This window comes from Frischella perrara (assembly GCF_000807275.1).
Taxonomy (GTDB): domain Bacteria; phylum Pseudomonadota; class Gammaproteobacteria; order Enterobacterales; family Orbaceae; genus Frischella; species Frischella perrara.
Map to the genome: position 1 here is coordinate 2,249,190 of NZ_CP009056.1, position 57,671 is coordinate 2,306,860.

46 protein-coding genes and 4 tRNA genes (1 of these 50 only partly in view) are annotated in these 57,671 nt (G+C 33.8%); 16 read left to right on the top strand and 34 right to left on the bottom strand.

Features of this window, described 5'->3' with window-relative positions; translation table 11 throughout:
- The first annotated feature begins 390 nt into the window (after positions 1-390).
- The 5 genes from rne (at position 391) to FPB0191_RS09765 (ending at position 6,969) form a co-directional block, all read left to right on the top strand.
- The gene (gene rne, locus FPB0191_RS09745) at positions 391-3,105 is read left to right on the top strand and encodes a ribonuclease E (RefSeq protein ID WP_039105689.1); all 2,715 of its coding nucleotides are present in this window, start codon (positions 391-393) and stop codon (positions 3,103-3,105) included.
- Positions 3,106-3,334: 229 nt separating this feature from the next.
- A complete protein-coding gene (locus FPB0191_RS09750) occupies positions 3,335-4,276 on the top strand; it encodes an ABC transporter permease subunit (protein WP_039105691.1) in 942 nt (313 codons plus the stop codon).
- Complete coding sequence (locus tag FPB0191_RS09755; protein WP_039105692.1) at positions 4,269-5,153, top strand: ABC transporter permease subunit; 885 nt, start codon at positions 4,269-4,271, stop codon at positions 5,151-5,153. Before FPB0191_RS09750 ends, FPB0191_RS09755 begins: the two co-directional genes overlap by 8 nt.
- Before the next feature lie 2 nt (positions 5,154-5,155).
- Complete coding sequence (locus tag FPB0191_RS09760; protein ID WP_039105694.1) at positions 5,156-6,160, top strand: peptide ABC transporter ATP-binding protein; 1,005 nt, start codon at positions 5,156-5,158, stop codon at positions 6,158-6,160.
- Positions 6,157-6,969 (top strand): peptide ABC transporter ATP-binding protein, encoded by an 813-nt coding sequence (locus FPB0191_RS09765; RefSeq protein WP_039105696.1) that lies wholly within the window; start codon positions 6,157-6,159, stop codon positions 6,967-6,969. The genes FPB0191_RS09760 and FPB0191_RS09765 overlap by 4 nt, the downstream gene beginning before the upstream one ends.
- A gap of 161 nt (positions 6,970-7,130) precedes the next feature.
- On the opposite strand, the gene FPB0191_RS09770 is transcribed toward FPB0191_RS09765, so the two are convergent.
- Positions 7,131-7,415 (bottom strand): pyrimidine/purine nucleoside phosphorylase, encoded by a 285-nt coding sequence (locus FPB0191_RS09770; RefSeq protein ID WP_039105697.1) that lies wholly within the window; start codon positions 7,413-7,415, stop codon positions 7,131-7,133.
- 193 nt (positions 7,416-7,608) lie between these two features.
- Here FPB0191_RS09770 and FPB0191_RS09775 point away from each other — a divergent pair, with 193 nt between their 5' ends.
- The 8 genes from FPB0191_RS09775 (at position 7,609) to tuf (FPB0191_RS09810) (ending at position 17,226) form a co-directional block, all read left to right on the top strand.
- Entirely contained in the window at positions 7,609-7,944 is a 336-nt protein-coding gene (locus FPB0191_RS09775; RefSeq protein WP_039105698.1) for a hypothetical protein, read from the top strand.
- 513 nt (positions 7,945-8,457) lie between these two features.
- Positions 8,458-10,047 carry a TerC family protein gene (locus tag FPB0191_RS09780; protein WP_039105700.1) on the top strand — a complete coding sequence of 530 codons (1,590 nt, stop codon included), beginning with the start codon at positions 8,458-8,460 and terminating at the stop codon, positions 10,045-10,047.
- A gap of 128 nt (positions 10,048-10,175) precedes the next feature.
- Positions 10,176-11,060: an NAD-binding protein gene (locus tag FPB0191_RS09785; protein ID WP_039105702.1), complete on the top strand. Its 885-nt coding sequence runs from the start codon at positions 10,176-10,178 to the stop codon at positions 11,058-11,060.
- A 105-nt stretch (positions 11,061-11,165) separates the two neighbouring features.
- Positions 11,166-12,497 (top strand): NCS2 family permease, encoded by a 1,332-nt coding sequence (locus tag FPB0191_RS09790; RefSeq protein ID WP_039105703.1) that lies wholly within the window; start codon positions 11,166-11,168, stop codon positions 12,495-12,497.
- A 325-nt stretch (positions 12,498-12,822) separates the two neighbouring features.
- Positions 12,823-13,197: a 30S ribosomal protein S12 gene (rpsL, locus tag FPB0191_RS09795; protein ID WP_039105705.1), complete on the top strand. Its 375-nt coding sequence runs from the start codon at positions 12,823-12,825 to the stop codon at positions 13,195-13,197.
- Between the two features lie 95 nt (positions 13,198-13,292).
- The gene (gene rpsG, locus FPB0191_RS09800) at positions 13,293-13,763 is read left to right on the top strand and encodes a 30S ribosomal protein S7 (RefSeq protein ID WP_039105706.1); all 471 of its coding nucleotides are present in this window, start codon (positions 13,293-13,295) and stop codon (positions 13,761-13,763) included.
- 105 nt (positions 13,764-13,868) lie between these two features.
- Entirely contained in the window at positions 13,869-15,971 is a 2,103-nt protein-coding gene (fusA, locus tag FPB0191_RS09805; RefSeq protein WP_039105708.1) for an elongation factor G, read from the top strand.
- Between the two features lie 70 nt (positions 15,972-16,041).
- Positions 16,042-17,226: an elongation factor Tu gene (gene tuf / locus FPB0191_RS09810; RefSeq protein WP_039105709.1), complete on the top strand. Its 1,185-nt coding sequence runs from the start codon at positions 16,042-16,044 to the stop codon at positions 17,224-17,226.
- Positions 17,227-17,420: 194 nt separating this feature from the next.
- On the opposite strand, the gene rraA is transcribed toward tuf (FPB0191_RS09810), so the two are convergent.
- The 4 genes from rraA to FPB0191_RS09830 form a co-directional block, all read right to left on the bottom strand.
- Positions 17,421-17,915, bottom strand: coding sequence for a ribonuclease E activity regulator RraA (gene rraA / locus FPB0191_RS09815; protein WP_039105710.1), 495 nt, complete (start codon positions 17,913-17,915; stop codon positions 17,421-17,423).
- A gap of 188 nt (positions 17,916-18,103) precedes the next feature.
- On the bottom strand, positions 18,104-19,258 hold the full coding sequence (locus FPB0191_RS09820; RefSeq protein WP_039105712.1) for an ABC transporter permease: 1,155 nt from the start codon (positions 19,256-19,258) through the stop codon (positions 18,104-18,106).
- The gene (locus FPB0191_RS09825; protein ID WP_039105713.1) at positions 19,258-20,406 is read right to left on the bottom strand and encodes an ABC transporter permease; all 1,149 of its coding nucleotides are present in this window, start codon (positions 20,404-20,406) and stop codon (positions 19,258-19,260) included. Before FPB0191_RS09825 ends, FPB0191_RS09820 begins: the two co-directional genes overlap by 1 nt.
- Positions 20,388-21,359 (bottom strand): HlyD family secretion protein, encoded by a 972-nt coding sequence (locus FPB0191_RS09830; RefSeq protein WP_039105714.1) that lies wholly within the window; start codon positions 21,357-21,359, stop codon positions 20,388-20,390. Before FPB0191_RS09830 ends, FPB0191_RS09825 begins: the two co-directional genes overlap by 19 nt.
- 444 nt (positions 21,360-21,803) lie before the next feature.
- Here FPB0191_RS09830 and FPB0191_RS09835 point away from each other — a divergent pair, with 444 nt between their 5' ends.
- Complete coding sequence (locus FPB0191_RS09835) at positions 21,804-23,090, top strand: NAD(P)/FAD-dependent oxidoreductase (protein WP_039105716.1); 1,287 nt, start codon at positions 21,804-21,806, stop codon at positions 23,088-23,090.
- 75 nt (positions 23,091-23,165) lie between these two features.
- Here the strand turns inward: FPB0191_RS09835 and nusG are convergent, their stop codons facing one another.
- The 8 genes from nusG to metJ all read right to left on the bottom strand — a co-directional run bounded on the left by nusG (position 23,166) and on the right by metJ (position 27,415).
- The gene (gene nusG, locus FPB0191_RS09840) at positions 23,166-23,711 is read right to left on the bottom strand and encodes a transcription termination/antitermination protein NusG (protein ID WP_039105719.1); all 546 of its coding nucleotides are present in this window, start codon (positions 23,709-23,711) and stop codon (positions 23,166-23,168) included.
- A 1-nt stretch (position 23,712) separates the two neighbouring features.
- Entirely contained in the window at positions 23,713-24,120 is a 408-nt protein-coding gene (gene secE / locus FPB0191_RS09845; protein ID WP_039105720.1) for a preprotein translocase subunit SecE, read from the bottom strand.
- A gap of 173 nt (positions 24,121-24,293) precedes the next feature.
- The gene (gene tuf, locus FPB0191_RS09850) at positions 24,294-25,478 is read right to left on the bottom strand and encodes an elongation factor Tu (RefSeq protein ID WP_039105709.1); all 1,185 of its coding nucleotides are present in this window, start codon (positions 25,476-25,478) and stop codon (positions 24,294-24,296) included.
- A gap of 246 nt (positions 25,479-25,724) precedes the next feature.
- Positions 25,725-25,800, bottom strand: a tRNA-Thr gene (locus FPB0191_RS09855).
- Between the two features lie 2 nt (positions 25,801-25,802).
- Positions 25,803-25,877, bottom strand: a tRNA-Gly gene (locus FPB0191_RS09860).
- Positions 25,878-26,066: 189 nt separating this feature from the next.
- Positions 26,067-26,151 (bottom strand) — tRNA-Tyr (locus tag FPB0191_RS09865).
- A 42-nt stretch (positions 26,152-26,193) separates the two neighbouring features.
- Positions 26,194-26,269: transfer RNA gene (locus FPB0191_RS09870), tRNA-Thr, on the bottom strand.
- Positions 26,270-27,097: 828 nt separating this feature from the next.
- Positions 27,098-27,415: a met regulon transcriptional regulator MetJ gene (metJ, locus tag FPB0191_RS09880; RefSeq protein WP_039105726.1), complete on the bottom strand. Its 318-nt coding sequence runs from the start codon at positions 27,413-27,415 to the stop codon at positions 27,098-27,100.
- A gap of 172 nt (positions 27,416-27,587) precedes the next feature.
- On the opposite strand from metJ, the gene metB reads away from it, so the two are divergent.
- The gene (gene metB / locus FPB0191_RS09885; RefSeq protein WP_039105729.1) at positions 27,588-28,760 is read left to right on the top strand and encodes a cystathionine gamma-synthase; all 1,173 of its coding nucleotides are present in this window, start codon (positions 27,588-27,590) and stop codon (positions 28,758-28,760) included.
- 204 nt (positions 28,761-28,964) lie between these two features.
- Here the strand turns inward: metB and rlmB are convergent, their stop codons facing one another.
- Both rlmB and rnr read right to left on the bottom strand, forming a co-directional pair.
- A complete protein-coding gene (rlmB, locus tag FPB0191_RS09890; RefSeq protein ID WP_039105732.1) occupies positions 28,965-29,708 on the bottom strand; it encodes a 23S rRNA (guanosine(2251)-2'-O)-methyltransferase RlmB in 744 nt (247 codons plus the stop codon).
- 7 nt (positions 29,709-29,715) lie between these two features.
- Entirely contained in the window at positions 29,716-32,064 is a 2,349-nt protein-coding gene (gene rnr, locus FPB0191_RS09895; protein WP_202965337.1) for a ribonuclease R, read from the bottom strand.
- A gap of 265 nt (positions 32,065-32,329) precedes the next feature.
- On the opposite strand from rnr, the gene FPB0191_RS09900 reads away from it, so the two are divergent.
- Positions 32,330-34,147: a SurA N-terminal domain-containing protein gene (locus FPB0191_RS09900; RefSeq protein WP_039105737.1), complete on the top strand. Its 1,818-nt coding sequence runs from the start codon at positions 32,330-32,332 to the stop codon at positions 34,145-34,147.
- 359 nt (positions 34,148-34,506) lie between these two features.
- On the opposite strand, the gene FPB0191_RS09905 is transcribed toward FPB0191_RS09900, so the two are convergent.
- The 19 genes from FPB0191_RS09905 to bamA all read right to left on the bottom strand — a co-directional run.
- A complete protein-coding gene (locus FPB0191_RS09905) occupies positions 34,507-35,559 on the bottom strand; it encodes a hypothetical protein (RefSeq protein ID WP_039105739.1) in 1,053 nt (350 codons plus the stop codon).
- An 829-nt stretch (positions 35,560-36,388) separates the two neighbouring features.
- A complete protein-coding gene (locus FPB0191_RS09910) occupies positions 36,389-37,480 on the bottom strand; it encodes a hypothetical protein (RefSeq protein WP_039105741.1) in 1,092 nt (363 codons plus the stop codon).
- A 194-nt stretch (positions 37,481-37,674) separates the two neighbouring features.
- Positions 37,675-38,739: a hypothetical protein gene (locus tag FPB0191_RS09915; protein WP_039105742.1), complete on the bottom strand. Its 1,065-nt coding sequence runs from the start codon at positions 38,737-38,739 to the stop codon at positions 37,675-37,677.
- Between the two features lie 131 nt (positions 38,740-38,870).
- Entirely contained in the window at positions 38,871-41,549 is a 2,679-nt protein-coding gene (locus tag FPB0191_RS11790; protein WP_052236930.1) for an inverse autotransporter beta domain-containing protein, read from the bottom strand.
- 469 nt (positions 41,550-42,018) lie between these two features.
- Positions 42,019-43,533, bottom strand: a complete 1,515-nt coding sequence (gene purF, locus FPB0191_RS09925; RefSeq protein ID WP_039105745.1) for an amidophosphoribosyltransferase — start codon at positions 43,531-43,533, stop codon at positions 42,019-42,021.
- A gap of 27 nt (positions 43,534-43,560) precedes the next feature.
- Complete coding sequence (locus FPB0191_RS09930) at positions 43,561-44,046, bottom strand: CvpA family protein (protein ID WP_039105747.1); 486 nt, start codon at positions 44,044-44,046, stop codon at positions 43,561-43,563.
- A gap of 39 nt (positions 44,047-44,085) precedes the next feature.
- Entirely contained in the window at positions 44,086-44,619 is a 534-nt protein-coding gene (locus FPB0191_RS11795; RefSeq protein ID WP_052236931.1) for an SPOR domain-containing protein, read from the bottom strand.
- Positions 44,606-45,904, bottom strand: a complete 1,299-nt coding sequence (gene folC / locus FPB0191_RS09940; protein WP_052236932.1) for a bifunctional tetrahydrofolate synthase/dihydrofolate synthase — start codon at positions 45,902-45,904, stop codon at positions 44,606-44,608. Before folC ends, FPB0191_RS11795 begins: the two co-directional genes overlap by 14 nt.
- A 14-nt stretch (positions 45,905-45,918) precedes the next feature.
- Positions 45,919-46,818 (bottom strand): acetyl-CoA carboxylase, carboxyltransferase subunit beta, encoded by a 900-nt coding sequence (accD, locus tag FPB0191_RS09945; protein WP_039105750.1) that lies wholly within the window; start codon positions 46,816-46,818, stop codon positions 45,919-45,921.
- 180 nt (positions 46,819-46,998) lie between these two features.
- Positions 46,999-47,778, bottom strand: a complete 780-nt coding sequence (truA, locus tag FPB0191_RS09950; protein ID WP_039105753.1) for a tRNA pseudouridine(38-40) synthase TruA — start codon at positions 47,776-47,778, stop codon at positions 46,999-47,001.
- A 15-nt stretch (positions 47,779-47,793) separates the two neighbouring features.
- Complete coding sequence (locus FPB0191_RS09955) at positions 47,794-48,798, bottom strand: aspartate-semialdehyde dehydrogenase (protein WP_039105756.1); 1,005 nt, start codon at positions 48,796-48,798, stop codon at positions 47,794-47,796.
- A 258-nt stretch (positions 48,799-49,056) separates the two neighbouring features.
- Positions 49,057-49,377 (bottom strand): ComEA family DNA-binding protein, encoded by a 321-nt coding sequence (locus FPB0191_RS09960; protein WP_039105757.1) that lies wholly within the window; start codon positions 49,375-49,377, stop codon positions 49,057-49,059.
- A 274-nt stretch (positions 49,378-49,651) separates the two neighbouring features.
- Positions 49,652-52,069, bottom strand: a complete 2,418-nt coding sequence (lon, locus tag FPB0191_RS09965; protein ID WP_082018307.1) for an endopeptidase La — start codon at positions 52,067-52,069, stop codon at positions 49,652-49,654.
- A 309-nt stretch (positions 52,070-52,378) separates the two neighbouring features.
- A complete protein-coding gene (gene clpX / locus FPB0191_RS09970; protein WP_039105760.1) occupies positions 52,379-53,635 on the bottom strand; it encodes an ATP-dependent protease ATP-binding subunit ClpX in 1,257 nt (418 codons plus the stop codon).
- Positions 53,636-53,874: 239 nt separating this feature from the next.
- Entirely contained in the window at positions 53,875-54,495 is a 621-nt protein-coding gene (gene clpP / locus FPB0191_RS09975; RefSeq protein WP_039105761.1) for an ATP-dependent Clp endopeptidase proteolytic subunit ClpP, read from the bottom strand.
- 86 nt (positions 54,496-54,581) lie between these two features.
- Positions 54,582-55,883 (bottom strand): trigger factor, encoded by a 1,302-nt coding sequence (gene tig, locus FPB0191_RS09980; protein ID WP_039105764.1) that lies wholly within the window; start codon positions 55,881-55,883, stop codon positions 54,582-54,584.
- Positions 55,884-56,013: 130 nt separating this feature from the next.
- Positions 56,014-57,042 (bottom strand): UDP-3-O-(3-hydroxymyristoyl)glucosamine N-acyltransferase, encoded by a 1,029-nt coding sequence (gene lpxD / locus FPB0191_RS09985; RefSeq protein WP_039105766.1) that lies wholly within the window; start codon positions 57,040-57,042, stop codon positions 56,014-56,016.
- The gene (locus FPB0191_RS09990; RefSeq protein ID WP_039105767.1) at positions 57,042-57,530 is read right to left on the bottom strand and encodes an OmpH/Skp family outer membrane protein; all 489 of its coding nucleotides are present in this window, start codon (positions 57,528-57,530) and stop codon (positions 57,042-57,044) included. Before FPB0191_RS09990 ends, lpxD begins: the two co-directional genes overlap by 1 nt.
- A 27-nt stretch (positions 57,531-57,557) precedes the next feature.
- On the bottom strand, positions 57,558-57,671 hold the 3' portion of the coding sequence (gene bamA, locus FPB0191_RS09995) for an outer membrane protein assembly factor BamA (protein WP_039105769.1). It continues 2,310 nt past the right edge of the window; only the last 114 of its 2,424 coding nucleotides appear in the window; its start codon lies beyond the right edge, outside the window; its stop codon occupies positions 57,558-57,560.

The following is a 57,671-nucleotide window of genomic DNA, read 5'->3' on the forward strand; positions in this document are numbered from 1 at the left end:
CAGACATTATAAGTAATTAATTGAATTTAAATAAATTTTATTAACACATGAAGTTTGTAGAATAACAAATTGGCTAGAGTACATTTTAAAGATAGTACAATTGAATTGATAAGTAAATCAGGTCTAACTTGATGAGGCATGGAGCTTTTAATTCAAATTACAAATATCATATTTTGACTATATGGGTTGTTTGATAATAATGATAAAAATGCCCGTATTTATAATTTTAGAGCATAATATTCACATAATATAATAACAACGACAATATTAATAAAATAATGAATGTTTAGTGTGCAGATTTATAACATATTTGAAAAGTGCAATTAAAATAAGTTCTCTGTTCTGGTTTGCTTTATTCTGCGACTTTTGAATAGCACAGAGTGTAGAATAATGAAAAGAATGTTAATTAATGCAACGCAACAAGAAGAGTTGCGTATTGCTCTTGTGGATGGACAACGTCTATATGATCTTGACATAAAAAGTCTTGGTCATGAGCAAAAAAAAGCCAATATATATAAAGGCACAATTACCAAAATCAATCCTAGTCTTGAGGCTGCTTTTGTTTCTTATGGCGGTGAGCGAGATGGCTTTCTTCCATTAAAGGAGATTGCAAAGAATTACTTCCCTAGCGATATCAATGAGCGTCGGAGTATCAAACATCTTCAAGAGGGTCAAGAAGTTCTGATCCAGATTGAAAAAGAGATTAGAGGGAAAAAAGGTGCTGCACTTACAACTTATATAAGCCTTGCTGGTAGTTATTTAGTATTAATGCCAAATGACTCTCGAGCTGGTGGCATTTCAAGACGTATAGAAGGTGAAGAGCGTGCAGATTTAATCCGAAATATTGATGCTCTTGAAAAACCAGAAGGTATGGGAATCATTGCGCGTACAGCTGGGGTTGGCAAATCACAAGAAGAACTTCAACAAGATCTTGATGCCCTTATCGCTTACTGGAATGCGATCCAAATTGAAGCTGAAAATCATCCTGCTCCAAGCCTAATCCACAAAGAAAGTGATGTCATAACGCGTGCTTTCAGGGATTATTTGCGTGATGATATCGGCGAAATTCTAATTGATAACCAAAAAGTACTAGAAACCGCTAAAAAACGTTTAGTCGATTTAGGTCGTGTAGAATATTTAGATAAATTAAAACTTTATACTGGCGAAATTTCACTATTTAGTCATTTCCAAATTGAAGGACAAATTGAATCGGCTTTCCAACGTGAAGTACGATTACCATCTGGTGGGTCAATTGTTATTGATACCACTGAAGCCCTAACTGCGATTGATATTAACTCGGCAAAGTCAATCAAAGGCAGCGATATAGAAGAAACTGCATTCAATACTAATTTAGAAGCAGCTGATGAAATAGCACGCCAATTACGCCTTCGTGATCTCGGTGGTTTAATTGTTATTGATTTTATTGACATGACACCTATCCGTAATCAACGTGAAGTAGAAAATCGTTTGAAAAAAGCCATGAAGTCAGATCGAGCTAGAATTCAAACCATCAGAATTTCCCGTTTTGGATTACTTGAGATGTCACGACAACGACTAAGCCCATCTTTACGTGAGGCAACACATCATATTTGTCCACGTTGTCAGGGTACAGGAACCATTCGTGATAATAATTCTCTCTCTCTATCAATTCTTCGCCTGATTCAAGAAGAAGCAATGAAAGAAAACACGGCGCAAATTGAAGTAATTGTTCCTGTTGCTATTGCAAGTTATTTACTCAATGAAAAACGTCGAGCTATTACAAACATTGAAAAAAATTATCCAAATATAAAAATTGTTATCGCGGCAGATAGTGAAATGGAAACGCCGCTTTACAAAGTTATTCGTAAACGTAATGGTGAAGAAACTGACGTATTGAGTTATAACCTTCCGAAACTAATTCGAGAATTAGAGGAAGAAGAAGAAGAGCAAATTATTGAGTCTGTTCCTGAAGAAGCGATTTTGTCAGGTGTAAAAGTTGAATTAAATCCTGAGATTAATAAGACTAAAATTGAAATGAAATCATCTGAAAAGACAGGAATTTTCAGTTCATTAATTAAAAAAATTGGTTCTTTATTTGTTACAAAATCAAAAATTGAAATACCTAAAGAAACACCAACTAAAGTTGAAGCAACAAATAAGGGACGAAATTCTAAACGTGCACCTAATGCTCGACGTCATAACGCTCGAAGTAACACTACTACGTTAGAGACTAAAGAGAAAGAGCCTAGAAATAGTCATCGTTCACGTACAAATAATAAACCTTCCGTACCAGCAACGGTAAATCCTGCTAGTACAACTATGGAAGTTACACAACAACCTAAAGCTGAAGTAAAATTAAGACGTCAACAACGGCAATTAACAAAAAAAGTAAGGGTTACCCGCGACGATCGAACTGAATTACCTAACAATACTATAGTGTCTGAATCCCTCGAAACAGTTCCTATGATTGCGTTGATTTTGCAACCGGTATTAATAAATAATTTACCAAATCAGAAAAATACTACTGATGAAGTCGTCAATCAATTTAACCGACGAACTCGTAAGACATCTCGTCATTTAAGATTGAATGGTCAACGTCGCAAACGTACCAGAAATGTCACACAAACAACATCTCCTATGCCGTTAGCTATGGCAGTCTATTCACCTGAATTGGCATTAAGTAGGGTTTTCATTGATTATCAACAGGTCAATAATAAATTAAGTGTTAAAAAAGAAACAACGAAATCAACAACGGAAATTAATAATCAGAAATTAACTGCAATTATTCCGACGTTATTACTTCCAATAATATTGGACAAAACAAATGAAAATGAGACACCTTTAATTAAAGAAACTAAGAGCGAAACAGTAAATAAACAACCCGTTCTAGTGACTGACCTTGAGGATAAAATAACTAATTATAATGACATTGCAGTACGCAAAATTGTAGGTTTCTCTTCGTCATTAACGAAAAAAGCACCAGCGCCAAATGCAAATCAGGATCCTTTATCATTGACAATTCAACATCGTGATGAGTCTGATTATCAATATATTGGTAAAGGTAAAGCGGGTGGATTAAGTGCTCAAAATCATGCTTTTTCACACGCGACTAAACCTAACCATTAACTCGTAACAATATTGGTGTGGAGTTTTCCACACCAAATTTCCTTTATTTTGGTTACTTATAAGCTAAATTCACTTAATCTACCCACCATACTTGGTAGAGTTTATATAACTTCAATAAAAAAAGGATTATAGTTATAATATCTTATTGTTTCTTATAGTTTAATTGATAAATAACACTTGAATAAGAATAGATAATTAACCGTTTTGCGTCCTATTGAAGAGATAGATAATGCTAATTTATATCATAAAAAAATTGTTTTCATTTTTAATCTTGTTATTCATATTAACATTGATAAGTGTAAGTATTGTTTATTTTTCACCAAATAGCCCCATTAGCCATCTTAGCTTTTATCAATCATATTACGATTTTTATTACCAATTATTCAGTTATCAATCGTTTGCTTTACCATTATTTCAAAAAAATGTATACGAAATCTTACATCAGATTTTATTACCTAGCTTTGAACTTGGATTATTAGCCATTATTTGTGCTACTCTGATCGGTTTTCCAATTGGAATTATTTCTGGTCTATCAGATAACAGCAAATTCTCTCATTTTTTACGTTTAATTTCCTGGATACTTTATGCTAGTCCTTTGATTTGGATTGCTATTTTAATCATTTGGGTAGCATCTATTGATTGGCATTTTGTACAACATACAGATTATACAAAAACTATTAGCAATTCTTCGTTATTAGATATATTCTCAGCAACTAATAGTAATAAATTAGCAATGCTAGTCGATCATTTTAAACCTCTATTTCTTCCAGCATTAATTTTAACTATACAGCCTTGTATTATTACGATTCAAATAGTAAGTGAGCGAGTAAATCTAATCGCAAATAAAAATTATATTAAGGTTGCTAATATTAGAGAAAATTCTTCACTAAAGGTATTATTTAGGCATTTACTTCCTAATGCGATACCTGAAATTATCCCACAATTAACTTACAACATCACAACCTTATTATTTTCCATAATGGTAATAGAAATTCTATTGAATCGTGCTGGTGTAGGGACTTGGTTATTATCTGGTTTTTATAAACAAGATTATAGCATTATTGCTTTAACATTATTATGTTGTGGTATTATTATCAGCTTATTAACGTTATTAAGTGAAATCTTGGTTGTTTTAATCTACTCACCACAATCAAGGACAATATATGAATAATTTCAAATATAGACTTAATGGAATTGCCGAAGGAATCTTTGGCATTAAAAATGCTATCCATAGTAATATCTATATGATAATAGGTAGTTATGGTATTTTTGCCATAGTGTTTATTTGTTACTCAATTCATTGGTTATTTCATGCCGATATGGCACCTATTTATGAGCATCACTTATTACCGGCTTGGGAAAATAACAGCGATATTAACCATATTCTTGGTACCGATGATCAAGGTCGAGATATTTTTAATTTTTTACTGTTAGCATTCAAATCTTCGATAATTTTAACGTTAGCTACCACTACATTTGTAGTCATACTCGGTGCTATTGTTAATTATATTCTCTTTTTTATTTCTCCTTTACGATCATTAATATCTATGCTATTTAGAGTTATGATTTCGTTTCCTCCTATGTTAAGTGCTATTATTGTTGCCTCCCTTTGGGACAATGATATCTGGGCAACGCTAATGATTATTGGGCTAGCTTATTTGCCTCGTTTTGTCCATAATGTTGATCAGCAAATTATGCAAGAGTGGCAAAAAACCTATATTTCGGCCCATCGCCTAGATGGAATACCCACCGTTAAAATCGTCAATATCTATATTTTCCCGAATATTTTACCTGCTTATTTGACAGAAATTGCTAATTTATTTAGCCATATTATTTTAGCTTTAACTGTATTAACCTTTCTCGGCTTTGGGTGTAATGGTCTTAGTACCCCTGATTTGGGGATTATGATGAATAATATGTTACCGATCATTGATTATAACTTTTGGGGATTTTTTGCAACAGGTATGGTCATTGTTTTTACTATTTTAATGATTCAATTCTTTAATTTAGGTATTACGTTAATATTAACTAAAAAAACTGAGAATTAGATATGGCATTATTAGATATTCGTAATCTGACTATCGAATTTATCACGCCAAAAGGGTTATTGCGTGCAGTCGACCGTGTCAATCTCAAATTGAATGAAGGCGAAATCAGAGGTTTGGTTGGAGAATCAGGTTCTGGAAAAAGTTTGATTGCTAAAGCCATATTGGGCGTAACTAATAAGAACTGGTTGATCACAGCAGATCGCTTTCATTTTAATGGTATAGATTTGCTTAAACTAAGCGAAAAACAACGACGAAAAGTAATCAGTGCTAATATATCTATGATTTTCCAAGAGCCCCAATCGTGCCTTGACCCTAATATGAAAATTGGTCGGTTACTTGTTCAATCCATTCCTTCATGGACTTTTAAAGGTCATTTTTGGCAAAGACTCTTTTGGCGTAAAAATCGCGCGATTGAGTTATTACATCGTGTTGGGATCAAAGAACATAAAGACATTATGAATTCTTATCCTTATGAGCTAACTGAGGGTGAGTGTCAAAAAGTGATGATTGCAACTGCGCTAGCTAATCAACCTAAGTTACTCATCGCTGATGAACCTACTAATGCGATGGAATCAACAACCGAAGCCCAGATTTTCCGCTTATTGGCGAGTTTAAATCAAAATTCAGGCACAACAATTTTGTTAATTAGTCATGATCTACAAATGGTGACTCGATGGACTGATCGTATTAATGTATTATACTGTGGGCAAACAGTTGAAGTAGCAAACAGCGAAGAACTGATTAAAAAGCCCTATCACCCTTACACCCAAGCTCTAATTTTTGCAATTCCTGATTTCGGTAAAGCAATTGCACATAAAAGTCCATTAAATACCTTAGCCGGAGTCATCCCTCCCCTAGAACATCTACCAATCGGCTGTCGATTAGGTCCACGTTGCCCATATGCACAAAAAAAATGCATAGAAACACCGGCACTTATTGCACTTAAGGATCATGCAGTTGCATGCCATTATCCACTCAATATTGAATTACAGGATAATAAACCATGAATCCCGTATTAAAAGTCCGTAATTTATCAAAACGTTTTGCTATACCTAAAGGGTTATTCGGTCATCTGTATATTGATGCGGTTAAACCTGTTTCTTTTTCGCTTAATGAAGGCAAAACATTAGCTATCATTGGTGAAAATGGTTCTGGGAAATCAACATTAGCTAAAATGATAGTTGGGATGATAAAACCTGATAATGGCGATATTTGGGTTGAAGATCAGAAATTAGAATATGGTGATTATCAAACCCGATGTCAGCTTATTCGTATGATTTTCCAAAATACTGATAGTGCATTTGATCCTCGTCTAAAAATTGGCAAAATATTAGAAATACCTCTTAAACAAAATACTCAACTTAATGCTAATCAACGTGAGCAACTTATTTATGAAGTATTAAAACACGTTGGTTTGTCTGCAGAACATGCTAATTATTACCCATCCGTAATGGCAGTAGGTCAAAAGCAACGTGTGGCACTTGCAAGAGCATTGATACTTAAACCAAAGGTAATTATTTTTGATGAAGCATTAACGGCTTTAGATATCTCAATGAGATCACAAATTATTAATTTAATGTTATCGCTTCAACAAGAGCATAACATTTCGTACGTTTATGTTACTCAAGATATAGGTATGATGAAACATATCAGTGATCAAATTCTTGTTATGCATAAAGGAGAAGTTGTTGAAAGTGGTAATACAGCGGAAGTACTTGCATCACCACTAAGTGATATTACCCAAAAATTAGTACACAGTTATTTTGGTGAAGCACTCACTGCCGATACTTGGCGAACAGATACACGCGCTTTCTAATATATCACTAATAAATAATCAAACTTGTTTATGATTTGAGTTCATTCGTCATTGACAATTTAATATTGTAATTAGAATAAATTTGTTTAAGCGATGTATTTTAATTATGCATCGCTTATTGTAGGTCATCTTTGAAATATTGACGATACAGTTAAAAATAACTATAGATATCGGCAAAGATAAGCCGTGGGTTCAACAACTTCAACACTAAATTCATTTTTTCCTTGAACATGAAAAATTTGTCCAGCCTCTAAAATTTGCCAATCCTTTGCTGAAGGCAACAATACTTTAAAAGAACCGGAAATTATCATAATTTCTTCCGGTTTATTGGTGCTGAAAATATATTCTCCAGGCATCATAACACCAATACTAGAATCACCTGTATTTGCATTTTTGAATCGAATAGATTTCACCTTACCATTAAAGTATTCATTAACTGTTAACATTAGATTTTCCTGCCAAATGATTGCATAGAATTACTAGTATACTCATTATTATAAAATTTCGATAATCGTTATCATAAAAATTAATTATTTGATTTCATAAATAAAATTAGTAGGGATTTTATTGTTAGTTACTTGGAATTTTGTTATATTTGCATACTATTTCAACAATGAAATAAATTACAAAGGAAATAAAATGAGACATAAAATTTTAATATCTAGCTTATTAACTTTAGTATTAACTGGATGTGGCATAATAGATGGTGCTGTTCGTTCTGATAATAGCATTAAAGAAAAAACTGCTTTTGCTTTAGGAACTACGGCTGATAATGTTACTATTTCTAATATCAGCAAGGATTTTGACTCAGTTAAGTTTAATGCGACATATAAAAAGAAAGTTTATCAATGCTATTATTCGACAGTTCTTGTTACAACAAGTGATGTAGTGTGTTCACCTACAGATGGAAAATCATCTTTACCTCAAACAGCACAATGTAATGCTCTTACTAAAGCAGCTGGAAAATGTAATTAAAAAATAATAATTTTAAAGTGAAAAGTGAATTTTTATAATTATATATAAAATAATAGTTGTGGCTTAGCTAGGTAAAAGATCTCATCTTCTATTTCAGTATTTATTACCATGATCTAATCGTGTTTAGAGAACCTTCTTGGGATTGCATGGTCACAACTATTAGCTTTTTTTATTTAATAGTTTTGATCGCAAGAATAGGTTTCAATTTATCAAAATTATGAAGTTCTTCACGTTTATTTATAATTATTTGTTTCAATAATTTTATAAAGCTAGTTTTATTTAAAGGATTAATGTCGACATTTTAATACAAAAACTTATTTTAATTTGATATGTTACGATTCAAGTTCTCTTGTTTATTTTTTATTTTAACCCATTCAGATTCGTGAAGATTGTTGTTAATTAAACTAAATAATTTAACTGTTAATATAAATTATGATTGATTTAATTAACAAAACCGTCCAAAATTACTGACTGCAGCATGTGCTGTTTAACTTAAAGGTAACCACTCGCTTTATGGAATGGATGATGGATCCAACGGTTTGGATTGGTCTTTCGACATTAATTGTTCTTGAAATTGTTCTTGGTATTGATAATATTATTTTCATTGCCATTCTTACTGAAAAAGTTCCACCCGAAAAACGCGATCATGCGCGCATTACCGGTTTATCATTCGCATTAATTATGCGTATCGTTTTATTAATGTTTACTGGTTGGTTGGTGACTTTAACCGCACCTCTTTTTTATTTCGAGAGCTTGGGCATTAGCTTTAATGCACGTCAATTGATTATGCTCGTTGGTGGCTTATTTTTATTATTCAAAGCCACAATGGAGCTTAATGAACGTCTGGAAGGTTCTAGTCACGAAAATGAACGGCAAAAAAAGACATCTCATTTTTGGACTGTAGTTGCACAAATCGTTGTACTTGATGCGGTATTTTCGTTGGATTCCGTTATCACTGCAGTAGGTATTGTGGAACATATCCCAATTATGATTGCAGCTGTTTGTATTGCCATGTTAGTGATGATGTTAGCAAGTAAACCATTAGCCTACTTTGTAAATAGCCATCCAACTATTGTTATTCTGTGCTTAAGCTTCTTATTAATGATTGGTTTTAGCCTCGTTGCGGAAGGATTTGGTTTTGTAATTCCAAAAGGTTATTTATATGCTGCTATTGGTTTTTCAATCCTCATTGAATTCTTTAATCAAATTGCTATTTTTAATCGACGTAAATTTCTTAATACCAAACCATTAAGACAACGTACGGCCGAAGCAATACTTAATTTACTGAAAGGTGATACCGAAGACGAGGAAAATAATAATATAACTAACGATTCTGTTGCCGAAGCGGGTAAGAATGCTGATGCATTTAATGCCCAAGAATTAAGTATGGTGGAACGTGTACTTGGGTTAGCACAAAGATCTGTTAGTAGTATTATGACATCTCGGCAAAATATCAGCATGATTAATATTAATGATACACGTGAAAATATATTGCATGAAATTAATGAAAACCAACATAATCGATTAATAGTGACTGATGATGCCTCAATTGATGAACCATTAGGGATTATACAGGTTAATGATTTAGTTAAAGAAATATTAAATAATCAACAAAATTTCTCTATAACTAAGTTAATTAAACAACCGCTTATTTTCCCCGAGACAATTTCATTATTAACCGCATTAGAACAATTTAAAAATGGAAAAACTCATTTCGCATTTGTGGTTGATGAATTTGGTTCTATGCAAGGTATTGTATCGGTAAACGATGTAATGGAAACAATTGCCGGTGATTTCCCAACAGAAAATGATGAAGTTGATGCTAAACATGATATACAGAGTCAGGGCGAAAATTGTTGGATTGCTAATGGTTATATTCCACTTGAAGAATTGATCCGGTTTGTGCCAATTGAATTAGATGATCGCCGTGAGTACCATACATTAGCAGGATTGTTAATGGAAAAATCACAGCATATACCTAGTGTTGGTGAAATTATTAAATTAGATGATTATTTATTTGAGATCTTGGAAATTGATAGCCATCGTATTGTTCGAGTCAAAATTTGTCATGTTGATCATGCAAAAAATCCCACTTCATCATAATTAGGGGGTTAGCCCCCTATTTTATAAAAAAGTTGTAATATTCAGAAAAATTTCAAAATATTTAAACAAATAAAATAAAAATACGTTAGAATACCCGCTTTGTTATTTTATTTAAAGTGAGTTGAACAATGCATAGCACTAGCCCATTACTTGTGGCAATGATAAGTGGTATTGTTCTATCTGCTATATTAAGAATGTGGACTAATCAATTACGCATTTCACCCTTAGTGGGTTATCTCATTACAGGTACTATTTTTGATAAACCCATTATTACCCACTTTAAATTCAGACTATTTGGCAATACAAAGCAAACAGCTTTAACAATTCTTGCTCGTCCTGTTCAAGTAGGTGAGTTTGCCTTTATATTAGCTGCATTTGCTAAAACACTAGAAGTATTTCCCGATAATGAATACAGCTTAATTCTTGCAGGGATTATTATCTCAATCGTTATTAATCCTATTGTTTTTGATTTGGCAAAACGTTTCTTATCCAAAACCAAAACAATTATTGATTCTATTGCGGTAATTAACCAACTTGATTCAGATAATTTTAAAAATTATGCGATTTTAGTCGGTTATGGATGTTTAGGTAGAACTATTGCTTCTCAACTTAAAAAGCAAGGTATTGCATTCGTTGCCATTAGCAATTCATTCACTTTTATTGAACAACGCCATCTTAATAATATTGTTGCGATATTAAGCGATACCGATAAATCCGAGATACTCGGGATTGCTCAACCAAAAACCGCTATATGGTTAATCCTCTGTTATAAGTCCAAGGAAATTTATTCTCTCGCTAGAGTAACTAAAGCTGATCTAGGAATTTATGTTTCCACCTTTAATGATGATCAAGTTGAACATATTGTCGGACACGATTTAAAAGAGCTTATTACGGGCAGACAAGAGATTCCGGAACGCATTCTAGATTTAATGAATATCACTTCCAATAGGCAAAATAAGGATGAAGAAAAAAAAGGGAAAAATACACAAAATAAATATATAAATTTATGCTAATTAATCGAGCGGTTATGACAGTTCAATCGAATAACAAACCGGCCTTACTACATGCTTTCGTATTTCGGTCGAATTATTTTCATTTAATTTAAATTAGGTTTTTATATGACTAATCCTCAATCAAATAATCCACATTCTTTATTTGAAAGAATTTTTCAATTACGTGCAAAAAAAACGACAGTTGGTACAGAATGTATAGCCGGATTTACCACCTTTTTAACAATGGTATATATTATCTTCGTTAATCCAGCGATCCTTTCTGCAGCAGGAATGGACCAAAATGCTGTTTTTGTTTTAACTTGCTTAGTTACCGCATTTGCCAGTATTTTAATGGGATTTGCCGCTAACTTACCTATAGCTTTAGCGCCTGCTATGGGACTCAATGCATTTTTTGCCTATGGAATTTGTGTCAGCATGGGCTATTCTTGGCAAGTCGGTATGGGGGCAATCTTCTGGGGATCCCTAATTTTCTTCCTATTATCATTGTTCAAAATTCGTTATTGGCTTATTTCTAATATTCCACACTGTTTAAGAATTGGAATCAGCGCAGGTATTGGTTTATTTATTGCCTTTATGGGCTTTCAAAATATGGGAATAGTAGTTTACTCACCGGCTACATTATTAACAATAGGCGACATTTCATCCCTAAATGTTTTACTCGGTTCATTAGGATTTTTTATTATCATTATCCTCGCTGCTCGTAATTTTCACGCAGCCGTACTTGTCTCCATTATTATTGTTACCCTATTAGCGCTTTGGCTAGATCCAAATATTCACTATAATGGCATTGTATCTATGCCACCTGATATTACTAGTGTTGTTGGGCATATTGACCTTGCTGGATCACTGAATGTGGGAATTATGGGGGTCATCTTCTCAGTTATGATTGTTAGTTTATTTGATTCTTCTGGAACCATATTGGCAGTAACTGATAAGGCTGGCATTGCTGATGAAAAAGGGCGTTTTCCTAAAATGCGACAAGCATTATTAGTTGATAGTTTTAGCTCTTCATTAGGTGGTTTATTTGGTACATCATCTGTTCTAACTTATATCGAAAGTACTGCCGGTGTTTCCGTTGGCGGTCGTACTGGTTTAACCTCTGTGGTAGTTGGACTTTTATTTTTAGTTGTTATTTTCTTATCACCACTTGCACATCTCGTGCCAAATTATGCAACATCAGGTGCATTAATTTTTGTTGGTATTTTGATGGTATCAAGCTTGGTGAAAGTTAATTGGCACGACTTAACGGAAGCTACTCCCGCTTTCATTACTGCATTAATGATGCCATTTGCCTTTGCTATTACAGAAGGTGTAGCTCTCGGATTTATTTCTTATGTTATCCTTAAATTATTTACAGGGAAATTTAAAGATCTGAATATCTGTGTAATCGCTGTCGCAATTTTATTTATTTTAAAATTCATTTTTATCGGCCATTAATACTTAGTTTAAAAGATATAAGGCAGGATAGCCCTGCCTTTCAAAATATGATAGGAATGTGAAACATCTCTTTAAAATTGAACTTTAAAAATAGTTTTTGCATAAAAAAATATCAGCCCTAATTTCAATCTACCTTATCGACATCACTAAATAATTTTGCTATTTATTTTGACACGCATAAAAAAGCAAAAACTTGACATTATCGTTTATCAGGACTAGAATCTTGCGACCCAAATACTATATCTTACAGTATTCTGGGTACAATTGTTTTTACGTATCTAAAAAAGTAGTTTTAATTATTTTTAAATAAATCAGGAGCTTATTAATGGCAACAATTAATCAGCTGGTACGCAAACCAAGAGCGCTAAAGGAAGCAAAAAGTAACGTTCCTGCACTTGAAGCATGCCCGCAAAAAAGAGGTGTTTGTACTCGTGTTTACACTACTACACCTAAAAAACCTAACTCTGCATTACGTAAAGTATGTCGTGTACGTTTAACTAACGGTTTTGAAGTAACTTCATATATCGGTGGTGAAGGTCACAACCTACAAGAGCACTCAGTTATTCTAATCCGTGGTGGTCGTGTTAAAGACTTGCCGGGTGTGCGTTATCACACTGTTCGTGGAGCGCTAGACTGTGCTGGTGTTAAAGATCGTAAACAAGCCCGTTCTAAATACGGCGTTAAAAGACCTAAAGCTTAATGGTTATCCGTTAAGTAAGGCCAAACTATATAATTCCATTTAACTCATTTGAGTTTTGGGTAAACCTGAAAAATTTTTTAAAAACGGAGTAATCCATGCCACGTCGTCGTATTGCTGGTCAAAGAAAAATTCTACCTGATCCAAAGTTCAGTTCAGAATTACTAGCTAAATTTGTAAATATTTTAATGATAGATGGTAAAAAATCTGTCGCAGAATCAATCGTATATTCAGCTCTTGATACGCTTGCAGAACGCAGCGGTAAAGATCATTTAGCTGCTTTTGAAATTGCATTAGATAACGTAAAACCAACTGTAGAAGTTAAGTCTCGCCGTGTTGGTGGTTCTACATATCAAGTACCTGTTGAAGTCCGCCCGGTACGTCGTAATGCGCTTGCAATGCGTTGGATTGTAGAAGCTGCCCGTAAACGTGGTGATAAATCAATGGCTTTACGCCTTGCGAATGAATTAATGGATGCTTTTGAAAACAAAGGTACTGCTGTTAAGAAACGCGAAGACGTTCACCGTATGGCTGAAGCTAATAGAGCGTTTGCACACTATCGTTGGTAATTTGAGCGCTTTTATAAGTCGCTTGAAATAAGACTGGTAGCCCAATTGCTATCAGTCAACCGAAAGATATTTTATTAAGCAAACGATTCTAAATAGAGGATTAATATGGCTCGTACAACCCCTATAGCACGCTACCGCAATATCGGTATTAGTGCACATATTGACGCAGGTAAAACAACAACGACAGAACGTATTTTGTTTTATACTGGTGTAAGTCACAAAATTGGTGAAGTTCATGATGGTGCAGCGACCATGGACTGGATGGAACAAGAACAAGAACGTGGTATCACTATCACTTCTGCTGCAACAACTGCATTCTGGTCTGGTATGGGTCAACAGTTTGAACCACATCGAATTAATATCATCGACACCCCGGGACACGTTGACTTCACAATCGAAGTAGAACGTTCTATGCGTGTACTTGATGGTGCAGTAATGGTTTACTGTGCAGTTGGTGGCGTTCAACCACAATCTGAAACGGTATGGCGTCAAGCAAACAAGTATAAAGTTCCACGTATTGCATTTGTAAATAAAATGGACCGTATGGGTGCTAACTTCTTACGTGTTGTTGATCAAATTAAAACACGTTTAGCAGCCGTTCCTGTTCCTTTAGTATTACCAATCGGTGCTGAAGAGAAATTTACCGGTGTTGTAGATCTACTTAAACGCAAAGCAATTAACTGGAATGATGCTGATCAAGGTGTTACATTCACTTATGAAGATGTTCCTGCAGATATGGTTGATCAAGTTGAAGAATATCGTGCTAACTTGATTGAAGCAGCTGCTGAAGCTAGCGAAGAGTTAATGGAAAAATATCTTGGTGGTGAAGATTTAACAGAAGAAGAAGTTAAAGGTGCATTACGTCAACGTGTACTTGACAACGAAATCATCCTAGTTACCTGTGGTAGTGCCTTTAAAAATAAAGGTGTTCAATTCATGCTTGATGCTGTAGTTGAATTCCTACCAGCACCAACTGATGTTCCAGCAATTAATGGTGAATTGCAAAATGGTGAAGCAGCTGAACGTCATTCAAGTGATGATGAGCCATTCTCTGCGCTTGCATTTAAAATTGCAACCGACCCATTTGTTGGTAACTTGACATTCTTCCGTGTTTATTCTGGTGTAGTTAACTCTGGTGATACCGTTCTTAACTCTGTTAAAGATAAAAAAGAACGTTTTGGTCGTATCGTTCAGATGCATGCTAATAAGCGTGAAGAAATCAAAGAAGTTCGCGCTGGTGATATTGCTGCAGCAATCGGTCTTAAAGATGTCACTACAGGTGATACGCTTTGTGCAGAAAGCGCACCAATTATCCTTGAAAGAATGGAATTCCCAGAACCTGTAATTTCTGTTGCGGTTGAACCAAAAACTAAAGCTGACCAAGAGAAAATGGGTCTTGCTTTAGGTCGTCTAGCACAAGAAGATCCATCTTTCCGTGTGCATACAGACGAAGAATCAGGTCAAACTATTATTTCTGGTATGGGTGAACTTCACTTAGAAATCATCGTTGACCGTATGAAACGTGAATTTAAAGTTGAAGCTAATGTAGGTAAACCTCAAGTAGCTTATCGTGAAACCATTCGCAATGAAGTTGAACAAGAAGGTAAATTTGTTCGTCAGTCTGGTGGTCGTGGTCAATATGGTCATGTATGGTTAAAAATCAAACCATTGGAAGCGGGTGGCGAAGGCTACAAATTCAATAATGAAATCGTTGGTGGTGTGGTTCCTAAAGAATACATTCCAGCAGTAGATAAAGGCTGTCAAGAACAAATGAAAAATGGTGTTCTTGCGGGTTATCCTATTGTTGATGTTGAAGTTACTATCTTTGATGGTTCTTTCCATGATGTCGACTCATCAGAAATGGCATTTAAAATTGCCGGTTCTATGGCGTTTAAAGACGGCTTCATGAAAGCTAAACCAGTTCTTTTAGAACCAATCATGAAAGTAGAAGTTGAAACTCCTGAAGATTATATGGGCGATGTTATCGGTGACTTGAACCGTCGTCGTGGTATGATTGAAGGAATGGAAGATACTGCTACTGGTAAAACAGTTCGTGCACAAGTTCCACTTTCAGAAATGTTTGGTTATGCAACTGATCTTCGTTCACAAACGCAAGGTCGTGCTTCATACTCTATGGAGTTCTTGAAGTATAATGAAGCACCAACAAATATTGCAACAGCAATTATTGAAGCTCGTAAAGCGAAATAATTATTTATATAAATAAAGTAACACTTCCCTTATAAATAGAAGGGAAGTGGTTTAATAAAGGAACATTAAGATGTCTAAAGAAAAATTTGAACGTACAAAACCCCATGTTAACGTAGGTACAATCGGCCACGTTGACCATGGTAAAACAACTTTAACTGCAGCGATCACTTCTGTACTTGCTAAGAAATACGGTGGTCAAGCACGTGCATTCGATCAAATCGATAATGCACCAGAAGAAAAAGCACGTGGTATCACCATCAATACTTCACACGTTGAATATGATACACCAACTCGTCACTACGCACACGTAGACTGCCCGGGCCATGCTGACTATGTTAAAAACATGATCACTGGTGCGGCACAAATGGACGGAGCTATTCTAGTAGTAGCAGCGACAGATGGTCCAATGCCACAAACTCGTGAACACATTCTTTTAGGTCGTCAAGTAGGTGTACCTTACATCATCGTATTCTTAAACAAATGCGATATGGTAGATGATGAAGAATTATTAGAATTAGTAGAAATGGAAGTACGTGAACTTCTATCTCAATACGATTTCCCAGGTGATGATACACCAGTAATTCGTGGTTCAGCGCTTAAAGCGTTAGAAGGCGATGCAGCATGGGAAGACAAAATTGTTGAATTAGCAGAAGCATTAGATAGCTACATTCCAGAACCAGAGCGTGACATTGATAAACCATTCTTATTACCAATTGAAGACGTATTCTCAATCTCAGGACGTGGTACAGTAGTAACAGGTCGTGTAGAGCGTGGTGTAATCAAAGTTGGTGAAGAAGTTGAAATTGTTGGTATCAAACCGACAACAAAAACGACTTGTACTGGTGTAGAAATGTTCCGTAAATTACTAGACGAAGGCCGTGCAGGTGAAAACGTTGGTGTATTACTACGTGGTACAAAACGTGAAGAAATCGAACGTGGTCAAGTATTAGCGAAACCAGGTTCAATCACTCCACATACAGATTTTGAATCAGAAGTGTATATCTTAAGTAAAGATGAAGGTGGTCGTCATACTCCATTCTTCAAAGGTTACCGTCCACAGTTCTACTTCCGTACAACTGACGTAACAGGTACTATCGAATTACCAGAAGGTGTAGAGATGGTAATGCCAGGTGATAACATTAAGATGACAGTATCATTAATTCACCCAATCGCGATGGCAGAAGGCTTACGTTTTGCTATCCGTGAAGGTGGTCGTACTGTTGGTGCTGGTGTGGTTGCTCGAGTTATTAAGTAATTACTTAATAAATCATAACAATTTATTGAAAGACCGTATAATGCGGTCTTTTTTATTGCGTGCTATTCTCGATAAAAGAATGACTTTTCGCCCCAATGAAATTATCAATTACATAAAAAAAACCAGTACAAAAATACTGGAATGATGATAAATATAGATGCTAAATGTATCTACAATTAATAAGGAAATGAATATTATTCTTCTTCGTCAATTGATAAAGCAATTTCTGATAAGATAATACCGGTATTATCCGCATAAACGAAGTCATCAGTAAAAAATGTCACCCCACCGAAATTTACCCGAATATGTGTTTCACCTAATCCCTGATCTTCTGCACCAACAGGAATAGCGGCCAAAGCTTGGATACCGATTTCAGCCTCTGCCAAATAATCAACTTGTCGAACAGCACCATTAACGATAATACCAGCCCAATTATTTTGCACAGCTATATCAACTAATTCTGCGTCAATAAGTGCTCTTCTAACAGAGCCTCCACCATCAATAACTAAGACTTTACCTGAACCATTACTTTGTAATAACTCATAAAGCAGACCATTGTCTTCGAAACATTTAACGGTTATCACTTGACCGGAAAAAGAAGAAATGCCACCAAAGTTAGTAAATAAAGGTTCAACAACATTGATATCTTCAGGATAATAATCACATAATATTGAGGTATCAAAATCCATATAAATTCTCCTTTAATAACTGTTAATAAGTTTTAGTATAATGCCAAATAGACATCGATAGTAAAAAACAATTGTAATTGTTTTTTAAATATGAACTAAATCAAAAAATCTCAGAATATAATTCATATTTTGCATATCTGAGATATTTATTAAAGCACTATAATGAATAATAGTCATCAAGATATTAATTATTTAAAAAAATGCTTAATAGAATGTCTTTTGAAAAATTCACGGGCACTTCCATCTCTAACTGCAGATATGAATATCCCTAAAGCAGCGTAAAAACCGCCTAATACAAGCAACATAAATAAATTGAATAAATTATCAGAAATAGCTAAACCCATTTGATTCACACTTGCAATCATATTACTTGCCCAAGTCGATGGTAATAATTTAGCAATGCATTTCACCCAATTTGGCATGGCTTCAAGTGGCCAAATAGTACCTGAAAGATAAAATACAGGTGTCGTGATGAATGATAGGGTTAAATATATCATTTCCACCTTTCTAAGACTTTCAGTTAACAATTTTGCTAACCCCATTACAGCCAGTAAAAAAGGGAATGTCATTAAAATTATCTGTGGCAATGTGGCTAATTGCCGGTAGCCTAAAAGCCAAGGCCATAAACCAAATAAAATAATAGACAGAAATAGCCAAATAGGAATTAAGGCAGATAAACTACCTAAAAAAACTATTGCAGGTGGTTTTCCTTGGGGTAAAGAACTTAATCCAATATTTGTTCTAGTTGAAACAATTAATAATGAATGTTGTAACAGCATGACTAATAAGCCAGGAAAGGTTATAGCGGCAAAACTTATTCCGGCATTATATAATGGATCGATTTGACTTTTAATCGGCATCAAAATAATGTTAACTTGCTCAGTCGATAATCCACTATTACGCATTAAATCTGAATTATAACGACTCAAAAATTGTTGGTAAATTGATTTAAAATCTTGTTGAATCATACCATTGGCTAATCGACTTGAAGCATCGCCATAAGCTGGAATAGTTATCGCCTCACCTCTTAATAACCGTTTTTCATAATCACGAGGAATTGTAATCACCGCAAATAATTTTCTATCATTAATATCTTGATAAGCTTCAAGTGAGCTTTCATAGAGTATTATATTTGCTTTAGATGTTGTATCTAACGCTCGAATCAACTCACGACTAGACGATGTATGATCCAAATCAACGACTGCAACCGGTAAATTATTAATAGAACCGTTGAGGTAAACTAAACTCATTAATATTACTGAAATAAGGAGTAAAAGCCATTTTGGTTCAGCAAGAAATCTTAAAGTTATACGTTTGAAAGAACTCCAATATAATTGTAACATTAGATGGTTCCCTCTTGATTTAAGCGTTTAACTAGTCGTTTCCTAACTAATAACGTAATAATAATTGGATAAATAGATAATATAGCGCAGGTTTTTAACACTGACCTAAAACTCGCATGGCGTAGGAAGAGATCAAATAATTTATTCAAAGCATAAGTTAAAGGCTCAATTGAAGATATAACTCTCGCAATCCAAGGCATGGATAATTCAGGTACAACTACGCCAGAATAAGTTAATGCTAAGCCCACTAATAAACCTATAAATGAATAAGCATCAATTGTTGAACGAGTAAAAGTAAACAATAAAATACCAAGGCTTTGAGCCGCCATGACATAAAAAAGTCCAACAATTAGCATATAAAACGGATTGCCTGATACTCTTGCTTGGGAATATAGCACCAGAAGTGCAATCTCGAATATAAGCAACATTGTATACCATAAAGTATAAGGTGCTAATTTCCCTAAAACAAATGGATAACTTGGTCTAGTTCTGTTTGGTAATCGACCTAAAATATGAATAGTTAATGCGACAACAAAAAGTTGAATTATATGTACTAGTGCTGAAAACTGTTGGAAGTACATAGAATTACCACTAGCATTAAATAAGCCATCATAGTTAAGATTCGCTTGAGCTAACTTAGGTATAGCAACGCCAGCTTTAGCTGCTAATACACTTCTCAATTGACTATTAAATTGGGCAATTAATCCCGAATAATCCATAATTGAGTATAATCCAGCACTATAAAATAAAGCATTATAATAAAATATAGGCGTAGGTTGACGCCCAGCAAGGACATCGGCTTCGAAATTTGGCGGAATGTACAACAGCGCATAGATCTTAGCTCTTGCCAGTGCTTTTTCAGCTTCATTAATTGAAATATCAAAATTGATAATATCGGCATGAGCACCAGCGTTAAGATCACGGATGATTTGTTTAGATAATATACTTTTATCCTGATCAACCACGCCTACTGGTAAATCGTATAATACCCCTTTAGAAAAGATACTTCCAATTAATATAAATATCATTAATGGTAGAATCCACAACAACCAGTGGTGGGTAAACCGTTTGAAGATCGATTGCATTTCATCGTTAAATGCAATTTTAAATCGCTTTAAAAAATCAATCGTTAATTCTCTAAAGTCCATAAACAACTCATACCAGCACGTAAATTTTTGATCGGTTTAGTTGGATACAACCGAATTTCGAAAGTTTTTAAATCAAAGTCACCTGTCGCGCGAGTTGCTCTTTTTGTTGCATAGTCCCCCATTTGTGCTATATATCTAACTTCAGTCTCTATCTTATCATTCCCCAATGCTGGGACAGTTAGCATCACATGATCGCCTTTATGAATATTCGCTAAGATATTTTCACGGATGTTAAACACAAAATAGGCTTTAGATAATTGAACTACTGTCAATAATGGACTTGTAGCATTAAATAACTCACCGACTTCGGCAGGAATAGCTCCTACTTCGCCATCAATAGGTGATTTAACAATTAAATCATCATATTGAATCGTTAATTGTTTTAATTGCTCTTCCGCTTGTTGTAATCTGGCTTCATATATTTGTCTTTGTTCTAAACGATCACCGTTCAATGCTTGATCCAAGTTTGCTTGAGCTGAATTAACTTGTTGATAAGCGGCATCACGCGCTTTTAAGGAATTATCTAATACTGATTGGGATATATACCCCTTGCTTGATACCGCTAAGTTTCTTTGATAATCTTTTAATGCATTATCATATGTGGCTTTAGCTTGCTGTAACAATGCTTCATAGTAACGTATACTTTCTTCTCGAGTTCCATGTAAAGACAACTCAAGCTGTGCTTTTGCCTGATCACGTTCAGCCTGTGCAGCTTTTACTTGTGAAAGTAATTCGGGGCTATCTAACGTAATTAGGACATCCCCTGATTTGACATCATCGCCACGATTAACGTGAATAGTCTCCACTCTCCCTCTTGCTTTCGAAGATAAGTTAATATTAGGAGCATCAACTTCACCTTGTAATATTAAATCACTGTTATGTGATCGTATTAGAATTGTCATGGATATTGTCACCACAACAAATAAAATAACAAAAAATACCCTTTTATTCATAATTAAATAACACGATTAGTATGACTAAGATAAATAAGAAACTTGAATTTATATCCTAATATGTTTATAGATATTGAGTCAGTGTTCTTATTCTTATTGAAAATGAATTTAAACAAACTATTGTAGATAGACAGCAAAGATTATCTGACAAACATTTTTATCAAAAAATAAGTTTAGAAATAATTACAATCTATAAATAAACTTAAACGATAAAAGAAATGAAATAATCATTTATCACAACAAATTTCATTTGTAAATGATATATTATCCGAGACTTATAAAAAAAACCATACCTATCATGTACTATTTTTCAAGATTAGATTAATAGTTATCACCTATATTATATATTGAGTTAAATCGATTAGATAAAACCTGACTTATTTAGTATGATATTTGCCAATAATATAATAAGTTTATAAAAATTTCATAAAGGTACATTAAGAGATGAAAAAAATAGTGATTGTTGGCGGTGGTGCAGGCGGTTTAGCTTTGGCAACTCAATTAGGCAAAAAGTTAGGGAGGACAGGTAAAGCTGAAATTACACTAGTCGATAAAAACTCTAATCATTTATGGAAACCATTGCTACATGAAATTGCAACCGGTGCACTAAACGATGAACTTGATTATGTGGATTACTTAGTACAAGCCAAAAAAAATCATTTCACATTTAAACAAGGTTTTTTAACTGATATTAATCGTGAACACAAAAAAATTACGTTAAATGAAGTGTGCGACTCTCAACAACAAACCATTTTCCCTCAGACTGATCTTGAATATGATATTTTAGTTATGGCAATTGGTAGTACTTCAAATGATTTCGGTACACCGGGTGTTAAAGAAAATTGTATCTTCTTAGATGATCAAGGATCAGCTAAAAAATTCCGTAAATCAATTCTATCAACCTTCTTACGCATCTCATCTAGATTAGATAAAAAAGATAAGCTTAATATTTCTATTGTTGGTGCAGGTGCTACAGGTGTCGAAATGACAACAGAATTATTTAATATGGTTGATGTTTTGGGTGATTATGGTTATAAACACCTCTCATCTTCTTTATTAAATATTACTCTAATTGAAGCAACTAATCGAATTTTGCCCGCATTACCTGAAAATACTAGTAAGAATATCCAATTAAAACTGGAAAAATTAGGCGCTAAAGTTTTAACAAATACTAAAATTGTTAAAGCTGATGAGAATCATTTCTATCCTGAAGGACAAGATCCTATTCCAGCAGATATTATGCTATGGACGGCTGGTGTAAAAGCGCCTGATTTTCTTAAGGATATTGGCGGACTAGAAACAAATCGTGTTAATCAACTTGTTGTTACCCCAACTTTACAAACTACTCGTGACCAAACAATTTTCGCCATAGGCGACTGCGCAAGCTGTGCTAAGCGTGAAGGTGGTTTCACACCTGCTACAGCCCAAGCAGCTCATCAAATGGCCTCTATTTGTTATCGAAATATCGTTGCTTTAGTTAATAATAAATCACTGAAATCTTTTAAATATAATGATAAAGGTACCATTATTTCTCTTGGTCATACTGCTCAAGGTGTAGTTACAACTATTGGAAAACATCAAATGAGCGTGAAAGGTTGTTTGGCATTTTTCATTTATAAAATGCTTTACCGATTACATCAGGTATCTATTTACGGTACATTTAAAACATTGCGTTTAATTAGAGCAAATAAAGTTTATAGCTCAGTTAGACCAAAAGTTAATATGGAATAATAGAATTCTATATATTTGAAAATAAAAAAAACCGAGTTTAATACTCGGTTTTTTGTTTTGAACTGGACTTAAAAATTAACTTTTTTCAACTTGACTGAAATCTAATTCTACTGGTGTTGAGCGACCAAAAATAGATACCGATACTTTTAAACGGCTCTTTTCATAATCAACTTCTTCAACAACCCCATTAAAATCAGCAAATGGTCCTTCATTAACACGCACAAGTTCACCTGGTTCAAATAGTGTTTTCGGACGAGGTTTATCACCTATTTGTTGCAATCTATTCATAATTGCATCGACTTCACGCTGACTAATAGGTGCTGGACGATCCGAAGTTCCACCGATAAACCCCATTGTTCTAGGGACACTGCGGACTAAATGCCAAGTTGCATCATTCATTGCCATTTCAACAAGAACATAACCTGGGAAGAATTTTCTTTCACTTTTACGGCGTTGACCGCCTTTCATTTCAACAACTTCTTCGGTTGGTACAAGAACTTCACCAAAAAAGTCTTCCATATTATGTAATTTAATATATTCACGTAATGATTGAGCAACACGCGCCTCATACCCCGAGTAAGCTTGAATAACGTACCAACGTTTTTTTTGTGTTTCACTCATACTAATGCCCTAAAACTGTTAAAGTAGAAATTATCCAATAGAAGATTGTATCTAATCCCCATAAACACGAACCGACCACAATGGTAATAACAGCAACTAACAGTGTTGTTTGTACTGTTTCTTTTCTGGTTGGCCATACAACCTTGCGAAGTTCTAATCGTGATTCCTTAGCAAATTCGATAAAGGCTTTGCCCTTCTCAGTAGTCAGCATGGTAACAAATGCCAAAGCAAAAACCGCAACCACAGCAACTAATCGAATAACTATATTAGGTTGATAGATTGGATTGGGTTCTGAAAAATAAAAATTTCCCCAAACCATGAAAGCAACAAGTAGAACAACGACTGTCCACTTAATTTTATCAAGCGTTTCGTTCGCTTTAGTCTTTTCGCTATTAGTATTAGTACGCATATACAACCCGTTATTTATTTTTTATTTCTGAAAATAATTTAATTCATAAAATGCTCTTGTAATACTGAAAAAACATTTTAGTAAATAAACTATTTACATGAAATTTCAAAAAGATAAGAAAGGGTATCTTAAGACACCCTCTCTTGATAATATTCAATCAGATTATGAGAATATTACTTAATAACTCGAGCAACCACACCAGCACCAACAGTACGACCACCTTCACGGATAGCAAAACGTAAACCTTCTGCCATCGCGATTGGGTGAATTAATGATACTGTCATCTTAATGTTATCACCTGGCATTACCATCTCTACACCTTCTGGTAATTCGATAGTACCTGTTACGTCAGTTGTACGGAAGTAGAACTGTGGACGGTAACCTTTGAAGAATGGAGTATGACGACCACCTTCATCTTTACTTAAGATATACACTTCTGATTCAAAATCTGTATGTGGAGTGATTGAACCTGGTTTCGCTAATACTTGACCACGTTCGATTTCTTCACGTTTTGTACCACGTAGTAATACACCAACGTTTTCACCTGCACGGCCTTCATCTAGTAATTTACGGAACATTTCTACACCAGTACAAGTCGTTTTTGTTGTCGGTTTGATACCAACAATTTCAACTTCTTCACCAACTTTGATTACACCGCGCTCTACACGACCTGTTACTACTGTACCACGTCCTGAGATTGAGAATACGTCTTCAATTGGTAATAAGAATGGTTTATCAATGTCACGCTCTGGTTCTGGAATGTAGCTATCTAATGCTTCTGCTAATTCAACAATTTTGTCTTCCCATGCTGCATCGCCTTCTAACGCTTTAAGCGCTGAACCACGAATTACTGGTGTATCATCACCTGGGAAATCGTATTGAGATAGAAGTTCACGTACTTCCATTTCTACTAATTCTAATAATTCTTCATCATCTACCATATCGCATTTGTTTAAGAATACGATGATGTAAGGTACACCTACTTGACGACCTAAAAGAATGTGCTCACGAGTTTGTGGCATTGGACCATCGGTCGCTGCTACTACTAGAATTGCTCCGTCCATTTGTGCCGCACCAGTGATCATGTTTTTAACATAGTCAGCATGGCCCGGGCAGTCTACGTGTGCGTAGTGACGAGTTGGTGTATCATATTCAACGTGTGAAGTGTTGATGGTGATACCACGTGCCTTTTCTTCTGGTGCATTATCGATTTGATCGAATGCACGTGCTTGACCACCGTATTTTTTAGCAAGTACTGAAGTGATCGCTGCAGTTAAAGTTGTTTTACCATGGTCAACGTGGCCGATTGTACCTACGTTAACGTGGGGTTTTGTGCGTTCAAATTTTTCTTTAGACATTAATTGTCCCTCTGATGTAATACAAATCGGTGTAAAATCACCACATTAACCTCGTACTTTTATTAATTAGTTAATTATTGCTAAAACAACAAAAACCTAAAAAAACAAAAATACAAACTTAAAAAATCAGCTCTGAATAATAGCAGATAAAACTACATTGTTACAAGTTTTATAGTACACTTTTACTTAAGTAAAGAAAAATAGTTTTGATTGATCGAATAAGTATGAAATTAAAAGAAGAGATATTGGTGCTGATAGGCAGATTTGAACTGCCGACCTCACCCTTACCAAGGGTGCGCTCTACCTACTGAGCTATATCAGCATTGGAGCGGGCAGCGGGAATCGAACCCGCATCATCAGCTTGGAAGGCTGAGGTAATAGCCATTATACGATGCCCGCATGTTCAAAATTGGCTACCTAAATGCTTCTATAGTTAGATATTGCATACTTTACGCGACCTGACTAATTTTCGCACTTAGCTGCATAATCATAAAATAGAACTGGCTATTATTCTATTTTACTAAAATGTATTTATCTAAATAACACTTTTAAATTATATTTCGGATAAACCATCTTTTCTATATTAGATGGTGGTGGGGGAAGGATTCGAACCTTCGAAGTGTGACACGGCAGATTTACAGTCTGCTCCCTTTGGCCGCTCGGGAACCCCACCCGAAAACTATAATTTATTCTTAACTACATTACTTAGGATAAATGGTGCCGGCTGCCGGAATCGAACTGGCGACCTACTGATTACAAGTCAGTTGCTCTACCTACTGAGCTAAGCCGGCCTAAGTGCTGCGCATTGTAGATTTATTTAAAAGCCAATGCAAGCGTTAATTTCAATTTTTTTTTCGGTCGATTAAAAAGTACTCAAAAGCGTTTAAATATAGCCATTATCCGTTATAAAAATAGGCAAATACTGAAAATTTTATTCTTGCTAATAAATTATAGAATTCGGATTTATTCATTTTAAATTATTACTTTTTCATTAACAAATCATAAATTATTTTGAAATATCCAATATATCATGCAATAAGGTCGGTAAGCATAGCTACAATTTGAACCACCATAAATATGCATTAAAATAAAATTAATAAATCTATAAAGTGTAGTAATTAAAATTAGGAAAGGAATATTTATCTTAAAACGGAAAATAGACGCTTATATCACTATAAATCCCCAGTGTTATTAATATACATAATCAGAATTGCTGCTATTCCTATAGAAACATCAATCAATATTATTAAGACAATTAATAATGTCGATATATATTTACAGGATAATAATATATCCAATTTACGTCTATGTATTGAAAAGCTAAATGATTCGATTATTAAATCACTGCGACGTTTTTCAGTTGGGCATAAGGTAGGCGTCCAACAAAAAAGTTTTTTAGAAGGACTTTCATTACATAATGGAAAAAAACAAACATATTGGGGAAGATTATATCAACTAGGAAGTTTGTTATGATGCCACTTTAAATTCATTATCATAAAATACGAGGAGCAAAACGATTGAAAGTTCGCCCCTATTATAAAAATGGCAAAGCAAATTTATATATAAAATATCTAATTAAATCGAATCTTTAGTAGTAATAAATGGATGAAAGTATTGAATTAATACTCTAGGGTATCAGGATCAATACCTAGTTTTACCATCATTTCTCTGGCCTGCTTAGGAATACCATCATCACGTTCTTTATTTAAATCATCATCACTTGGTAAAGGCTGACCAGTAAAAGCATGCAAAAATGCTTCACATAGAAGTTCACTATTTGTAGCATGCCTTAAATTATTGATTTGTCTTCTAGTTCGTTCGTCTGTTAGTATTTTCAATACTTTAAGTGGAATAGATACAGTAATTTTCTTCACTTGCTCACTTTTTTTTCCATGTTCTGCATAGGGACTGATATAATCACCGTTCCATTCCATCATACAGTTGCCTCATAATTTACTATTAATATTACAATCAATGTGGTTAATTTTATCGTCTTTTTTTACTTGTCGCAATCTACACATCAAGATATTTAGACATCTAGACATATTGACGTCTTAAATCGTTATGTTATATATTGAACAAATATAATTATTAAAAAGGTTGAATATCATGAAAAAAGTAGTCAATCAGCCAGAACTCTCTCAAAGAACTATTGCTGTAAGAGGTGGACTAAATACTGATAGCCAGCATGGTGCCGTCATTCCTAAAATTTCTTTAACCACTTGTTATCGTTTCGAAGAATTTGCCAAACCGAGATCATTTGATTATGGTAGAAAATCAACGCCTAATCGGGATGCAGTTCAACAAACCATTGCAGCACTTGAAGGTGGAGTTGATGCAATTTTAACAAATTGTGGTATGTCAGCTATTCATCTTTTATCAGTTGCATTACTATCGCCAAATGATTTGGTTATTGCCCCTTATGATTGTTACGGTGGTAGCTATCGTTTATTCAATAGTTTAAGTCAAAAAGGTTATTTTAAAGCTAAATTTATTGATCAATCGGATGATGAGGCAGTTAAAGAAGCATTATCACTCAAACCCAAATTAATATTGATAGAAACACCTAGCAATCCATTATTAAGAGTTGTGGATATAAAGAAAATAGCTACATTGGCTCATGAAATAGGTGCATTGGTTCTCGTTGACAATACATTTATGACTCCAATTTTACAACAACCTTTTACGCTTGGTGCTGATATTATTATTCATTCGTGTACTAAATTCTTAAATGGTCATTCTGATCTTTTGGCAGGAATACTTGTATTTAAAGATCAGAAACTTGCTGATGACGTGTTATGGTGGTCAAATAATATTGGTACTGCTAATTCATCTTTTGATACTTACCTACTTCAACGAGGATTAAGAACATTATCATTGAGAGTTCTAGCACAACAAGAAAGTGCGATGAAAATTGTTGATTTTCTGTGTCATCATCCTAAAATTGCGGCTGTCCATCACCCTTCATTGCAATCGACTTCTGGTCATAATATTGCAAAAAAACAGCAAAAAGGTTATGGTTCATTGCTTAGTTTTGAGTTAAAAGGTGATGCTCAAAAAACTCGTCAATTCGTTGAAAAATTAAAAATTTTCACTTTAGCACAGTCATTAGGTGGTACAGAAAGTCTAATTTCACATCCAACGACAATGACGCATGCGGGAATCAGTGCCGAAGCGCGTAAAGCAGCTGGAATTTCCGATCAGTTACTAAGAATTTCAGTTGGTCTCGAAGATGTTAATGATTTAATTTATGATCTAACTCAGGCGCTAGAATATGTATAATCATTCACATAAGTGGGTTAATGCCCACTTATTTTGCTTTTAAAGAATGATGAGGGTCAGTTATTAATAAAAGTGTATTTCAAAATTTGGTATTGAATTAATATTTATATAATTAATATTATATTAATGTTAAAACACTTTCCCTCCCCCCATTACATTAAAGACTAGCTAATAATTAGAGTGAGAAATTTGCTCAATAGTATATTAATTTGTACAATTTTTTTGTCTGACTACTTCAAATAAGCAAATACCCGTTGCGACAGAAACATTGAGTGATGATACTATTCCGGCCATTGGAATATTAACCAATTCATCGCAATGTTCTTTTGTTAATCGCCGCATTCCCTCACCCTCTGCACCCATTACTATGGCCAAAGATCCCTTAAGTTTACTTTGATACAAAGAATGGTCAGCTTCTCCTGCTGTACCTACAATCCAAATTTGATGCTCCTCTTTTAGCATCCGCATTGTTCGGGCAAGATTTGTAACCCGAATAACAGGAACGCTCTCTGCTGCACCACAAGCGACTTTTTTGGCAATTGCATTTAATGGTGCAGATCGATCTTTGGGAACAATAATAAAATCTACACCCGCTGCATCAGCACTTCTTATACAAGCGCCTAAATTATGTGGATCAGTTACACCATCTAAGATAAGAATAAATGGCGTTGAAGTTTTATGAATCAAATTAGGTATATCATTTTCATGATAATTTTGACTAGGCTTAATTTCAGCCATAATCCCTTGATGCACACCACCTTTTGTTTGGTCATCTAACCATTTACGGTCAACAACTTTAATCGCAATACCAAGTGATTCTATCTCATTAACTAATGAGATTAATCGCTTATCTTCACGATTTTTTAATAGATAAACTCGTATAAGCTTTTCTGGTGAACGAACTATAATCGCTTGTAAGGCATGAATGCCATAAATTATTTCACTCATTGGGTTATTACTTTCTTCTCTTTTTTACTGATTGTTTAGTGGATTTCTTCCCTTTTAAGGGTTTGTTTTCGGAACGCTTACGTTTTTTCTTGATCGGTTTATCTTGATCAAGTTTAGGTGCTGTTCTTTGTTTCTTATTACGATCTTTTTCGGTTTTTCCTTGACGACGAGGTTTATTATTGCTGTCTACCAAGCTAAAATCAATTTTTCGTTCTTCCGGATTTACGGCTTCAACTTTAATTTTAACCTTATCACCTAAACGGTAACTAAATCGGGTATTTTCACCAATTAAACGGTTTCGAGTCGCATCGTAAATATAATAATCATTCTCTAAAGATGATACATGAACTAAACCATCAATAAACAGATCATCTAAGCGAACAAAAAAGCCAAAATTTGTTACACTACTAATTACACCATCATAAATTTCACCAACATGGTCTTGCATGAAATCACATTTTAACCAGTCAACTACATCTCTAACAGCTTCATCGGCTCGACGTTCCGTCATTGAACAATGTTCACCAAAATAAAGCATATCATTCATGTTATAACAACAACCACCGGTTTTACTTTCACGATGTGCTTGATTATCCAAAATCCATTTTATTGTACGGTGTAGTAACAAATCAGGATAACGCCGAATTGGTGAAGTGAAATGGGCATAAGATTCTAGCGCTAACCCAAAATGTCCTCGATTTTCAGGATCATAAACAGCTTGTTTCATTGAACGTAATATCATTGTTTGTAACATATCATGATCAGGACGCGAAGCAACTTTAGTCATTAATCTAGCAATATCACGCGGATTTGGTTTTAAACCACCTTCTAGTGTTAAGCCTAATTCATTTAATGTCGTACGCAAATTATTTAACCGATCTTCATCAGGTTTATCATGTACACGATATAATGAGGGTATTTTAGAACGTTCAACAAATTTAGCAGCAGCAACATTTGCCAAAATCATACACTCTTCAATAATCTTATGAGCATCATTTCTTTCAGCCATTTCGATTCTTTCTATACGTTTATCGGCATTAAAGATAAATTTCGGTTCAACCGACTCAAAACTAATTGCGCCACGCTCATCACGTTTCTTTTCCAAGATTTGATATAATTTATGCAGGTTTTCCAAATGTTTAACTAGTGGTTGATAATGGTCTCGTAATTCTTGATCCCCATGTAAAATTTTGTGTACTTTGGTATAGGTTAGTCGAGCATGCGAGTTCATAACAGCTTCATAAAATTTGTATGATGTTAGATTCCCTTTAACTGAAATGGTCATTTCACATACTAAACAAAGCCGATCAACTTGTGGATTTAATGAACATAAACCATTAGATAATACTTCGGGTAACATAGGTACAACCCGTGATGGGAAATAAACAGACGTTCCTCTATTACAAGCTTCTTTATCTAAGGCAGTTTTCGGTTTAACATAATAACTAACATCAGCGATTGCTACCCATAATCGGTACCCGCCGCCACGATTTTTTTCACAATAAACCGCATCATCAAAATCACGAGCATCTTCCCCATCAATTGTCACTAATGGAAGAGATGTCAAATCTACTCTTCCTTTTTTTGCTTGTGCTGAAACTGTTTCCGATAATTTATTGACAGCTTTTTCTACTTCAACGGGTAAAATATGCGGAATATCGTGATTACGAATCGCTATTTCTATGGACAAATTTGTGCCCATATTCTCACCCAATATTTCCGTAATTTTCCCTACGGCTTTCTGTCTACGTTCTGGCCGTTTGAGTAATTCAACGACGACAACGCTTCCCATACGAACGGTATTTTTTGATTTTTCAGTAATTAAGATATCAAAATTTAGCCGATTATCATCAGGAACAACAAAACCTATTCCTTCTTCTATAAAATAGCGCCCGACAATTTGGTTACTACGTGGTTCAAGTACTCTTACAATCCGAGCTTGAGTCTTACCTTTATACTGGCTAGAAATAGGTTGAGCAAGAACAATATCGCCTTGTAATGCTTTTTTCATTTCTTCAGCCGGTAAATAATAATCTTCGGGCTGACCTTCAACACGTAAGAATCCATAACCATCTCGATGAGCAAGTACCATGCCTTTAACCATTAATAGTTTATCTGGTAAAGCATAACGTTTACGACGTGTAAATATAACTTGACCATCACGTTCCATTGCTCGCAAACGACGATGTAATGCTTCTTTTTGTTGTTCATTACTCAGTGACATAGCTTTAGCTATATTTTCCAAATTAGCTGGTTTAGCAATCTTTTCTAAATAATTAATGATATGTTCACGACTAGCTATCGGTGATTCATATTTTTCGGCTTCGCGATCATAGAAAGGATCTTTGATAATCATTGGTTTATCCATTTTGATAAAATTATAATTAGCATAACATATTTTGACTCAGACCATGCCTATTTATATTTTGATATAAACAAAACAAATTACTAACAACATCAACGCACATTAAATTTCATCACCTATTTGATGATGATTAACTATAATAGCGAAACAGATTAGATATGATATAATTTATATATTTAAAATTATGTTGTTAAAAACACTTATTGCAATTAGCAATCTTCAATAAGTTAGATTATTCAATGGAGAATAACGGAATATGATGGAAAAACTTCGTACCGCAGCCAATAGTCTTATCATTAAGATAATATTTGGTCTGATTATAGTCGCTTTTATTTTTACTGGATTTGGTAGTTTTTTAGATTTTGGACCAAATATAGAAAATGATAAACAACTATACATAGCCAAAATCAACGGAGAAGGTATTAGCCGAGCTGCGTATGAGAAAGAATTACAAATGGCTCTCAAAAATTCGAAAAATCTTAGTGAAAACGATCCATTGATTAAAGAACTGAGTCAATCCATTATTTCTAACTTAATTAATGATGTTTTATCATATGAATTAGCTGACTCACTCGATCTTAATATCTCAGATGAACAAGTAAAAAATCAAATTCGTCAACAAGATATTTTTTTCGTGAATGGTGCATTTAATCAAGAACGTTATTTAAATATACTTGCTTTAGCAAATTATACGCCTGATGCTTACGCAAATGGTTTGCGTTCAGCGATGAAAAAAAATCAATTATTGGATGCATTAATTTCAACAAATTTTGTTATTCCTAAAGACTCTGATATTTCCGCTCTATTTAATCAAACTAGAACTGTTTATTTAAGTAATTATGGATTATCAAATGTAGAAGGCGATTTTAGTGTTTCTGATGAGGAAATTAAAGAATATTATAATCAAAATAAGCAAAGTTTTAACCATCCTACCCGATTAAAAATGGAATATCTTATTAACCCTTATCCAGAAATAAAAAATAAGGTGATGATTTCCAATAGTATGGTAGAACAATATTATGCTGATGGTAAACCAGGCACAATGTCTTTAGCTAAACAGTCTTTTAGTATTTTATCGTTTAATTCATTAGCCAAAGCCAATGCTGAATATAAAAAACTGATGGCAATGAAAACTAAAAATAGACTTAACGTTAAAATGGATGATTTAGGGTGGTTTAACAAAGATGATCAAATTGTTTCATTATTAGGAAATCAAAAACTAACAGCTGTAGGCAGTATTTCTAAACCGATAAATCAATCAGGTAGATATTACATTGTGCGTCTAGATAAAATTAAAGAAGCTCAAAAATTACCATTAAATTATGTTAGGGGTAATATAATTGAGTTACTTAAAACAGAAGAAGCAAATAAAATCTATAATGAACAACAGATTCGTTTAGAAAAAGCTGCCAAATTGCCTACTATTGACGAAATTTCTAAAGCATCCGGGTTGCCTGTCATTCAATCAAAATGGACAACTGAAAACGAACTTTATTCTATAGGTCGATTTCCTACCATTCATGACATCATTTTTAGTGATCTTATGATAAAAGACGGTAAGCCAACTAATACTATCTCTGATATTATCTATGCACCCGAATATCAAAGTAGCTTTATCATTCAGGTGACCGATTACCAAGAGCCAGGTATTAAAGATTTAGAAGAAGTTAAAGACGATATAAAAGACTTTTTAATTGCGAAGAAAAAGAAAGAAAATTTTGCAATAGATGTCGAAAATATTATTGCTAAAATGAATAAGGAGCAGTCTGCTGGAAATGTTCAATTTGTTCAACGAGCAACATTTAGTCGTAATAACAACTCAAATAAATTATTAAACCAAGACACTATTGATAAAATCTTCTCAGTTGTACCCGATCCAAAAACAGGTGAGGTTTTTGGCGGAACAATTGAAAACGATATAAATGCCAGATTATTTGTTTTGACAAGCATAAAAGATGGTCAAATAACCGATATTTCAAATCAGTTACAACTTGATTACATGGGCTTTAACTATGATTATATTATTGATGATCTACGTTCTCATGCAAAAATTGAGATGATGGACGATAATTAATATAATTACACAAATAGATTACTATTTTACACCACTCATTAGAGTGGTTTTTTTATTGATAAAAAATATCTTTTTCAAAATAGTTACCTACATTGCATTAAATAATGATCATAATTTTAGCAAATTCAGCTAGATATTAAGAATATAACAATATTATTTATACAATAACAAAGATAATAGGGCTAATTATTAATAAGAGAATAAGTAGAAAAGGAAAGTCAATTAAGCATTTAATGGTTATTATTATAAAAATGGTTCAATCCATTAATAACATTTTTGTATATACGATAAGAAACACCATATAAAGACGTTTCTTATCGTATAAATCAATCACCTTATAAGGTAATTGACCTTCTGAACTAAGGACGTTGAATTGCTTCTGCTTTCAGTTTAAATCCTTGTGCCCCTGCATATAAACCAGTTACGGTTGCATTATTAGCAGTCATCACTTGATTATTAACTGGTATGGTATAAGCAATATTTGTTACAGTTTCATTTCGAGTTGCATCTTGGTATGTTGCACTAGTTGCTTTAAGATCTGCTACATCTGCTGACGTTGAGTTAGCAGCATTGATTGCGTCTCCATTAAAATCAACTAATGACCATTGTATAGCAAATTGTGTTGTTATATCTTTTGTTACATTATTTTCATCTAATGTAACTTTTGCTGCATATGTCTTACCTACTTCTGGATGAGAGGATGCACTAAGTGAATTACCGCTCATAGTTACAGCACCACCACTGATTGTTGCTTCATAAATAGTGATAGCAAATGCATTAGTATCCGGCTCAATGATATCAATTGGTGGAGTTGGTGTATCACCACCACCTGTACCAGTATTTTCATCTGTAGGATTCGTGCCACCCTCACCTTCAGGTCGAGTACCCGGCATACCGCTATTAAATACGTTACCATAAACTTGAAGGTTTGACTTCGGATTACCATACTTCGTATTAGGTATAACGCCATAATAAATTCTCGAACCAATCGCTGCTGCAGGAATTGTCCATGAGACAGTTACCACGCCATTAGCCTCACTAGTTGAATCAGCTTCTACCCATTTATAATTACTTGCCCCTTTGTCCTTATAAGCAAACCTTACTGTTTTTGCTGTTTGTAGATTTGGGTCAGTATCCCCATCTTGGTCAGCAATTTTATAAGATAGTTGAATTGTATAACCATTTTTTACCGTTTCACCCGCTGCAATAGGATTACCACTAGTATTCAATACTTTAATATCAATACTGTTATTAGTAAAATCTGGCTGTATATTAGCGCTGTTAACTAATGGTGCATGACCCAAGATATAATCCGTTTTAGTCGAAACTGTATCAGCGGCATATGCTCCACTTATGCTATAACCAGCTAAAAATAAGCCTAAAGCAACTTTTTTTAATATTATTTTATTCATAAGATTAATTTCTCATTTTATTTTTCTTTCTATTAATGAATTGTAACCTATAGTTAGAACCGTTTATCTTTACATAAACTTATTTTAAAACAAGCTGATAACATTCTCTTCAAGGTTTATAAGCTGCTAGCAACGCCAAACCATTGCTAACAGGGGTTATTTTACCATTTACTTTGTATAAAAAAATATATTTTTTATCTAAGTTCACAAATTATTATGATCAATATAATTTCCTGTTGACATTATTGAATGAATTATAACCCTCTACATAATATACTATTTTATGACACTTAATTGATGGTTAATAAAAAAACACCATAATTTCATTATTTTTCTTTTAGTTAGTGCTTTATTCACTCGTTTATGGCTTAAATTAAAAGATGATATATAAGGAGTCATAGTTATTGATAACCATTTTTTCTTGATATCTGCTTGGCGCGGAAGTTTAGTAATTGTGTGAAAATAATTGGTCAATAAATAGCATCACAACTATCATCATATTTATTGATTGTATCGTCATTCTGTAAGAGACCTTTATTAATAATGATAATTAACGTTATTTAATACGGGATTTATTATGATTTTTAGTTGATATTTAATTAAGATAACTAGTTACTTGAGAGAATTTATTGAAACTATTTATAGTGCAAAAATTCTCACTAATACAAATATAGATAAGAGGAATGAATAGATGTGTATAAAAGAAATTATATTTACAACAGAACAAATTAAATTTTTTAAACGATTACAATAGAAAGTAATCCTATTTTTTAACATTTATACACATCAATAATTTAGTTTAAACCTTTCTCTCTTTTGAAGAAATCACTTAATTATTCGATTGTCCTTGATAAGGACACTGTGCTGACCCATTCCCTTTATAAGTAGCCTCAACTTTCAAATGGTAACCTTGGGCACCTGCACTACGATTTAGCCAACCAACACTATTTTTACTTTTCAGCTTGCTATTCACAGGGATTTTATAAACAATATCACATATTCTATTTTGATAACCACTCACATCAATATCTTCAGTAACAAGATTGATCACATCTTCTTCTGCTTTATTTGCTCCAATAGCACCGTAAGATTGATCAACTAAAGACCATACATAGTTGTATTTAGCGGTAATATCTACATTATTTTCATCTACTACTTTTACCACATAATAGTTCGATACTTTAGGAATATCGTTGTCACCGAATTGATTACCAACAGTTATTTGACCATTCTCAAGTGTTGCGTGATAAAGCATAATTTTTGAACCTTCATCAATATCTTTAACGGTACTATCTTGTATTGATTTTCCCCCACCTGTCCCTTCATTTTTTTCAGGAAATGAAGATATTTCCGGATCGTTAGGATCGGTAAAGAGCTTTGGATCACTACTTGAGTCAATCAATCCAACTAATGTATCGCCAATTCTAGGATCACCATACAATGCTATTGGTGTAATTCGATAAGCTAAACGACTCCCCACTGAACCTTGTGGTATATTCCATTGAACACTAATCTTTCTTGGATAATTCGCTACTGGAATAATTTTCTCAGATTTCTCCCAAGTTATTTTATCTCCATTTTTATAACCAAACATTACACTAGCCGCAGTATAAAAAGGAAATCGATCGTTATCACCGTCATCGTCATGTAAATAATATGAAAGTTCTACTGTATCACCAACTTTTGGACGCTTATTTTTAGCTAACTCATTTCCATCGTTAGTATAAACTGCAATATCTACACTTTTTTCATAATTTTTTGCAATTTCACCGGAAACAATCGAAGGGGCAAAAACAACTGGGGCTCGTCCTTTGATGTGATTGGTTATTAATTTAACATTGTTATCAGCTGACGCTATATTAAAGAAATAATTAACGAAAAGCATTCCAAAAGCTATTTTTTTTATTTTTATATATTTCATATAATGAACACTTCCTTTTTAATGATTATTTTTGTTATTAAAATATATTTCTCAATAATAATAGTAATAATTTTATGAATGCTTTTTATCCATCAAAACTTTCAATTTAATTAAAAGAAACATCATATTCTGATGTTTCTTTTAGTATAAACTAATTATCTAACAAGGTGAATATCTTGTTAAATTAAGGTTACTTACAGAGCTTCGGCTACAACCTGAAGTTTGTATCCTTGCGCCCCTGCAAATAAGCCGGTTACAGCACTACCGTCAGCTTTTTTCACTTGATCATTAACTGGTATGGTATAGGCAATATTTGTTACAGCTTGTGCAGAACTGGAAACATCATCTTGATAGTTCACTGTTGACGCCTGAACATTATCTACCGGTTGAGATGTTAAACTAGGATCGCCAATTTTGTTTCCGTCAAAATCAACTAATGACCATGTATATTTGAACTGTGTAGTAATATCCTGAATGCTACCTTGATTTAAAGTAACTTTTGCTGCATATGTTTTACCTACTTCTGGCTTAGATGATGCACTAAGTTCAGTATTCATAGCAACCGCACCATTATTGATGGTTGCTTCATGAATTGTGATAGCAAATGTATCTTCATTTGGTCTAATCGTACCATCACCTGGTACATCTGGTCCCAGACCACCACCAGTACCAGAATCTACACCGTCATTAGGAATATTTGTACCAGTCTGAGTCACTTCTCGAGAACCTGCATCAGTCTTTTTAAATACGTTACCGTAAACTTCCTTTGTTGACTGATTTGGATTACCATACTTCGTCTTAGGTATAATAGCATAATAAATTTTAGAACCTATTGCCGCGGCAGGAATTGTCCATGAAACAGTTACCTCACCATTGGCACCAGTCGTAGGGTTTAGAGCTTCTACCCATGTATAATCGGTTGTATTGCGCTTCGTATAAGCAAACTTTACAGTTTTTGCGGTTGCTAGGTCTGGGTCAGTATCTCCATCTTGGTCGGCAAGTTTATAGGTTAGTTGAATCGTATAACCATTTTTTACCACGTCACCATCAGCAATCTGAATACTGGAAGCATTAAGTACTTTAATATCAACACTGTTCTGGCTAAAACTCTGTGGTTTCGAAGTAGTATTGACTAAAGGTGCATGACCTAGGATAAAATCCGTTTTAGTCGATACCGTATCAGCGGCATAAGCGCCACTTATGCTATATCCAGCTATCAATAAGCCTAAAGCAACTTGTTTTAACGTTAATTTCTTCATATGTTTAATTTCCCAATTATCTCAACATAATGTGTTGTATTTATATAAATACACCACAAAGTGGTGTCCGTTTTATAACTAAGTCTACACATTTAATATAAACTTAGTTAAGCCCAAATAATTTCCCTCTATTAATAAATTGTAACCTGTAATTTGAATCCTTGATCGCCTGCGCATGCTTGTTTTGAAAGCGGTGGATGAGATACACCCCAAGGTTTATTAAACGCTAATCCAGCCGAACCATTACTCGCAAGACTTACTTTACCATTTGCTAAGCCTTTAATAGTGTAAGTATTATCGGTACTAACATTAAACCATGGACCATTCGGTTTGGTATTAAAGTCATCTAATACAGTATTATTCGGAACTGGACATGCTATTTTATTATCGCCAACCAAAGACCAAGCAAATTGAGCATTAATAACGTTAGCACCGACTTCCGTAGGTTTAATATTATATGCCCTTGCTTCATAAGTTGAATCGACAATGAACGGATTAGATGCGTCAGGCGTAACTATTATCGAATTAGTATCTTTACTTAGTTTGCCATAAGCCACCATAACACCCGTATCCTGGTTAAAAACAGCTAACCAAGAAGCATTGTTATTACTGTCACCAAAATATATTGGTAAAGTAGCAGAGCCATAAGGCGCCATATTGGTAGTGAAATTAACGCGATTCAATACAGAAGTTGTTGCAATTTCAAGTTGATATTTATCTGGAGAACCACTTACTGCTTTAACGGACTTAACTAATAAACAATCTTCATTTACTGGACACTGCGCATTATTTGCTGAACCATCAATAAATTTAACTTTTTTATTGTCAGCTTCTGTTACAGCAGACCAGAATTGATTAATTTTATCTATATCAAAAGAATTTGGGTAATTATTAAAGATATTAGAGTCATTAAATCCAGATCCTAATTGATTATCAAACAATGTTACTTCTAATTTTACAAGCTCATTACCATCGTTTAGAACTGGGGTCGTTGCACTTGAACCGATATGTTGACCTGTTCCATCCACATCTGAAATATTGACTATCTGAACCGTTCTACGAGATGTTGAAGGTTTAATCGATAACCAAGTAGTATTAGATTGTGCGGTTTTTCCTTTACCATCAGTCACGGTAATATCAAATTCGTAACGACCACTATTTTTAGTAGTTGATGAAACAGGATTGCGCTGACCATTGTTATTTAAAAACGGTGGCACAAGAATCGACCAATTATTGGTATCTTTAACGGTAATCTCTCTGGCACTGTTACCTGTTTGACAAGCTCCATTGCCTATTCGATTATAACAAATATCACCACCATTAAATAATGCATTTAAGTCAAGTGCTCCACTTAATTTATTCCAAGAGGATGGAGATATAGTAACACCATCTTTAGCATGGTGTACGGCTATTGATAAAGGAACTATTGTCCCTTCTTCAAATTCACCTAATGAAGCTAGATCAACACTAAATTTCTTTTCTTTATATTCCAACACAATAAAGTTATTACGATCCACTAAATCATATCGACTACCTTTAAGTGATCGAGCGACTTGTACCATATCTGGATCTAACTGATCTTTTAACGGTACGCCGATACGATAATTCATCGTCATCTCTACTTTAGCTTGTTTTTTGGAATCTTGACCTTGCTTATGTTCACCCTTGATAGTGAATAAAGGAACCGGTGTATAATCTATTCCTATCGTTACAGCATATGGATCTTTTTGCAGACGATCTTTACCGAATAAAGCAACTTTCTTACCAAAATATTGCTCAAACATTAAGGATGCACCCAAATGTGGGTAAGACGGTAAATAGCCTTGGAAACGAACATCAAATCCTCTTGCAGCTCTTTCTAAATAATTATCAAAATCTTTAGAATTTTTCCAATCAGATAATGGCATATAGTAGTTAGCGGCAAATTTCATATAATCAGACCACGCTTCTAAGCCAAAACCTAATCGATTATGATTACGTTTAAAATCATGATCAAAAAATACGTTGTAACCTAACAACCAACTTTTATCGGCAACATCCCATCGTTGACCAATACCGAAGTTACCAATGCGGCGATCGTGTTCATATTGTTGATATGTTAATTGTGAAAAAATCAACGTGTTATCTGAATCGTACCAAGGGCTAAATAATTTTACATTCACATTATTAAGCCTTGCCTGATCACTCACATCAAAAGATAATTGGGCTGTACCAAATAGGCTTAAAAAATCTTGTGCTGCATTTTGAATTGGATCGATAACCTGATTATGAACTTGGCTACGCACATAGTTTTCTGCGTAATCTCGTGTGCTTGATTGTAAGTCTTCTTTTATTTTGCGAGAAGACATATTTTCCCAATCTTGTTGACCTAAAAATTGCAATGTATTTGCTAAATGAGTTTCTAATACATCGCTATCACTTACATTTGAATCAACTACATCAGTAGAACCTAAACTTGGAAGGTTATATTTATTTTCTTCTTTGATATCTTCTACATTTGTAAGAGCTGGTAAAAGTGGTGAATTAGCAGGTAGAACAATGCTGTCACCAACTTTGACGACATCAATATTATCATAATCACCTTTGTTAAGTTCCCGTAATTCCATAATGGAAATACCACTTAACAGCGCTATCTGATACAAACTTCGTTGCTGATTATTAATAAAAATACGAACATCATCGTTAGTGTTTTTAGAGTTATAATTTTTTGTTGAAGAATTAGCACTTATTTGAGCATAAGTGAAATTATAACTTAAAGTCGCTATTACAAGTGTTGCAACTGTAGTTAAATTTAAACACCTCTTTATCATGGTAAACCCTTAAAATTGCTCATATTTTATTATAATTATGCGTTTTATCAAAAAAATAAGAAAATTCTATAAAATTTGCGTTAAATTTATAATAATTTACCCAAACAATCAATTACTATTTTGTTAAAACGTGACTGATTTTTATCATATTATTATATTTTTTGATGCATTATCAAACACTTATCTAATAAAAAATAAATGACTTTTTTGTCATAAAAAAGCCTATTGTTAAGGTTTATTAACATATTATTTACATTTTTTAAGATTATTTTTTTACTAAAATAATCAGTTAAGTAACTTTACAATTGATTAAATAGTGAACTGCTATTATTGGAATAGGAAAAATTTTATTGACTTATTGAAATGAATTTTAATCAATTCAAGGGGGTTTTAAGAATGTTATGTGGGTATATCAATATATGATGACATACCCATCCAATCTGAATTTAATATGATGGCAAATAATGTATTATTGACCTACATTATGTATTTCTAAATTTTCTATTTCTTTGTTAGGTAATATTAAATCTGTATTACTTCTACTCAAACTAAGATAGGATAAATAGGATTGAGTAATATCCCCTGTTATATAATCACCATCAAATACTGAACATTCAAAATCAGTAATAGTTGGGTTACCTTCTTTAACAGCTTCAATTAAATCATGTAGATTCTGGAATATGAGTTTATCAACACCAATTTGCTGCGCAATTTCATCTACTGTTCGATTATGAGCAATCAGTTCATTTGCCACAGGCATATCAATGCCATAAACATTTGGGAACCGAATTTCTGGAGCGGCCGAAGCTAAATAGACTTTATTAGCACCAACTGATCGCACCATTTCAATAATTTCTTGGGATGTAGTGCCTCGCACGATTGAATCATCGACTAATAAAACATTTTTACCTTCAAATTCAATTCGGTTAGCATTGAGTTTTCGTCGAACAGAACGGCGACGAGTTGATTGACCCGGCATAATAAATGTTCGTCCAACATAACGATTTTTAACAAATCCTTGCCGATAGGGTTTATTTAATATTCTGGCTATTTCCAAAGCAGCATCACAAGAAGTTTCAGGGATCGGAATAACCACATCAATATCTAAATTATGCCATTCTTTGGCAATTTTTTGACCTAGTTTTTGCCCCATTAAAATTCTCGATTGATAAACAGAAACACCATTCATTAGGGAATCAGGACGGGCAAAATAGACATATTCAAAAATACAAGGTCTAAATTTGATTTCATCAGCACATTGCTGTGTGTGTAATTGACCATCACAAGTAATATAAATTGCTTCTCCAGGTTCTACATCGCGCATTAATTCAAAATCAAGCGTGTCCAAGGCGACACTTTCAGAAGCAACCATATACTCCGTACGACCATCAACAATACGTTTACCAATAACTAATGGCCTAATACCATTTGGATCTCTAAAAGCAATTAATCCATGATCAATAATCATCGCTACACAAGCATAAGCCCCTTTCACGGTTTTATTAACTTGTTTAATGGCAGAAAAAATGTTATCTGGTGTCAGTCGGTAAGTAGAAAATTTATCTAACTCGCTAGCAAGAATATTTAATAACACTTCAGAATCAGAATGAGTATTAACATGGCGTCGAACTTTGTGTAAAATTGAATCCCTCAATTCTTGGGTGTTAGTTAAGTTGCCATTATGAGCCAATGTTATACCATACGGAGCATTAACATAAAATGGCTGTGCTTCAGATACACTGGCACTGCCAGCTGTTGGATAACGCACATGCCCTATACCAATATTTCCTTGTAAACGTTGCATATGCTGTAACTGAAACACATCTTGTACTAAACCATTTGCCTTACGCAATCTAAAATAGTTATTTTGATCAATCGTGACAATTCCCGCTGCATCTTGGCCACGATGTTGTAGTACTGTAAGTGCATCATAAATTGATTGATTTACTGGACTAAAACTAACAATCCCAACAATACCACACATAAACCTACTCCCTAAAAGTTATTATAATCATTGCGTTAAAAAAGAAGTTGTATTTTGAAATATATCGAAGAACCAATGTATTAAATATTCGAAATGTGGAATTAATATTGAACTCTTCCAAACTGGATTCTCTGAAAACGACGTAAAGGTATCGCAACAGAATAAAACAGCAGAAACAATCAATACTCCTCGAATAATACCGAAGCATATACCTAATATACGATCAATACTTGATAGGCCTATTCGCTGAACAATCTCACAAACTATGTAACGTACCATACCGCAAACGATCAGTGTTGCAATAAAGAGCACTATGATAGCTGCAGCATTCCTAATAAATTCATCGCTAAAATAAGTAAAATAATCGGTAATATAATAATAAAATTGGCTAGCAACAAAAAATGCACTAATCCAACTTAATAATGATAATGCCTCATTAACAAATCCACGAAATATACTTAATAAAGCTGAAAAACCAATAATACCGAGAATAGCAATATCTATCCAATTCATAACCAATTTATATCCTTAATTAGAATTGCAATATTATTGTTATTTTAATGCAATATAACCTTTGAGTTTTGTTAAATTTTCTAAGTCAATTATTACCAATTCAGCCTGTTCACGAGTTTGATAATTACCTACCATAAGTCGAGTGATCTGACCATCTTTAACAACTTGTGGAATAGTATAGACATCATAATTATTTAATCGTAATAGTGCTGTTAGCTCATCAATTTTCTGCTTATTTTTGAGCGCTACTAATTGTATTATATAATTTTTATCATTAGACGAATTAATATTGGTATTGACTTCATATCTATTGATTTGTTCTTGTTGATTCTGATTATCAACTTGATTGTTATTATAGATAGCGTTATCAATATTATTTTGATTATTATATTGAGTTTCAAGCTGTGACTGTTGTGTATTATCTTCTCTAATACTATCTGTTGGAGGAAATAAAGGAATTGTGGTTTCTACTTTTTTAGTTTTATCAGTAATAATATAAGGTGAAATGATTAAACAAATCAATATGACGGATACAACACCAATCAATCGATTTCTTGTTTTATTGCTCATCATTTTTAGCTATCCCAAGTATGTCTGATACAGTATAGAACGAACCACATACCACAATAATATCATTTTCATCAGCATCAGTTTTTGCTTGTTCCCATGCGGCTTTTACGGATGGAAATGTCAATATGGTTGTCACAGACGGGTTTATGTTAACGGCAATTTCTTCAGCTGTTGCACCGCGTTCTCCATATAACGAGGCACAATACCAACAATCAGCTTTTAGAGCCGCGATAGTCGATTTAATATCCTTATCTTTTAACATACCAATGACGATACGTACTTTTTTTATATTATTCCGATTTTGAATTACTTTCTGAAGCTGGCTATTTAAATATTTGGCAGCATGAGGATTATGAGCGACATCAATAATGATTAACGGATTTTCACTAATAATTTGAAATCTACCTGTTAATTGTGTGATGGCTAAACCCTGATGGATACTATTTATACTAACATCTAATTTTGAGTAGCTTATTGCTGCTAATGCCGTTGCGGCATTGGCTAATGGAATTTGCGGTACTGGTAAATTCTCATAAGTATCTTTTAGAGATTTAAAGTTCCAAGATTGATGGTTCACTAGTTTATATTGCCAATCTCCGCCTTTATTCGGTTGACAACAATGTAGCTGAACCTGTTTCTCTTTAGCATACTTTATAATTGATGATGGTGTGTCTGGTTCCCCTACAATAGCAGTACAATGTTGTTTAAAGATCCCTGCTTTTTCGTATCCAATACTTTCCCTTGTATTCCCCAAAAAATCAGTATGATCTAGTGCAATAGATGTTATGACCGCCACATCAGCATTTACAATATTTGTCGCATCTAATCGACCACCTAAGCCAACTTCAAGTATTACTATATCAAGATTAGCTTGTTTAAACATTAATAGGGCTGCTAAAGTTGAGTACTCAAAATAACTTAACGAAATATCCTGACGAGCATGTTCAATTTGATCAAACGCCTTTATATGCTCAATATCAGGCAATTCTTGATTATTAATGCGAACACGTTCAGTATAACGTAATAGATGAGGTGAACTATAGACACCAACACGATAACCCGCAGATAATAATATCATTTCAAGAGTACGGCATGTCGTTCCTTTACCATTGGTACCGGCTACGGTAAACACAAATGGAGCAGGTTTTAAAATATCTAAACGTTGTGCAACTAAACTTACTCTTTCAAGCCCCAGCTCTATTGTTGTTGGGTGAATATGCTCTAAATATCTAAGCCAAGTTTTTAAACTTGCTTGAACATTTGGTTTGTCCGAAGTTGCCGTATTCATGATAATATCTATATTTAATTTTGACTTATAATTTCATCTACTGACAATGCACTAAAAGGATCAGGCATTTTCAATAATTTAGCTAAAATACTCGCTATCTTTTCACGCATCTCTTTACGATGAACAATAAGATCTAGTGCACCTTTTTCTAGTAAGAACTCACTGCGTTGAAAACCAGTAGGAAGCGTTTCACGTACTGTTTGTTCAATGACTCGGGGACCTGCAAAACCAATTAATGCCTTTGGCTCAGCAATATTAATATCTCCTAACATGGCAAGACTTGCAGATACTCCGCCCATTGTAGGATCTGTCATTACTGAAATAAAAGGTAAACCTAGGTCTTGCATTTTGGCCAAAATCGCACTTGTTTTAGCCATCTGCATTAATGAAAACAGCGCTTCTTGCATACGCGCACCACCACTAGTGGAAAAACAAATTAGTGGGCATTTGTCTTCAATAGCTTGCTCAGCCGCTCGAACGAACATCGCACCGACTACTGATGACATTGAACCACCAATAAAGGAGAATTCAAAAGCAGCGGTTACTACAGGAATACCAAATAAAGTTCCCTTCATAGCAATCATTGCATCTTTTTCATGCGTTTCTTTTTGCGCGGCAGTTAAACGATCTTTATATTTTTTTGAATCTTTAAACTTAAGAATATCTTTAGGCTCTAAATCAGTACCAAGTTCAACATCAGAACCTTCATCGAGAAAACGATATAAACGCACTCGAGCGGGAATTCGCATATGATGATCGCATTTTGGACAAACTTCTAAATTTCTCTCAAGTTCTGCTTGATAAATAATTTGTTCACAGCTAGGGCATTTAGTCCAAACCCCGCCCGGAATATTCGCTTTTTTATGATTTGACGAGATATTATTCTTATTAAGAATCTTTTCAATCCAACTCATTATTAACCTTCTAGTTGTCTATCAAAGTGCAGAGATCGCACATTAAATTATTTACTTTAATTTTAGAATATTGGTTATTGTATATTATTTTATTCACATACTTAATAAATATTTTAAAATTGGTTTAATTTTTGAACATAATCTAATATCAGTATATTATACGCTAATTAATTAAAATCTTTATAAAAATAAGGGACCTAACGGTGATTTTGGTAATTGATAACTCTCTGGATAAATCACATCAACTAAATATAGCCCATCAGACTTCGCCGTTGCTCCAGCTAAGGTTCGATCTTTTGAAGATAACAAAAATCTTATCCATTCTTCTGGTTGATTTCCATATCCAACTTCAATAAGACTCCCGACAATATTTCTAACCATATGATGAACAAATGCATTGGCTTGAATATCAATAATAATATAACGATTTTGCCGGCTGACCTTAATATGATGTACATTTCTATTAGGCGATAAAGACTGACAATGTGAGGCTCTAAAGGCACTAAAATCATTTTCTCCCAACAGAATCTGCGCTGCATTATGCATCTTGTTTTCATCTAAATCAGGATAATAGTGACTCACACCTTTATTTAAAATAGCCTGACGATAAGGGTAATTATAAATGATATAACGATATCGACGAGCTAAGGCACTAAATCTAGCATGAAAATCCTCATCTACTTGTTTTGCCCATTTTACAGCGATATTAGTCGGTAAGTTTGCATTCACACCTAAAGTCCACGCTGTTATTTTACGCGAAGAAGTTGTCTCAAAATGAATGACTTGACCGGTAGCATGTACACCGGTATCCGTACGACCAGCACAAAATATTGAGATAGGTTCATTTGCGACTTTACTTAATGCGATTTCTAGAGTTTCTTGAACGGATGCAACATGTTGCTGCTTTTGCCATCCAAAATATTGACTTCCGTCGTATTCGATTCCCAATGCAATCTTCATTACAAAAACTCTCTACTATAAATATTCATTAAGCAATTTTTCTGCTGTTTCTAATAAAATTTGTGCACCTAAATAGCGAATATTATCGCTCACACTTATACATTTTATTTGGTCGGGGCTACCATATCCGTATCGAACATCTGCTAGGTGAATCTTATGCAATCCTTCTTGTTCTATATTAACTTGGGTAACTGGTGTAGGATAATCCGATTCCATAAAATTTACACCATATTGTATTGCTTTATTACTATCATAATGATGATCTATATTGAGAGGTACTGACGAGCTAAAAGTTAATGATTGAGTAAGTCCATAAAAAACAGGTACCAATATAGAATCAACGTTAATAGATAATTGATAATCACCTGTTATTTTTCTGATTTCTTCAACAATAATCATTTCATCAGCTAATTCATTATTCACTGGCAATACATTAAATGCCATTTGTTTATTAAATAATTCATTCTCTACTGGTAGACCATTAAGTAAACGAGCACTTTGACTCGCTAATTGTTCTACACTACTTTTACCATAAAATGACGCGGGAACTAAATTCGTTATATGAACTTGCGTTAATTGCTGAATATCAGTTAAGGTTGAAATAACTCTTAGAGATTGACTTACGATAGGATTCGCTACAGCAATTATATTTTCATTACGAAAGTCAGCTAGTAAATAGTCGTTAACTCTTGGTAAAATTAATGGGATATTATCTTCTTGTGCAAAAGCACCGGATGCATCTATAACAATACAGCCTGACTCTGCAGCTGTTCTGACATATTTTTGTGAGATCGTTTGATTAACGGCAAAAAAAGCGACATGATAATGTGACCAATCCGTAGTATTGATATTGTTAATAGTGATATTTTTACCTAAAACCCGAACATTATCACCTTCACTATTATCACTTCCAATCAAGCCTATTTCATTAATTGATAATGTGCTATGTTGTAATAATTCAACTAAAGCACTTCCGACCTGACCACTTGCACCTACTACGGCAATATTCCATGATGACATAATTTACTAACCTATTAATTATTTACTTAATTGGGGCTGATTATACTGACTATTATAGTTAAGATACAGAGATAAAAGTATATAAAGTAAGATGTTTAAACTATTTATAAATCTATAAAAGTCAAATGAATATCTTAAGAAGACTATCATAAGATTAAACACACCTTAATAAAGAATGGAATAATGCACATTTATGGTCAAATTCGCCATTAAGCCTTAACAGTTAATAGCGAATACAAAATTGAAATATCTCATTTATTATAAGGATATTTTACCAACATTCTTATCAAGTATTGATTGACCAATTCCAGATACCTCTTTAAGTTGCTCAATCGTCACAAAAGGACCGAATTGATCACGATATTCAACTATTTTCTTAGCCTTGTTAAGCCCTATTCCATTTAAATTTCGTGCTAATTCTTCAACTGAGGCTGTATTAATATTTACAGTAGCATTTTGCTCTATTTGATTGTTTGATGTATCTCCATGATTTACTGATTCTGCAAATGCATTCAAAGAGAAATTTGTTGTTAAAAAGATTAACGTAACCACAATAAAATACTTACTTAACTTCTTCATTATTATTAATTCCTAAATTAATCAAAATTGGGGAAGATAACTATGGCATGAATAAATATAGGCTAGGATGTAATTAGGTAATGATTACTAAATGCTTAGTTAATTATGTTAATACTTTTATTGGTTTTATTAATTGTTGTGATATTGTTAGCAAAAACTTCTTATCTTTTTAAGATCTTTAAATTGTTTAAATAGTAACAATTATTGACTTAAATAAAAATGATTACAAATAAAAAGGTCAGCGCTAAGCTGACCTGAGATATTTTAAATAACCTTAATTCAAACTTCCACTAACGGGTTGTTCATGTTTTGATTTCTTGCTAGAACGTTTTATTGACGTTTTAGTCACCTTAATCGGCTCACTTCCAAATGGATTATTTTGTAAAGCAATATTAATTACTTCATCAATCCATTTTACTGGATGAATATCGATCGCAGATTTAACGTTATCAGGTATATCCTCTAAATCTTTAACATTATCAATTGGGATAATTGCTGTTTTAATTCCCCCGCGATGAGCTGCTAAGAGCTTCTCTTTTAACCCACCGATTGGTAAGACCTGACCTCTCAATGTTATTTCACCGGTCATCGCTACATCGGCTTTAACTGGATTACCTGTTAAGGTAGAAATTAAAGAAGTACACATCGCAATTCCCGCACTCGGGCCATCTTTTGGTGTCGCACCATCAGGAACATGAACATGAATATCACGTTTCTCATAAAAATCAGGATTAATCCCTAATTTCTCTGCTCGTGAACGTACCACAGTTAAAGCCGTCTGGATGGATTCTTGCATTACATCACCTAATGAGCCAGTATAGGTAAGTTTACCTTTACCCGGTACGCTAACAGATTCAATAGTCAATAAATCCCCGCCGACTTCAGTCCAAGCTAAACCGTTAACTTGTCCAATGCGGTTTTCATTATCAATTTTGCCATAATCAAAACGTTGAATACCTAAGTAGTTTTTCAAATTGTCATGGTTTACTACGATTTTCTTGAGTTTTTTATCTAAAGATAATTGTTTAACAACCTTACGGCAAATTTTTGCAATTTCCCGCTCTAAACTACGCACACCTGCTTCGCGCGTATAATAACGAATAATTCCAATGATAGCTGAATCATCTATGATAATTTCACTTGGTTTAAGTCCATTATTTTCAATTTGCTTATAAACAAGATGTTGTTTAGCAATATTCAATTTTTCATCTTCTGTATAACCCGACAATCGAATTACTTCCATACGGTCAAGAAGTGGACCGGGAATATTCATTGAATTAGCAGTAGCAACAAACATGACATTTGACAAATCATAGTCAACTTCTAGATAGTGATCACTAAAGGCATTATTTTGCTCAGGATCAAGAACCTCTAAAAGTGCTGATGCAGGATCTCCACGCATATCCGATGACATTTTATCAATTTCGTCTAATAAAAAGAGTGGATTTTTAACACCAACTTTTGCCATTCGTTGCATTAATTTACCCGGCATTGAACCAATATAAGTTCGGCGATGACCACGAATTTCAGCCTCATCTCTAACGCCACCTAAAGCCATACGAACATACTCACGTCCTGTTGCTTTAGCAATAGATTGACCTAATGATGTTTTACCAACCCCAGGAGGTCCTACTAAACATAAAATAGGACCTTTTATTTTATTAACCCGAGTTTGAACAGCTAAATATTCCAAAATACGATCTTTAACTCGTTCTAGACCATAGTGATCGCGATCGAGTATCTTTTGTGCTTCTGTAATACTTTTCTTAACTTTGCTTTTTTTATGCCATGGTAGCTGTAACATCCAATCGATGTAACCTCGTACCACAGTCGCTTCTGCAGACATAGCTGGCATCATTTTAAGTTTATTGAGTTCAGCCATGACTTTTTCAGTCGCTTCTTTTGACATTTTAGCTTTGTTAATTTTAACTTTTAACTCTTCATATTCGTCAGATTTATTTTCTATATCACCTAATTCTTTATGAATCGCTTTGATTTGTTCGTTAAGATAATACTCTTTTTGCGCCTTTTCCATTTGTTCTTTAACGCGTTGACGAATACTCTTCTCAACTTGTAATAAATCAATTTCTGATTCCATCATAGATAATAGAAATTCAAAACGTTTTTCTAAATCTAAACTTGCTAAAATTTCCTGTTTCTGCGTTACTTTTATAAATAAAGTTGCGGCAATAGAATCAGCTAATTGAGCGGGTTCTTTGATATGAAGAATAGAATCAACAACTTCTTGTGTAATCTTTTTATTTAGTTTGGCATATTCTTCGAAGTTTGATAAAACAACACGAATTAAAGCTTCATTAACTTCATTAGTTGTTGTTGTCGCCATTTCTACATTGCCAATAAAAAACTCATCAACATCTTGTTCTAAAATTTCTATGAGTTTAGCCCTTTCAATACCTTCAACTAAAACTTTAATTGTTCCATCGGGTAGTTTTAAAAGTTGTAGTATATTAGCAATGGTCCCAATAGTATAAAGATCACTTTCTTGTGGATCATCTTGCGTTGGATCTTTTTGCGTCACTAAAAAGACTTTTTTATCCATTTCCATTGCTTTTTCTAAACAATGAATTGATTTCTCTCTTCCAACAAACAGAGGAATAACCATATGTGGAAAAACAACCACATCTCTTAAAGGTAATACTGGTATCATCTGTTTTGATTGTATTGTTCTCATATAACTCTCTCTAGTAGCGTTACTTAATATTATGTCTATATTGGGATCAATAAGAAATATTCAAGCCTATTTATTTAATTACATTTTATCCTCTTGTTATAATTTAAATATAAACATTGCGTTAGCAGACAAAAGTCATAAAACAGTTATAACCGGCAATGATGTGGACAAAAAATTTAATTAATGGATTATTTTAACATCATTATTCAATAATAAAATAAAAATGCTAAAAAGGAAGTTATAGTTTAAATTATAGTTTTGATGAGAATAACCAACACATCTAATAAATTTTGATGTGTTGGTTGATGATTAATCATTATATATGATTTCTGGTACGGATGAATGTTGAATAGTATCTTTGTTGATGATCACTTTTTTAACATTATTCATTGAAGGCAAATCATACATTGTTTCTAACAATACATTTTCAACAATTGATCTTAAGCCTCGAGCACCGGTCTTACGTCTCATAGACTTTTCAGCAATCGCTTGCAGCGCTTCTTCTGTAAACTCTAATTCAACATTTTCCAAATCAAATAATAATTTATACTGTTTAGTTAATGCATTTTTTGGTTCAGTTAATATTTTAATTAAAGCATCTTTGTCTAATTCAGAAAGAGCTGCAATGACAGGAAGCCGACCAATAAATTCAGGTATAAGACCAAATTTTATTAAATCTTCTGGTTCAATTTTAGCAAATAATTCTGATTCTGAGGCTTTTTGTTTTTGCCCAACAACTTCAGCGCTAAAACCAATTCCTCGATTGACTGATACTCTCTTTTCAATAACTTTATCAAGACCTGCAAAAGCGCCACCACAGATGAATAGAATTTTCGATGTATCAACTTGCAAAAATTCTTGTTGTGGATGCTTACGTCCACCTTTTGGCGGTACAGAGGCAACCGTTCCCTCAATAATTTTTAATAATGCTTGCTGGACACCCTCTCCAGAAACATCACGCGTAATAGAAGGGTTGTCAGATTTACGCGATATTTTGTCAATTTCATCAACATAAATAATACCACGTTTTGCCTTCTCAACATCATAATCACAATTTTGCAGTAATTTTTGAATAATATTTTCAACATCTTCACCCACATAACCCGCTTCAGTTAATGTAGTTGCATCTGCTATAGCAAAGGGTACATCTAGAAAACGTGCTAGTGTTTCAGCTAATAGAGTTTTACCACTACCGGTTGGACCAATCAGAAGAATATTACTTTTTCCTAACTCAACGCCACTATCATGTTTAGGTGCTCTAATGCGTTTATAATGATTATAAACTGCAACAGATAGAACCTTTTTCGCTTGTTCCTGACCGATAACATATTCATCTAAGTGAGCACGAATTTCATGCGGAGTTGGTAAAGCCTTCTCTATTTTAGGGTCTGATATAAATGAGTCACTCGTTTCTTCTAAAAGAATATCATTACATAGCCCAATGCATTCATTACAAATATAAATTGAAGATGGTCCTGCAATTAACTTTTTTACCTCATGTTGACTTTTGCCACAAAAGGTACAATAAAGTAATTTACTTGAATTCTCTTTATTCACTACATCCACCTATTGATTACAAATAAATTGATTTATTCACTTTGAACCATCGTATCTAAATAAATTGTGGATTCATTTCCAACTTATATAGGATTATTTCGATTTGTTTCTGTTCGTTGTATAAAATCAATATAACATTAATGATATTAAATCCGAATAGCTGGAGTGATAATATCATTAAATACTTAACTTGCGGTTAAATAATTACTTTTTATTGATAAACCTTTTCCAAATTCTAATATCGCATACTATTGAGTGCGTTTATCAAAAATAGCATCTACTAAACCATATTCAACAGCTTGTTGAGCTGACATAAAATTATCCCGATCAGTATCTCGTTCGATCACTTCAATTTTTTGTCCGGTATGATAAGCCATTAATTCATTCATTCTATTTTTAATCTTCAGAACTTCCTGAGCATGAATTTGAATGTCTGAAGCTTGCCCCTGAAAACCACCTAAAGGTTGATGAATCATAACACGAGCATTTGGTAAGCAATATCGTTTACCTTGTGTACCAGCTGTTAAAAGAAATGCCCCCATAGAACAAGCCTGACCTAAACAAATTGTACTTACATCAGGTTTAATAAACTGCATAGTATCATAAATAGACATTCCAGCGGTTATTACTCCACCAGGAGAATTAATATAAAGGTAAATATCTTTTTCGGGATCTTCGGCTTCTAAAAATAACATCTGAGCCACAATTAAATTGGCCATATTATCTTCGACTTGACCTGTCAAAAAAATGATACGTTCTTTTAAAAGACGAGAATAAATGTCATATGCTCTTTCTCCACGTGAGTTTTGCTCGACAACCATGGGAATAACACCCATTCTTTCTTCAAATGAATTGCTATTATAAGACATTTTTCCTCCTTAACTAATAAAACAGCCCAAAAAAGAACACTCTTATTTTGGGCTATAAACTTTAAGAAATCAAAAACTTACTTTTATTAAGCCGGTTTTTGATTCATCAACTCTGAAAATGAATATGTTTTTTCAGTAACTTTAGCTTTCTCAAGTAATAGGTCTATCACTTGATCTTCCAAAGCTACAGCTTTTAAATTTTCAGAAGCTTTTTTATCTTTGCTATAATAATCCATAACTTCTTTAGGATCTTCATAAGCTGTCGCAATTTCTTCAATTAACGCTTTAACACGGTTTTCATCCGCTTTTAACTTATTACTTTCGATAATTTCGCCAAATAATAATCCAACGAGTACACGTCTTTTAGCTTCTGTTTCAAATAACTCTTTTGGTAATTCAACTGGTTTTTTAATATTACCACCGAATTGAGATATAGCTTGTTGACGTAAAACATCTATTTCGCGATCGACTAATGCAGATGGAACATCAACGTTATTATATTTAACTAACTCATCAATTACAGTTGATTTTGTTTTGTTACGGATCGTTGCAGTTAATTCGCGCTGCATATTTTTTTGCACTTCAGCTTTTAAACCATCAACAGTGCCATCTGCGATACCAAAGCGTTTAATTACATCTTCTGTTAATTCTGGTAATTCTAGCTCTTCAACTTTTTTCAATGTTGATTCAAATTTAGCCGCCTTACCTTTTAGGTTTTCAGCATGATAATTTTCAGGGAAAGTCACATTAATATCGAACTTATCACCTGCTTTATGACCTAAAATCGCTTCCTCAAATCCTGGAATCATACGACCTTGACCTAGCACTAAAGCAAAATCACTTGCCTTACCACCTTCAAACTCTTCACCATCAACTGTACCTAAGAAATCTAAAATAACGCGAGATTGATCTTTAGCTTCTGCGTCAACTTCTTTCCAAGCACCTTGTTGTTTACGAAGTGTTTCGATCATTACTTCAACATCTGCATCAGAGATCGAGGCAACCGGTTTTTCGATTTCCATTTTATCTAGATCTTTGATTTCAATTTGCGGATAAACTTCAAATTCCACAGTAAAATTGTAGTCTTCACCCTCTTTATATTCTGTTGGATTATAAGTCGGTGCTCCTACTGGATTAATTTTTTCTTGAATAATTGCATCAATAAAGCTACGTTGCATTAATTCACTTAATGCGTCTTGTAAAATTGAAGCACCAAAACGTTGCTCAACAACTTTCAAAGGCACTTTACCTTTACGAAAACCATCAATACGAACTTTTTTAGCTGTATTAACCACTTCTTTTTGTACTGCTTTTTTAATATCTTCTGATGGAATAGTTATCGCTAAACGTCTACCTAATCCCTGTGTTGTTTCCACCGAAACTTGCATCTTTATATACCTCAGAATCTTAATTTGTAGTGTTTGCTTATAAAAATAACAATCCCAATTGTTACAAACACCATAAGTTTATAAAATAGGCATGCATTATACAGCCCGATACTTATTACGTCGAGAATATTTATACTGATAGCTGTAACAGTTTTTTCTCTAATGATTTTAATCGTTTATTCATTTCATCAATATGGAGTACTAATGAAGCTGTTTTACGCCAGACTTTATTACTTTGTAAAGGAATACCAGATGAATAAACGCCAGGTTCAGAGATCGGACGCATAACCATACCCATTCCGGTAACGGTTACTTTATCGCAAATCTCCATATGACCATTGATAACGCTTGCTCCACCTATTAAGCAATATTTACCAATCTTTAAGCTTCCAGCCATAATCACACCACCTGCAACGGCTGTATGTTCACCGATTTGATCGTTATGGGCAATTTGACATTGATTATCAATAATCACACCATCACGAATAATCGTATCATCTAACGCACCACGATCAATTGTTGTTGAGGCACCTATTTCAACGTTATTTCCAATAATGACTCGACCAAGTTGTGGAATTTTTACCCATTGTCCACGATCATTGGCATAACCAAAACCATCCGAACCAATTACGGCTCCAGATTGAATTAAACAATTTTCTCCAATTTCAATATTATGATATATCGAAACATTTGCCCATAACTTAGTATTATTACCGATTTTGGTATCTTTACCAATAAAACAGCCTGCACCGACGATAACATTATCACCTAATATCACACCACTTTCGATAACTGCATTAGCACCTATTGCCACATTTTTTCCTAAAGTAGCGTGGGATGAAATCACTGCTGAAGGTGCAATTTCTTCAGCAGGTAATGGTGTAGTATCCAATAACTGGGCTAATTTTGCATAGGTTAAATATGGATTGGAAACAATTAAAGCTGCACCATTCCAAAAAGGTAAACTCTCTTTTGTTAATACAACAATACTCGCCTGACAATCTTTTAGTTGTGCCTGATATTTTTTATCAGCTAAAAAAGTTATTTGTCCTTGTTTTGCATTAGCCATTGATGCAATCGCATTAATGGTAATATTTTCATCACCACGAAATTCTACATTTAATACAGTTGCTAACGTTTTTAAGCTGTATGTGTGCATTATCGTTTAACCTGTGCTAAAACTTTGTTGGTGATATCAACTTTATCTTCTAAATAAAATACAGCCTCAGCTTTCAGTACTAAGTCATAATGTTCTTTTTCAGCTATCGTTTTTACAGCTTTTTGAATTTGTAATAACAATTTATTAGCTTCTTCGTTTTTACGTTTTTGATAATCAATAGAAAATTCTTCCACTTTCTTTTGGAATGAAGTAATAATATTTTCAAGTTTAGTTTTTTCTGACGCTGATAAAACCATTTTATCTTTTTGCAATTTTTGGGAAGCCTCTTGCGCCTTTTTCTCTTCCTCTTGTAACACTTTTGCTCGACTTGAAAATTCGTCATCTAGGGCTTTAGTCACGGCTTCTTTCTGTGGCATTCTTTCCAAAATTGAAACAACATCTACGATTGCTACTCTAGTCTCGGCATTTGCTATACCTGTAAATAATAGTAATGTACTTAATGTAATAATTGATATCAGTTTTTTCATAATAATTACCTTATATAATTTGTTCATTTACCAAGTCGAGCCAATATTAAATTGGAATTGTTGAGATGAATCTCCGTCATATTTCTTAATTGGCTGAGCATAAGAGAATACCAATGGACCCAACGGTGACATCCATTGAAC

Excerpts from the sequence above, each read along its gene's own strand:
- rne (WP_039105689.1), top strand. The coding sequence starts at position 391 with ATGAAAAGAATGTTAATTAATGCAACGCAACAAGAAGAGTTGCGTATT.
- FPB0191_RS09750 (WP_039105691.1), top strand. The coding sequence starts at position 3,335 with ATGCTAATTTATATCATAAAAAAATTGTTTTCATTTTTAATCTTGTTA.
- FPB0191_RS09755 (WP_039105692.1), top strand. The coding sequence starts at position 4,269 with ATGAATAATTTCAAATATAGACTTAATGGAATTGCCGAAGGAATCTTT.
- FPB0191_RS09760 (WP_039105694.1), top strand. The coding sequence starts at position 5,156 with ATGGCATTATTAGATATTCGTAATCTGACTATCGAATTTATCACGCCA.
- FPB0191_RS09765 (WP_039105696.1), top strand. The coding sequence starts at position 6,157 with ATGAATCCCGTATTAAAAGTCCGTAATTTATCAAAACGTTTTGCTATA.
- FPB0191_RS09770 (WP_039105697.1), bottom strand. The coding sequence starts at position 7,415 with ATGTTAACAGTTAATGAATACTTTAATGGTAAGGTGAAATCTATTCGA.
- FPB0191_RS09775 (WP_039105698.1), top strand. The coding sequence starts at position 7,609 with ATGAGACATAAAATTTTAATATCTAGCTTATTAACTTTAGTATTAACT.
- FPB0191_RS09780 (WP_039105700.1), top strand. The coding sequence starts at position 8,458 with ATGGAATGGATGATGGATCCAACGGTTTGGATTGGTCTTTCGACATTA.
- FPB0191_RS09785 (WP_039105702.1), top strand. The coding sequence starts at position 10,176 with ATGCATAGCACTAGCCCATTACTTGTGGCAATGATAAGTGGTATTGTT.
- FPB0191_RS09790 (WP_039105703.1), top strand. The coding sequence starts at position 11,166 with ATGACTAATCCTCAATCAAATAATCCACATTCTTTATTTGAAAGAATT.
- rpsL (WP_039105705.1), top strand. The coding sequence starts at position 12,823 with ATGGCAACAATTAATCAGCTGGTACGCAAACCAAGAGCGCTAAAGGAA.
- rpsG (WP_039105706.1), top strand. The coding sequence starts at position 13,293 with ATGCCACGTCGTCGTATTGCTGGTCAAAGAAAAATTCTACCTGATCCA.
- fusA (WP_039105708.1), top strand. The coding sequence starts at position 13,869 with ATGGCTCGTACAACCCCTATAGCACGCTACCGCAATATCGGTATTAGT.
- tuf (WP_039105709.1), top strand. The coding sequence starts at position 16,042 with ATGTCTAAAGAAAAATTTGAACGTACAAAACCCCATGTTAACGTAGGT.
- rraA (WP_039105710.1), bottom strand. The coding sequence starts at position 17,915 with ATGGATTTTGATACCTCAATATTATGTGATTATTATCCTGAAGATATC.
- FPB0191_RS09820 (WP_039105712.1), bottom strand. The coding sequence starts at position 19,258 with ATGTTACAATTATATTGGAGTTCTTTCAAACGTATAACTTTAAGATTT.
- FPB0191_RS09825 (WP_039105713.1), bottom strand. The coding sequence starts at position 20,406 with ATGGACTTTAGAGAATTAACGATTGATTTTTTAAAGCGATTTAAAATT.
- FPB0191_RS09830 (WP_039105714.1), bottom strand. The coding sequence starts at position 21,359 with ATGAATAAAAGGGTATTTTTTGTTATTTTATTTGTTGTGGTGACAATA.
- FPB0191_RS09835 (WP_039105716.1), top strand. The coding sequence starts at position 21,804 with ATGAAAAAAATAGTGATTGTTGGCGGTGGTGCAGGCGGTTTAGCTTTG.
- nusG (WP_039105719.1), bottom strand. The coding sequence starts at position 23,711 with ATGAGTGAAACACAAAAAAAACGTTGGTACGTTATTCAAGCTTACTCG.
- secE (WP_039105720.1), bottom strand. The coding sequence starts at position 24,120 with ATGCGTACTAATACTAATAGCGAAAAGACTAAAGCGAACGAAACGCTT.
- tuf (WP_039105709.1), bottom strand. The coding sequence starts at position 25,478 with ATGTCTAAAGAAAAATTTGAACGCACAAAACCCCACGTTAACGTAGGT.
- metJ (WP_039105726.1), bottom strand. The coding sequence starts at position 27,415 with ATGATGGAATGGAACGGTGATTATATCAGTCCCTATGCAGAACATGGA.
- metB (WP_039105729.1), top strand. The coding sequence starts at position 27,588 with ATGAAAAAAGTAGTCAATCAGCCAGAACTCTCTCAAAGAACTATTGCT.
- rlmB (WP_039105732.1), bottom strand. The coding sequence starts at position 29,708 with ATGAGTGAAATAATTTATGGCATTCATGCCTTACAAGCGATTATAGTT.
- rnr (WP_202965337.1), bottom strand. The coding sequence starts at position 32,064 with ATGATTATCAAAGATCCTTTCTATGATCGCGAAGCCGAAAAATATGAA.
- FPB0191_RS09900 (WP_039105737.1), top strand. The coding sequence starts at position 32,330 with ATGATGGAAAAACTTCGTACCGCAGCCAATAGTCTTATCATTAAGATA.
- FPB0191_RS09905 (WP_039105739.1), bottom strand. The coding sequence starts at position 35,559 with ATGAATAAAATAATATTAAAAAAAGTTGCTTTAGGCTTATTTTTAGCT.
- FPB0191_RS09910 (WP_039105741.1), bottom strand. The coding sequence starts at position 37,480 with ATGAAATATATAAAAATAAAAAAAATAGCTTTTGGAATGCTTTTCGTT.
- FPB0191_RS09915 (WP_039105742.1), bottom strand. The coding sequence starts at position 38,739 with ATGAAGAAATTAACGTTAAAACAAGTTGCTTTAGGCTTATTGATAGCT.
- FPB0191_RS11790 (WP_052236930.1), bottom strand. The coding sequence starts at position 41,549 with ATGATAAAGAGGTGTTTAAATTTAACTACAGTTGCAACACTTGTAATA.
- purF (WP_039105745.1), bottom strand. The coding sequence starts at position 43,533 with ATGTGTGGTATTGTTGGGATTGTTAGTTTTAGTCCAGTAAATCAATCA.
- FPB0191_RS09930 (WP_039105747.1), bottom strand. The coding sequence starts at position 44,046 with ATGAATTGGATAGATATTGCTATTCTCGGTATTATTGGTTTTTCAGCT.
- FPB0191_RS11795 (WP_052236931.1), bottom strand. The coding sequence starts at position 44,619 with ATGATGAGCAATAAAACAAGAAATCGATTGATTGGTGTTGTATCCGTC.
- folC (WP_052236932.1), bottom strand. The coding sequence starts at position 45,904 with ATGAATACGGCAACTTCGGACAAACCAAATGTTCAAGCAAGTTTAAAA.
- accD (WP_039105750.1), bottom strand. The coding sequence starts at position 46,818 with ATGAGTTGGATTGAAAAGATTCTTAATAAGAATAATATCTCGTCAAAT.
- truA (WP_039105753.1), bottom strand. The coding sequence starts at position 47,778 with ATGAAGATTGCATTGGGAATCGAATACGACGGAAGTCAATATTTTGGA.
- FPB0191_RS09955 (WP_039105756.1), bottom strand. The coding sequence starts at position 48,798 with ATGTCATCATGGAATATTGCCGTAGTAGGTGCAAGTGGTCAGGTCGGA.
- FPB0191_RS09960 (WP_039105757.1), bottom strand. The coding sequence starts at position 49,377 with ATGAAGAAGTTAAGTAAGTATTTTATTGTGGTTACGTTAATCTTTTTA.
- lon (WP_082018307.1), bottom strand. The coding sequence starts at position 52,069 with ATGAGAACAATACAATCAAAACAGATGATACCAGTATTACCTTTAAGA.
- clpP (WP_039105761.1), bottom strand. The coding sequence starts at position 54,495 with ATGTCTTATAATAGCAATTCATTTGAAGAAAGAATGGGTGTTATTCCC.
- tig (WP_039105764.1), bottom strand. The coding sequence starts at position 55,883 with ATGCAAGTTTCGGTGGAAACAACACAGGGATTAGGTAGACGTTTAGCG.
- lpxD (WP_039105766.1), bottom strand. The coding sequence starts at position 57,042 with ATGCACACATACAGCTTAAAAACGTTAGCAACTGTATTAAATGTAGAA.
- FPB0191_RS09990 (WP_039105767.1), bottom strand. The coding sequence starts at position 57,530 with ATGAAAAAACTGATATCAATTATTACATTAAGTACATTACTATTATTT.